The 45360-nt window shown below is 48.1% G+C and carries 42 protein-coding genes and 1 tRNA gene (1 of these 43 only partly in view); 18 read left to right on the top strand and 25 right to left on the bottom strand.

Annotated features, from left to right (window positions below; all coding sequences use genetic code 11):
* A partial coding sequence (locus tag B153_RS34915; RefSeq protein WP_020596448.1) for a transposase occupies window positions 1-291 on the top strand: 291 nt, incomplete at its 5' end.
* A 278-nt stretch (window positions 292-569) separates the two neighbouring features.
* Here the strand turns inward: B153_RS34915 and B153_RS0109405 are convergent.
* Window positions 570-642 (bottom strand) — tRNA-Phe (locus B153_RS0109405).
* A gap of 126 nt (window positions 643-768) precedes the next feature.
* Here B153_RS0109405 and B153_RS0109400 point away from each other — a divergent pair.
* The 7 genes from B153_RS0109400 (at window position 769) to nadD (ending at window position 6312) form a co-directional block, all read left to right on the top strand.
* A complete protein-coding gene (locus tag B153_RS0109400; protein WP_020596447.1) occupies window positions 769-2145 on the top strand; it encodes a 4Fe-4S dicluster domain-containing protein in 1377 nt (458 codons plus the stop codon).
* Between the two features lie 94 nt (window positions 2146-2239).
* Window positions 2240-3040 (top strand): (Fe-S)-binding protein, encoded by an 801-nt coding sequence (locus B153_RS0109395; protein ID WP_020596446.1) that lies wholly within the window; start codon window positions 2240-2242, stop codon window positions 3038-3040.
* A gap of 73 nt (window positions 3041-3113) precedes the next feature.
* Entirely contained in the window at window positions 3114-3611 is a 498-nt protein-coding gene (locus tag B153_RS0109390) for a hypothetical protein (protein ID WP_020596445.1), read from the top strand.
* Window positions 3612-3857: 246 nt separating this feature from the next.
* Complete coding sequence (locus B153_RS0109385) at window positions 3858-4565, top strand: sigma-70 family RNA polymerase sigma factor (RefSeq protein ID WP_020596444.1); 708 nt, start codon at window positions 3858-3860, stop codon at window positions 4563-4565.
* Window positions 4566-4688: 123 nt separating this feature from the next.
* Window positions 4689-4931 (top strand): hypothetical protein, encoded by a 243-nt coding sequence (locus B153_RS0109380; protein ID WP_020596443.1) that lies wholly within the window; start codon window positions 4689-4691, stop codon window positions 4929-4931.
* Between the two features lie 92 nt (window positions 4932-5023).
* On the top strand, window positions 5024-5623 hold the full coding sequence (gmk, locus tag B153_RS0109375; RefSeq protein WP_020596442.1) for a guanylate kinase: 600 nt from the start codon (window positions 5024-5026) through the stop codon (window positions 5621-5623).
* A 116-nt stretch (window positions 5624-5739) separates the two neighbouring features.
* Window positions 5740-6312, top strand: coding sequence for a nicotinate (nicotinamide) nucleotide adenylyltransferase (gene nadD, locus B153_RS0109370; RefSeq protein WP_020596441.1), 573 nt, complete (start codon window positions 5740-5742; stop codon window positions 6310-6312).
* 35 nt (window positions 6313-6347) lie between these two features.
* Here nadD and B153_RS0109365 read toward each other — a convergent pair whose 3' ends face one another.
* From B153_RS0109365 to cysS, 3 genes are all read right to left on the bottom strand, one after another.
* On the bottom strand, window positions 6348-6788 hold the full coding sequence (locus B153_RS0109365; RefSeq protein ID WP_020596440.1) for a hypothetical protein: 441 nt from the start codon (window positions 6786-6788) through the stop codon (window positions 6348-6350).
* 3 nt (window positions 6789-6791) lie between these two features.
* On the bottom strand, window positions 6792-7817 hold the full coding sequence (locus B153_RS0109360; protein WP_026262021.1) for a M28 family peptidase: 1026 nt from the start codon (window positions 7815-7817) through the stop codon (window positions 6792-6794).
* 105 nt (window positions 7818-7922) lie between these two features.
* On the bottom strand, window positions 7923-9416 hold the full coding sequence (cysS, locus tag B153_RS0109355) for a cysteine--tRNA ligase (RefSeq protein WP_020596438.1): 1494 nt from the start codon (window positions 9414-9416) through the stop codon (window positions 7923-7925).
* Between the two features lie 257 nt (window positions 9417-9673).
* Between cysS and B153_RS0109345 the strand changes: the two genes are divergently transcribed.
* Window positions 9674-10870, top strand: coding sequence for a hypothetical protein (locus B153_RS0109345; protein ID WP_026262020.1), 1197 nt, complete (start codon window positions 9674-9676; stop codon window positions 10868-10870).
* Between the two features lie 39 nt (window positions 10871-10909).
* Window positions 10910-11827: a PfkB family carbohydrate kinase gene (locus B153_RS0109340; protein WP_020596435.1), complete on the top strand. Its 918-nt coding sequence runs from the start codon at window positions 10910-10912 to the stop codon at window positions 11825-11827.
* Window positions 11828-11905: 78 nt separating this feature from the next.
* Here the strand turns inward: B153_RS0109340 and B153_RS0109335 are convergent, their stop codons facing one another.
* The 3 genes from B153_RS0109335 to B153_RS0109325 form a co-directional block, all read right to left on the bottom strand.
* A complete protein-coding gene (locus tag B153_RS0109335; RefSeq protein WP_020596434.1) occupies window positions 11906-12715 on the bottom strand; it encodes a ferritin-like domain-containing protein in 810 nt (269 codons plus the stop codon).
* 13 nt (window positions 12716-12728) lie between these two features.
* Window positions 12729-13457, bottom strand: coding sequence for a ferritin-like domain-containing protein (locus B153_RS0109330; RefSeq protein ID WP_020596433.1), 729 nt, complete (start codon window positions 13455-13457; stop codon window positions 12729-12731).
* Window positions 13458-13654: 197 nt separating this feature from the next.
* Window positions 13655-14827 (bottom strand): nitrilase-related carbon-nitrogen hydrolase, encoded by a 1173-nt coding sequence (locus tag B153_RS0109325; RefSeq protein WP_020596432.1) that lies wholly within the window; start codon window positions 14825-14827, stop codon window positions 13655-13657.
* 66 nt (window positions 14828-14893) lie between these two features.
* On the opposite strand from B153_RS0109325, the gene B153_RS0109320 reads away from it, so the two are divergent.
* Window positions 14894-15670, top strand: a complete 777-nt coding sequence (locus tag B153_RS0109320) for an SDR family NAD(P)-dependent oxidoreductase (RefSeq protein ID WP_020596431.1) — start codon at window positions 14894-14896, stop codon at window positions 15668-15670.
* Window positions 15671-15674: 4 nt separating this feature from the next.
* Here B153_RS0109320 and B153_RS0109315 read toward each other — a convergent pair whose 3' ends face one another.
* From B153_RS0109315 to B153_RS0109305, 3 genes are read right to left on the bottom strand one after another with little or no spacing between them, the layout of a single operon-like run.
* A complete protein-coding gene (locus B153_RS0109315; protein ID WP_020596430.1) occupies window positions 15675-16604 on the bottom strand; it encodes a polysaccharide deacetylase family protein in 930 nt (309 codons plus the stop codon).
* Window positions 16605-16608: 4 nt separating this feature from the next.
* A complete protein-coding gene (gene ybeY, locus B153_RS0109310; protein ID WP_020596429.1) occupies window positions 16609-17028 on the bottom strand; it encodes an rRNA maturation RNase YbeY in 420 nt (139 codons plus the stop codon).
* Window positions 17025-17546: a GNAT family N-acetyltransferase gene (locus tag B153_RS0109305; RefSeq protein ID WP_020596428.1), complete on the bottom strand. Its 522-nt coding sequence runs from the start codon at window positions 17544-17546 to the stop codon at window positions 17025-17027. The genes ybeY and B153_RS0109305 overlap by 4 nt, the downstream gene beginning before the upstream one ends.
* 155 nt (window positions 17547-17701) lie before the next feature.
* On the opposite strand from B153_RS0109305, the gene B153_RS0109300 reads away from it, so the two are divergent.
* The 3 genes from B153_RS0109300 (at window position 17702) to bioD (ending at window position 20739) form a co-directional block, all read left to right on the top strand.
* Window positions 17702-18733, top strand: coding sequence for a quinone oxidoreductase family protein (locus B153_RS0109300; RefSeq protein WP_020596427.1), 1032 nt, complete (start codon window positions 17702-17704; stop codon window positions 18731-18733).
* A gap of 185 nt (window positions 18734-18918) precedes the next feature.
* A complete protein-coding gene (locus B153_RS0109295; protein WP_040761138.1) occupies window positions 18919-20097 on the top strand; it encodes an aminotransferase class I/II-fold pyridoxal phosphate-dependent enzyme in 1179 nt (392 codons plus the stop codon).
* Between the two features lie 3 nt (window positions 20098-20100).
* The gene (gene bioD, locus B153_RS0109290) at window positions 20101-20739 is read left to right on the top strand and encodes a dethiobiotin synthase (RefSeq protein ID WP_020596425.1); all 639 of its coding nucleotides are present in this window, start codon (window positions 20101-20103) and stop codon (window positions 20737-20739) included.
* Here bioD and B153_RS0109285 read toward each other — a convergent pair.
* The 10 genes from B153_RS0109285 to B153_RS0109240 all read right to left on the bottom strand — a co-directional run bounded on the left by B153_RS0109285 (window position 20704) and on the right by B153_RS0109240 (window position 33197).
* Window positions 20704-21525 (bottom strand): aminotransferase class IV, encoded by an 822-nt coding sequence (locus tag B153_RS0109285; protein ID WP_020596424.1) that lies wholly within the window; start codon window positions 21523-21525, stop codon window positions 20704-20706. The genes bioD and B153_RS0109285 overlap by 36 nt on opposite strands.
* An 80-nt stretch (window positions 21526-21605) precedes the next feature.
* Window positions 21606-21908 (bottom strand): Dabb family protein, encoded by a 303-nt coding sequence (locus tag B153_RS0109280; RefSeq protein ID WP_020596423.1) that lies wholly within the window; start codon window positions 21906-21908, stop codon window positions 21606-21608.
* A gap of 101 nt (window positions 21909-22009) precedes the next feature.
* Complete coding sequence (locus tag B153_RS0109275) at window positions 22010-23251, bottom strand: aspartate kinase (protein WP_020596422.1); 1242 nt, start codon at window positions 23249-23251, stop codon at window positions 22010-22012.
* Between the two features lie 119 nt (window positions 23252-23370).
* Window positions 23371-25305 carry a 1-deoxy-D-xylulose-5-phosphate synthase gene (gene dxs, locus B153_RS0109270; RefSeq protein ID WP_020596421.1) on the bottom strand — a complete coding sequence of 645 codons (1935 nt, stop codon included), beginning with the start codon at window positions 25303-25305 and terminating at the stop codon, window positions 23371-23373.
* A gap of 225 nt (window positions 25306-25530) precedes the next feature.
* Window positions 25531-26451, bottom strand: coding sequence for a rhomboid family intramembrane serine protease (locus B153_RS0109265; protein WP_020596420.1), 921 nt, complete (start codon window positions 26449-26451; stop codon window positions 25531-25533).
* A gap of 2 nt (window positions 26452-26453) precedes the next feature.
* Complete coding sequence (locus B153_RS0109260; RefSeq protein ID WP_020596419.1) at window positions 26454-27233, bottom strand: rhomboid family intramembrane serine protease; 780 nt, start codon at window positions 27231-27233, stop codon at window positions 26454-26456.
* Between the two features lie 36 nt (window positions 27234-27269).
* Window positions 27270-29315: a DNA mismatch repair endonuclease MutL gene (gene mutL, locus B153_RS0109255; RefSeq protein WP_020596418.1), complete on the bottom strand. Its 2046-nt coding sequence runs from the start codon at window positions 29313-29315 to the stop codon at window positions 27270-27272.
* Window positions 29316-29558: 243 nt separating this feature from the next.
* Window positions 29559-29864, bottom strand: a complete 306-nt coding sequence (gene rpsJ / locus B153_RS0109250; RefSeq protein WP_020596417.1) for a 30S ribosomal protein S10 — start codon at window positions 29862-29864, stop codon at window positions 29559-29561.
* A 110-nt stretch (window positions 29865-29974) separates the two neighbouring features.
* Window positions 29975-32092: an elongation factor G gene (gene fusA, locus B153_RS0109245; protein WP_020596416.1), complete on the bottom strand. Its 2118-nt coding sequence runs from the start codon at window positions 32090-32092 to the stop codon at window positions 29975-29977.
* Between the two features lie 241 nt (window positions 32093-32333).
* The gene (locus B153_RS0109240) at window positions 32334-33197 is read right to left on the bottom strand and encodes a glycosyltransferase family 2 protein (RefSeq protein ID WP_020596415.1); all 864 of its coding nucleotides are present in this window, start codon (window positions 33195-33197) and stop codon (window positions 32334-32336) included.
* A gap of 198 nt (window positions 33198-33395) precedes the next feature.
* On the opposite strand from B153_RS0109240, the gene B153_RS0109235 reads away from it, so the two are divergent.
* Entirely contained in the window at window positions 33396-35171 is a 1776-nt protein-coding gene (locus B153_RS0109235) for an ABC transporter ATP-binding protein (protein ID WP_020596414.1), read from the top strand.
* A 102-nt stretch (window positions 35172-35273) separates the two neighbouring features.
* Here B153_RS0109235 and B153_RS0109230 read toward each other — a convergent pair whose 3' ends face one another.
* The gene (locus tag B153_RS0109230; RefSeq protein WP_245564856.1) at window positions 35274-35810 is read right to left on the bottom strand and encodes a S24 family peptidase; all 537 of its coding nucleotides are present in this window, start codon (window positions 35808-35810) and stop codon (window positions 35274-35276) included.
* A 298-nt stretch (window positions 35811-36108) separates the two neighbouring features.
* Here B153_RS0109230 and B153_RS0109225 point away from each other — a divergent pair, with 298 nt between their 5' ends.
* Window positions 36109-37374: a DNA polymerase Y family protein gene (locus B153_RS0109225; RefSeq protein ID WP_020596412.1), complete on the top strand. Its 1266-nt coding sequence runs from the start codon at window positions 36109-36111 to the stop codon at window positions 37372-37374.
* A 120-nt stretch (window positions 37375-37494) separates the two neighbouring features.
* Here the strand turns inward: B153_RS0109225 and B153_RS0109220 are convergent, their stop codons facing one another.
* Together B153_RS0109220 and B153_RS0109215 are read right to left on the bottom strand one after the other, a co-directional pair.
* Window positions 37495-38355: a pirin family protein gene (locus B153_RS0109220; RefSeq protein ID WP_020596411.1), complete on the bottom strand. Its 861-nt coding sequence runs from the start codon at window positions 38353-38355 to the stop codon at window positions 37495-37497.
* Between the two features lie 50 nt (window positions 38356-38405).
* Window positions 38406-39224: an Fpg/Nei family DNA glycosylase gene (locus B153_RS0109215; protein WP_020596410.1), complete on the bottom strand. Its 819-nt coding sequence runs from the start codon at window positions 39222-39224 to the stop codon at window positions 38406-38408.
* A gap of 361 nt (window positions 39225-39585) precedes the next feature.
* On the opposite strand from B153_RS0109215, the gene B153_RS0109210 reads away from it, so the two are divergent.
* Window positions 39586-40521, top strand: a complete 936-nt coding sequence (locus B153_RS0109210) for a hypothetical protein (protein ID WP_020596409.1) — start codon at window positions 39586-39588, stop codon at window positions 40519-40521.
* 74 nt (window positions 40522-40595) lie between these two features.
* On the opposite strand, the gene B153_RS0109205 is transcribed toward B153_RS0109210, so the two are convergent.
* Complete coding sequence (locus B153_RS0109205) at window positions 40596-43148, bottom strand: TonB-dependent receptor plug domain-containing protein (RefSeq protein ID WP_020596408.1); 2553 nt, start codon at window positions 43146-43148, stop codon at window positions 40596-40598.
* Window positions 43149-43612: 464 nt separating this feature from the next.
* On the opposite strand from B153_RS0109205, the gene B153_RS0109195 reads away from it, so the two are divergent.
* Complete coding sequence (locus B153_RS0109195; RefSeq protein WP_211221665.1) at window positions 43613-44839, top strand: PQQ-dependent sugar dehydrogenase; 1227 nt, start codon at window positions 43613-43615, stop codon at window positions 44837-44839.
* 102 nt (window positions 44840-44941) lie between these two features.
* Here B153_RS0109195 and B153_RS0109190 read toward each other — a convergent pair whose 3' ends face one another.
* Window positions 44942-45360, bottom strand: the 3' portion of a protein-coding gene (locus tag B153_RS0109190) for a hypothetical protein (RefSeq protein WP_020596405.1). It continues 16 nt past the right edge of the window; only the last 419 of its 435 coding nucleotides appear in the window; its start codon lies off the right edge, out of view; the stop codon is at window positions 44942-44944.

Raw genomic sequence — 45360 nt, 5'->3', positions numbered from 1 at the left:
CTGTTAGTGATTTGGGATGGCGCAGCTATCCACCGCAGCGAAGCTGTTAAGAATCTGTTAACTGATAAAGCGGGTCGAGTTCATCTGGAGCGGTTACCAGCTTATAGTCCAGAACTCAACCCAGTTGAGTTGGTATGGAGTCACCTAAAGCGAAGCTTAAAAAATCAGGTATTTACCAACTTAGACGAACTGACCATAGCGGTTCTGGAACAAATCAAACGCTTGGAAGAAAATCCAAAGCTGGTGCAGGCCTTCTTCCAAAAAAAGGAAATAGGCTTCATTACAAGTTAATTCACAGGTCTATAAGTAGGGTAAAAAATTAGTATGCATGCATACTAATAAGGGCAAAAGCATTATATTCGCAGCTGACACCAGAGAAGGGGATAAGAAAATTCTTTATTGACCAATAGTTGTGTATTTATGCTATTGGATGAAGCAGGGAAGAATGGCCGTCACGATAGTTATTATGGGGTACTAATCAGTCAATTATGAAGACTTTGCAAAACCGTATTATTGTACCAAATAAAAAGGCAGTTACAACTTTTGGTCGTAACTGCCTCAGGTTCAGGTGGTGATGGACGGAATCGAACCGCCGACACAAGGATTTTCAGTCCTTTGCTCTACCAACTGAGCTACATCACCTAAACGTGGGTGCAAAAGTACGTTTTGATATTTGTTTTACAATACATTGCCTGTATTTTTTTTAATTAACGAAGTGGCGTAAGCAGTATCCTTCTGATAATCAGCGTAAAAAAGCTGCCTAACTATATGGAAATTATTCAGCAAATTTTGTTTGTAGGGGCGTTAATAGCCACTGCCTGGTATATAACCAAACGAATTCAGCATATCAGCCGTGCCATCCGGTTAGGACGCCCTGAAAACCGAACCGACCACGCAGATGAGCGGTTGAAGACGATGTTGCTGGTAGCTTTTGGGCAAAAAAAGATGTTTACCAACCCATTGGTGGGCCTAATGCACTTCGTAATCTATGCCGGATTTTTGATCGTAAATATCGAAGTACTGGAAATTGTGCTCGATGGTGTACTAGGCACACACCGTCTGTTTGCTCCGTTTATTGCACCCGTTTATCCTTTTTTAATTGGTGTTTTCGAAATCTTGGCGGTTGGGGTGCTGACTGTTTGCGTTGTCTTTTTATGCCGTCGGTTTGTTGCGAAAGTAAGCCGCTTTCAACCAGAACGGCACCGCGAAATGACCCGTTGGCCACGTACCGACGCAGCTATTATCCTGATAGCCGAAATTCTGCTCATGATTGCGTTTTTGACCTGGAATGCCTCTGATAGTGTATTACGGGATAGGGGAGTTGGGCATTATGCTGCCTTGCAGGGTATTGTTCCTGATTTTCTGATTAGCCAGTACCTGAAGCCACTTTTTAGCAATTTTAGCGATACGGCCTTAGTTGGTTATGAGCGTGTAGCCTGGTGGTTCCATATTTTAGGGATTATGGCTTTTGCGGTTTATGTTACCTATTCAAAGCACCTGCACATTGCGCTCGGCTTTCCGAACGTCTACTTCTCGGACTTGAAACCCAAAGGCGAGATACAGAACATGCCCGAAATAACGAAAGAAGTGCAACTGTCGCTGGGTTTGCCAGTTACCACCGGAACCGATGGCGCACAAACCGACGATAATGGTCAACAGCCTGCCGAAGTAGGCCGATTCGGAGCCAAAGACGTGCAGGATCTGAAATGGATCAACCTTATGAATGCCTATAGTTGTACAGAATGTGGGCGTTGTACGGCCGCGTGTCCGGCCAATATTACAGGCAAAAAACTATCGCCACGTAAGATCATGATGGATACCCGCGACCGACTCGAAGAAATTCAGCAGGGTTGGAAAGCAAACGGGTATAATTATAAAGATGATAAGTCGCTGCTGAACGATTATATAACCGCCGAAGAACTGAATGCCTGTACAACCTGCCAGGCTTGTGTAAATGCCTGCCCAATAAATATCAACCCACTGGATATCATTCTTCAGTTGCGTCGGTATCGGGTTATGGAAGAATCGCAGGCACCCGCGTCCTGGAATGCCATGTTCAGTAATATCGAAAATAATATGGCCCCCTGGAAGTTTTCACCCAGCGATCGCTTCAACTGGGCCGATCAAGTAAATGAAGTTAAATAGGGTTTGAGACATCGGTTTACATTGGCCTATGTTTGAATAGTCTTTTGCATCAGCCTTTTGTAAACCGGAGACCGTAGCCAATTATCACAGAATTATGTCAACCGAAACAAACTATAAAGTACCTACCATGGCCGATATGGCTGCAGCTGGTGAAGAGCCGGAGATTTTATTCTGGGTAGGTTGTGCGGGTTCATTTGATGACCGATACAAGCGGGTCACCATCGCGTTTGTTCGTATTCTGAATCATGTAGGCATCAAGTTCGCTGTACTGGGCACCGAAGAATCCTGTACAGGTGACCCTGCGCGCCGGGCCGGGAATGAGTTTTTATTTCAGATGCAGGCCGTATCCAACATTCAGGTACTAAATGGCTATAACGTTAAGAAAATCGTAACAGCCTGCCCCCATTGCTTTAATACGCTCAAAAACGAATATCCTGATTTAGGTGGTACGTACGAAGTCGTTCATCATTCGCAGTTTCTTCAAGGGCTTATTAATGAAGGTCGGATTACGGTTAAAGACGGGCAGTCATTTAAGGGGCGTAAAATCACATTTCATGACTCCTGTTATCTAGGTCGGGCCAATAAGGTTTATGAAGCACCCCGTGACGTTTTGGCGGCTCTGGATGCTGATCTGGTAGAGATGAAGCGCGTGAAAGCCAATGGGCTATGCTGTGGAGCTGGCGGGGGCCAATACTTCAAGGAGCCTGAACCCGGAAAAAAAGATGTGAACGTGGAGCGGACAGAAGAAGCCCTGGCCACAGGAGCCGATACCATTGCTGTGGCTTGCCCATTTTGTATGACAATGATGTCGGATGGAGTCAAGAATAAGAATCGTGAAGATTCGGTTCGTGTTTATGACGTTGCGGAACTGATCGCTCAGAAACAGGGTCTTTGATCGCTTGAGCCTGATAAAGGATGAATTATTTTTGACAATTCATCCTTTATCAGGCATACTACATTGATTTATTATGTACATCGATTTCGACAAACTGCCCGACCATGCCCGTGTATGGATATACCAGGCAAATCGTCCCCTGACGGATGAAGAAGTGAAAACGATTGAGGTCTCTTTGCAAACCGCCTTAAACCAATGGGCGGCCCATGGTGAACCGCTGCTGTCTTCCGCGAAAGTGATCGAGAATCGGTTCATTGTGGTAGGGGTTGATGAAGGGGTTACTTTACCTAGTGGCTGCTCAATCGACTCGTCTGTTCGCACATTGCAGGAAATTGGGCAGCAGGTTGGCGTTGATTGGTTTGATCGTTCGGCCGCTATTCTGTCGGCTGAAGGGGCTCTACAGACGATTGCTTTGCCAGCTATCAAACGAGCGGTGGCTGATGGCTTACTGACACCTGACACGACCGTTATCAATACATTAGTAAAAACAAAAGCAGAGTTTTTGGCAGATTGGCAGATACCAGCCGCCAACTCCTGGCTCAAGCGCTATTTTAAACCCGCTACTGCTTAATTGGTAAAGAAAACAACGTTAAAGCCGACCGATCAAAACGTGTATATGCATTGATCGGTCGGCTTTAACGTTGTCAGGTTCTGAATCGTTCCTGCCAAATCGTCATAAATAGTCATTTTTATCCGCTGTTTTTGAACAAAGGATTAATTTTTGCAGTCATTTTTAAAAAACTCAGCGATTTGGATCGGGTAATTATCGAATTCGTTGAGTGTTGCCGATTGGAAACGGCAATTAACTCTTACTTTTATGGCGACTATTCCCGAAGTTATGTCAGATACGCCAACCAGCGACCGGAACCGCATCGGCGGACCGACCGAACCGGATCAATTTTTACCCGACAGCGATTCTGCCGAACAGCCAGAGGCTAATGCGCCTGCTCGTGGCTATTCTGAAGAGCAGAAGTACCAGATCTTTAATAAGGAGTTTATGCCACACATTGACTCCATGTACAACTTCGCGTTTCGTCTGACAATGGATGAGGACGATGCGAACGATCTGGTGCAGGACACTTATCTGAAGGCGTTTCGGTTCATTTCCTCGTTTGAGCAAGGAACTAACGCTAAAGCATGGCTGTTTCGGATTTTGAAGAACAGTTTCATCAACGATTATCGGAAGAAAAGTAAGGAACCGGCTAAAGTAGATTATCAGGACGTTGAAACGACTTATAACTCTGAAGATGCCGAATCTGAACATACGGTCGACCTGCGGGCTGAGTCCGTTTCTGATTTAATTGGCGATGAAGTAGCAACGGCTCTGAACTCGCTGCCTGTTGATTTCCGTACGGTCATTATTCTTTGTGATATTGAAGGATTCACATATGAGGAAATGGCCAAGATTCTGGATATTCCAATTGGCACTGTTCGTTCCCGCTTGCACCGCGCTCGTAACCTGCTGAAAGAGAAATTGCGTGATTACGCTTCTTCAATGGGGTACAAGGAAGAAAATGACGAATAAACCGAACTTTTTATAAGTCAATTTTGGTTCTGCTGATAACTCTTAGTTATTATTATTCTTGGAATTAATAAAATTTTTCCAATGCAAACGCCGTTACCATCCTCGTCAGGCACTAAGCCAGAGATGAAAGAACATTGCAGTCACCGGGCTGACTGCCTGAAGCTAATTCAGTTGATTTTGGATGGAGAAGCCACCGAACAACAGCTTGCCAGAGCAAAAGCGAATCTCGAGTCGTGCAAGCCCTGTATTCAGATGTATCAACTCGAAAAGGAAGTGAAAGAGCTGTTGACTAAGCGCATAGAAAAAAGATGTTGCCCTGAGCAATTGGTGGCAACCATTAAGACCCGGATTCTAAGTTTTAGTTAGTAGTGACCGTAGCAATTAGGGTAATTAAGGCGAAGCTTAGTAAAGCAGTCTTAATTACCCTAATTAATTTTATACCGTAAACCAGTCATCACTTGGAAGGTAAATTGATTATTTTTTCGGCTCCATCAGGTTCCGGAAAAACGACCATCGTTAAGCACTTGCTGGCCGAGAACAACAATCTCGGCTTTTCCATTTCGGCATGCACGCGCGACCGTCGGGGCCGTAGTGAAGAAAACGGAAAAGACTACTATTTTCTGACACCGGAAGATTTTAAACAGCGAATCGATAACGATGAATTCGTGGAATGGGAAGAAGTGTATACCGGGGCATTTTACGGCACACTTAAGTCAGAAATTGAACGTGTCTGGGCTAGTGGCAAGCATGTCCTATTCGATGTGGACGTTCAGGGGGGATTAAAACTGAAAAACTATTACGGCGATAAGGCGTTGGCTGTATTTGTCAAGGTGCCGGATGAGGCAACCCTGCGCCAGCGGCTGATTGGTCGTGGTTCTGAAACGGAAGAAAGCTTGTCTCGAAGACTGTTTAAAGTGCATTTTGAAATGAGCTTCCAGGATCGGTTCGATGTAGTTCTCATGAATGATGAGCTTGAAACCTCCCTACAGAAAGCCCAGAAACTCGTCGATGATTTTGTTCAGAAGAACCAGGTTCCCCCAAAGGGGACAATGATTTAATTAGTAATAGGAGCGAGGAGTGAGTAATAGGAGTGGCTGACGCACGCAACTTACTGATGCGTCAGCCACTCCTGTTACTCACTCCTCGCTCCTATTACTACAACACTACAAATACAATGAAAATTGGCTTATTCTTTGGCTCGTTCAACCCAATTCATGTTGGGCACCTGATTATTGCCAATACAATGGCAACGACCACTGACCTGGACCAGGTCTGGTTTGTGGTGTCGCCCCAGAACCCGTTTAAAAAGACAAAAAGCTTATTGCATGAATTCGATCGGCTTGATATGGTGGAGCGGGCCATTGCTGACAATAGTCGTCTGAAAGCTACCGATATTGAATTCTCTATGGCTCGGCCCAGCTATACTATCGACACGCTCGTTCGGCTTAGTGAAAAGTATCCGCAACATACCTTCCGGCTGATTATGGGTGAGGATAATCTGGAGCAATTCGCCAACTGGAAAAACTACGACAAGATTCTGGAGTATTATGGCCTATACGTGTACCAACGACCACGCGCGATAGAAAGCCCTTTCAAAACCCATGCGAATGTGCGGGTAATAAACGCGCCACTGCTGGATATATCAGCTACGTTTATCCGGGATTGCGTCCGGGCCAACCGGTCTATCCGCTACATGGTGCCGGACGTGGTAGAAGAGATGATCGAACGAAAAAAGTTTTATTTGTAACGTGCCTGGGCTGGCGTACCAGCATCTTGTCCACGTTATGGTATCCCATTCTGGAACGTAACTTCTGTTGCCAGCCCAATCGCACTCATACGAATCGCTACAGACCGGCTGTTCGATTTGGCTCCAGCCTGATCGCACTGAGGGCCTTTCTCCAGAAAGTAGATGTAAAACTTCTGGTTGCGGTCGGCAATCTGGTTTATGTCCGGCCGACCGAGTAATTCACCGATTTCGTTGGCCGATTTGCCTTTCAGGTGTTGAATTTCGGCTTTGAAATCGGGAAGGATTCTATCCCGAACGCCATTACAACCGCCCCGGTCGCCCCGCCATTTTTTTATATCCAGCTTGCCAAATTGATCCGGTGCTGAACTACATCCAGTAATTCCTGCCAAGAGTATACTGAACAACCAGAATAGGCTTTGACGCCAATAGTCGCTCTTTGGTTGGTTCGCCAGCCCGGTCTTCACGCGTTCGCTCATGGTTTATTCTTCGTTATAAAGCACTTGCAGAAGGGTTTGCCCAACAGCCTTCAGCGTGCCTTTATCAATACTACGCATATCATCTTCGGCCGTATGCCAGCCCGGAAAGAAACCACCTGTACCGATGTTGGTATGGATAATATCGATCATCGGAATCTTGGCGATTGTATTCGGCGCTACATGGTCGTCCGTAATTTGCCCACCGGGGGTATCAACGAAATACTGACTATACCCGGCGTTACTGGCTGTTTGCCACACATTGTTGACTACAGTTGGTGCAAATTGCATCGATAGGCCTTCTTTCGCAAACGTAGCCCCTTTGGCTCCGACCATATCCAGCAAAATGCCGTAGTATGCTGAATAACCCGGTTTATGAAGGTTTTTTGCCCAATAGCGTGAACCTAAACAGAAGCCTATATAGTCGAACTGATTGCCACTGGCCTGTTCAAAATCATTGCTGGCTTTTTCCCCATTTCCCCAGTCTTCAGCATCGAAGAATATAATGTCGATGCCCTCAGTTGGTTTCTGATTGCTTTGCTGAATGGTGCGAGCCAGTTCGAGCAATACCCCAACGCCACTAGCTCCGTCATTGGCGGCCGTAACGGGTTTATTTTGATCCGCTTTGTCGGGGTCATTATCGGCATGTGGGCGCGAATCCCAGTGCGAAGCAAGTACTATCCGTTTTGTGGCTTTGGGGTTAATACTACCGATGATATTGAGCGCATTCAGCTTTTTTCCATCCCAGGTAGTGGCTACAAACGATTGCTGGGTAACCTCACAGCCGAACTGCTTCAACTTTGTGACCAGATAATTGCCGGTCTGGGTGTGAGCGGGTGTGTTGGGTACGCGTGGACCAAAGGCCACCTGTTTTTCAATATAGGTGTAGGCCGAGTCGGCGTTGAAAGCAGGTGCTGATACGGTTTTTTGTTCGGTCGTCTGGGTTGTATCACTCTGCGACTGTTTTGTTTTGCAGGCGCTGGTAGTCAATAGCGTAAGGGCTATCGAATAAGCAAGGATGGATTTCGTCATTTTGTAGGCATTAATGGTCATTTTATGGTCATTTATAGTCATAAGCTAGTTGGTCGTTGATCGTAGTCAATGACACGATGACTATTGATGGCAAAAAATGACCTTTTACTCTTCATAGGCCCAGTCGATCTGGTGCTTCATGTCTTTGATGGCCAGGCCCTGGGCTTTAAAATAAGTGCGGATCTGATCGACCTTATCGTATTGACGCTGCTCTTTGTACTCGCGGTAGAGGGTTAATAATCCTTCCAGAATAGACTGGTTATAAGACCCTTCTTCGGTAAGTCCAAGAACATCCTGCATAAACGAGACAAACGAACTTTTCAGCAGGTTAAAAACCTCTTCACCCAATGTGGCTGACTGAAGCTGATTCAGATACAGCATATTGATGTATTTCAGCAACGTGAATAGTTGGGCAATCCCCACAGCCGTATTGAGATCATCATTTAGGGCATCGTAAAACTGCTGAACCGCCTGCCGAATATCCTGTTGTTTATCTTCACTGATCGGTCCCGATTCATCTGTAGCGGGTTGGTAGGTCAACGTTTTTGCAATTCGTAAGCCATTAGCCAGTCGACGATAGCCTTTCTGAGCCGCTTTGAGTGCATCGTTTGAAAAATCGAGCGTGCTGCGGTAATGCGATTGAAGCATAAAGAACCGGACTGTCATTGGGCTGTAGGGTTGATCGAGCAAGGGGTGATTCCCGGCAAACAGCTCGGCGGGAAGAAATGAGTTACCCAATGACTTGGACATTTTTTGTCCGTTTACCGTCAGCATGTTCGAATGCATCCAATAGCGAACCGGCTCAACACCCGTCAGGCCATCGCCCTGGGCGATTTCGCATTCGTGATGCGGGAATTTTAAATCCATACCCCCACCGTGAATATCGAATTGCTTACCCAGATATTTCATACTCATGCATGAGCATTCGAGGTGCCAGCCCGGGAAACCTTCTCCCCAGGGCGAGTTCCAGCGCATGATGTGTTCGGGAGAAGCATTTTTCCAGATGGCAAAATCCAACGGACTCCGTTTTTCTGATTGGCCATCTAGCTCGCGGGTTTCGTTGAGCAGATCGTCCAGAATGCGGCCCGAAAGCTTGCCGTAGTTACCGCCACGCTGGTTGTACGCATCGATATCGAAATATACCGACCCGTTCGATTCATAGGCCAGTCCCTTCGCAAGGAGCGTTTGAACAGCCTCAATCTGTTCGACCATATGGCCTGTTGCGGTAGGCTCGATGCTAGGCGAAATCGTGTTGAACTGCGCCATTACGTTATGGAAATCGTTCGTAAATCGCTGAACAATTTCCATCGGTTCTACCTTTTCGAGCTTTGCCATCCGGCCAATTTTGTCCTCGCCCTCATCGCCATCGCCAACCAGATGCCCAACATCGGTCAGGTTGCGGACATACCGAACTTTATAACCGATAAAGGTCAGGTAACGGTAGAGCGTATCGAAGGTCAGGAACGTGCGTACGTTGCCCAGGTGAACATAGTTGTAAACCGTTGGTCCGCAGACGTACATACCCACATAAGGTGGATTAAGCGGCTCAAATAATTCTTTTTTACGCGAAAGAGTATTGTACAGGTGAAGCGGTTGCATTGCTAGATCGACTGTTTCAGGAATACAGAATAAAGGAATTTGGGCCAAATGGCTCCATACGAGCGGCTGTTGGGTTCAACAACAACAGTGGGCCGATAAAAAGAAGTTTCCTTTAGGCTGCATGGCAGGAATGCATATGTTTTATGCTGGCGAAGTTACGGATTGTTCGGCGGAAAACGACAACCTACCACGGCTACCCAAAGCTTTTGGTTATATTCGCGTTTTTAATGGGTAATTCGACCCGCTTACAGTCAGGAATGCAGGTAGTTGAGGTGGGCTCCAATGCCCAATACCAGAAAGAATTTATTCAGTTTCCCGTACGGCTTTATCGGAATGAGCCTTGTTGGATTCGGCCGCTGGATGCCGATGTCGAAGAGGTATTCGACCCAGCTCGCAATAAGCGGTTTGAGCGGGGTGAGTGTATTCGGTACCTGCTCATCAACAATAAAGGTGAAACCATCGGGCGTATAGCTGCTTTCGTCGATTACGAACTGGCGAACCTGGATAATGAGCAACCTACTGGTGGAGTCGGCTTTTTTGAATGTATCGACGATCAGTCGGCTGCGTTTATGCTGTTTGATGCCGGTAAAGCGTGGTTGCAAAGCCGGGGGATGGAGGCAATGGATGGTCCGATCAACTTTGGTGACCGCGACCGTTGGTGGGGGTTACTGGTCGATGGGTTTGATCGGGAGCCCAACTATTGTATGCCGTATACAAAACCCTACTATATTCCATTCTTCGAAAAATACGGTTTTCAGGATTATTTCAAACAGTTTACATTCGGGATTCCAACCACCTGGTCGAAACTGGTCGACATGTCGCAGGCGGTAAAAGACCGGGCGCAACGGATCTACCAAAATCCAGACTATACGTTCCGAACGATTGACAAGAAAGACCTTCCGGCAGCGGCCGAGCAGTTTCGGCATATTTACAATGCAGCCTGGGGCGGACATAGTGGCGTGAAAGAAATGTCGGCAGAGCAGGCTCAGTTACTGATGAAGAAGCTGAAGCCGGTTATCGATGAAAAGATCATCTACTTTGCCTACTATCTGGGTGAGCCAGTAGCTTTTTTTGTTTGCCTACCCGAACTCAACCAGGTCTTCAAACACGTAAACGGAAAACTTGATCTGATCGGGAAACTGAAGTTTTTATGGCATATGCTCATGAAAACGAACCACAAAGCGTTTGGTGTGGTGTTTGGCGTAGCGCCCGAGCATCAGGGAAAAGGTGTTGAAGCGGCTATTGCTTTGCGGATGCCACACGAAGCCGATCACAATCCGAACTTTCAGTATACCGAGCTGGAAATGAACTGGGTAGGTGACTTCAACCCGATTATGGTGCGTTTTGTGAGCCAACTCGGTTCGAAAATCGTCAAAACCCACATTACCTACCGGAAATTATTCGACGACACCAAACCATTTAAACGTTGCCCGGTAATTGGGCGGAAAAAATAGTTTAGAGTGAAAACCCTAAACGAAAAAACTAGACAAAATATGAGCTTACTGACCGTTGGTTCCGTAGCATTCGATGCGCTGGAAACCCCCTTTGGCAAAACCGATAAGATTATTGGCGGTGCTGCTACGTATATCACTCTTTCGGCTTCTTACTTCGTGAACGCCAATAATCTGGTGGCCGTTGTCGGTGACGATTTTCCGCAAGCCATGATTGACGATCTGCATCAGCATGGTATAAACACTGAAGGGCTTGAAATTCGAAAAGGGGAGAAGACATTCTTCTGGTCGGGTAAGTATCACAACGACATGAACTCCCGCGATACGGTGGAAGTGCAGTTGAACGTAATGGGCGATTTTAACCCCATCATTCCCGATTCGTATCAGGATTGCGACTATCTGATGCTGGGGAATACCTCACCTGCTGTTCAGGGACTGGTGATAGATCGGCTGCACAACCGCCCGAAGCTGATTGTGCTGGATACCATGAACCTGTGGATCGAGATTGCCAATGCCGATCTGCTGAATCTGCTCAAACGGGTCGATGTGCTAGTATTGAACGACGAAGAAGCCCGTATGCTGACGCATGAGTATTCGCTGGTAAAAGCGGCTGCTAAAATTCAGAGAATGGGCCCTAAAACGGTCATTATCAAGAAAGGTGAGCACGGAGCCCTGCTCTTTGGTGAGGGTAAAATTTTCTTTGCCCCTGCCTTGCCGCTTGAAGAAGTATTCGATCCGACGGGAGCAGGTGATACGTTTGCCGGTGGGTTTATCGGATACATTGCCAAAACAGATGATGCCTCGTTCGATAACATGAAACGGGCTATCATTTACGGGTCGGCTATGGCCTCGTTCTGCGTAGAGAAGTTTGGTACCGAACGTGTTATGAATCTGACTCAGGAAGAAATTCAGGCGCGGGTAAGTCAGTTTGTGGCGCTGTCGGCGTTTGGTTTAGAATAAAGTAAACGTGAAGCCATGAAAATCAGAAAGACCCACCTGGCTAGGGCGGGTCTTTCTGATTTTAGTAGGTTGTAAGCCTTACGCGAAGAAAGGCGTTACAATACCAACCACCGTATTCTTATCCAGAGGCTCGTCGAAAGCCTGGGTGATCATATCGGCTGTGATACGGTTATCACCAGCCAGAGCTGACACCAGATTAACCCCTCCCTGGGTAACATTATCTTCGCCTGCATAGCTGCCATTGACTACCGAAGGTAAGCCTTGCATAGCAGCCGTTCCGCCGGTGATCCAGCCTTTCTGGTTCCGAATGTAACGAACATTGGCAGCGTGAGCGGCTTCAGTAGCGTGGATTTGCAACGCTACCTGAAGGATGGCGGGGGCATTCATCAGGTTAGCGGCCTGGCCTTTGTAAGCCCGAACACCCGTATCTTCAAACGTTTGGGCAATAGCTGCGAAGGTCTGGAAATTGCTGAAGGTATCCGTGAAGGTTCCTTTGGCCGAAAAGTCGAACTTAGGCTCAGGAATCGCATCGGCTCCCAGAACGTTTTTCAGCAGACGCACGTGTACCTGCTCATGGCGACGGATGACTTCGAAAGCCATTTTATAGTCGTTCGGAATCATCGACAGGTTATTGGCCGTGTCGTAAAAACGATATTCCAGATATTCTAAGGTCAGCGCATAGTTCAGAACATCTTTTACATTCTGTGGCAAACTGCTCGACTGGCCATACGCTTTGGTTAAAGCCGAAGCCATAATGGCTGGTGCAGCGGCTGCAATCGTTTTTTTGGTCAGCGAACTAAAAAGTCCCCGACGCGAGACGTGGGCAAGGCGGTCAAAAATTTCGCCATCCACTTTCTCAATATCACTGAGTAAGTTCTGTAAGTTCATGGAGTAAAGTGGTTTATGCGAGGCTGCTTACTAATGCGCTTGCGTCGATGGTTTCAAGAATATATTTCTGAGCAATAGGTAACACATAGGTTGGCTCGTAGGCCAGGTGTAAACCTGTATCGCTGGTAACGATCGTTGGCCCAGCAAACGCATCCGATTTAGGATATTGTAGTTCGCGAAGAATGGAATGGTGACGGGTTTCGACCGAAACAATTTTACCTGCCAATGTCAGATAGCCAGCATCCTTAATGTATTTGCCTGCTCCATTATAGGCGCCTACTCCGGTTTTTTCGAAGGCTTCGGCAGCAATCAGTACGGCAGCGCGATCATTAAAGTCGATACTGCTGAAGTTGAACGTTAGCGTTGGCACGGCTCCACCCAAAGCGGCTTTGAAAAATTCGCGGTGGATAATCTCGTGGCCGCGAATGTCGGTCCAGAGCTGCCGGTCAGACGACGACATATTGGGGTAGGGCTTGGCCAGCAACATTTCATAGAAAGCAGCTTCCAATTGTTCAAGCACATAAGCAAAGGCAAGAATACCAACATCCCCAGTGGGTAATTTGACGGTATCGCCAGCAGCACGGGCGCTACCAGAAGGAATTAGATAGTTGTCATCTGCATGGGAGCAGGCTGTAAGTAGACCGCCTGTTACAGCCGCTGCCCCCGCTACTCGCAGAAACGACCGACGGCTGGACGCCATCTCCGAAGTTGTCGTTTCGGGCCGATTCGTAATGTTTTCCATTGAGTAAATAATGTTAGGTGATAGAATCCGGTCATGTATCAACCAGGACGCCAATACCTACGGAGGTCTGTTGAGGAAAGATTTGTAAATTTTTAAGAAAAACTATAAGTCCTAAACCGTCTGACGAGCAATTGCTTAATAATGAGTTATATGGTTATAGATCATATGGAAAACTTGTTAGAAAAGTGCAAAATGATTTAGAGCCATAAACACGTTAAAGTAGCACCATTGGCTGCAGGGGTTAGTTTTGTCGTAGTGCTGTCCTGCACAACAATTGTAGTACCGTCGGTCCCTAAATCCCAGAGTTTACCGCGTAAAAAAACGTTCATTCCTTTTGTAATCCCTGCTTCTGGCGTAGCCCTACCGGCCATGGCATACGTCAGCCAGGCTTGCCCTTCGGTCAGTTTGCCGACTGAGGCCTGGGCATCGGCGGGGGTTGGTGTGCCACTATAGCCATGCCAGGTTGTTTTCCAGATGGTATCGCCTGCTGAATACGAAGGAACGGCCAATATGGTAGCGCCTTTTTGTTTCAGCGTTTTGTACGCTGCCGAATGCCACGAATCGGCGCAAACCAATACGCCCAGGCGACCAATGGGAACATCAAAAACGGCTATATCGGCAGCCTTGGCGGGACAGACGAAAGGCAGCTCGTCGGCAATAGGAAATACTTTTCGGATAAGCTGTGGGTCGAGCCTGCCATCGGAGTGAAATACAGCCGATACATTGTAGAGTGGCCCATTGCCAACCCGTAGTTTTCCATGCTCAGCAGTAGGTTCAGGCAGCAGAATAGAACCGGCTACAATCGTTATGTTGAACTGAGCCGCCAGCATATCGAACGTAAGCTGGTAGTCTTGAGCCATTTGCTGAGCTTTCATGGCAAAAATGGCGTAATTGGTTTTGTTACCAACCGTATCAGGAATCGTTCGGTATACTTGCCAGAAGGGAAGCAGGTGCGTCAGGGTCATGGCCGTTAACCCTTCCTGAATGGTTTTCGCCTTATATACACGATCCGCTTCATTGGCAGCCACCAGCCATGTGCCTATATATTCGGGGAAAATAGCAACGGTTTTGCCGGGAACCAGAAGGCCACTATCCTGAGCCGTCTTTAGATACCCCTCCAGTTTTTGCCGAAAGGTTAGTCCGTTCTGATAATCGGTAGGTTCCATCCAGGGTTGAATACCCAGCAGATTCCCACGTTCAGATCGATTACCAATCCGTTCGATGTGGGCAATATGCTGTGCGGCTGTCGATGGTTTTAGGATAATGGCAGGATCGCCCATAAGCCACCTATGCCAGCTTAAAATAGCTAGCCATCCAATGGATAAAACCACGAGTAAGGCGATACTGATTTTTTTAACGGCAGATGGCATAGAGTAGAAAAATAAAGCACAAAATAGCACTATTTTGCTAGTCCGATACGAAAGACATCAGCAAGTATGGCATCATTTACCGATCAGATCGCATTCATCACCGGAGCCGGTTCGGGCATAGGCCGGGCCACAGCCTTAGCCTTTGCGAAAGCCGGAGCACAGGTAGTTGTAGCCGAAATAAATCCGGTCAATGGTCAGAAAACGGTTGATCAAATCCAAGGACTTGGTGGCGGTGCCCTGTTTGTAGCCTGCAATGTGGCCAATCCGGAACAACTGGAAGCGGCTGTACAAAAAACGGTAGACCACTACGGTCGACTGGACATCGGGATAAACAACGCGGGGATCGGCGGAAAATATGGCCGATTGCTGGAGCATACGCAGGAAGATTTCGACCAGATAATGGCTGTTAATGTCGGCGGGGTGTTTTATGGTATGCAGGCACAGATTCGGCAGATGCTAAAACAACGGGAAGTTGGTCGACCAGCCGGAGGTAAAATCGTGAACGTATCGAGTATTGCTGGGGTGCGTGGTATGCCAATGGGGGCCCCTTATAGTGCTTCCAAACATGCCGTGATTGGCCTGACCAAAACGGCTGCGCTGGAATATGCCCGGCAACACATCCGCATCAATGCGGTTTGTCCGGTTTACACGCATTCTGCCATGGTCGATGACCTTTTCCGGGCGGCTCCCGACATGGAACAGAAAATGCGTCGGCGCATTCCGATTGGTCGGCTTGGTGAGCCTGAAGAGATTGCACAGGCTATTCTCTGGCTCTGCTCAGATGAAAACGAATTCGTCACTGGTCAGGCCATTCAGTTGGATGGTGGCCTGACGGCCGGATAACTTGTCATTGCCGATTGGCCAGTTCATCGATAGTAGCCGGAACTTCCGGCTCGCCTTTGAAAAATTCTCCTTTTTTGCCCTTGGTAAGTGCCCAGCGATGCAGCCAGGAGATTCCACCTTTGCCCGTATAGGTATCTGCAGACTGATAGGCTTCATCCTTTAGGGCTTCATCGAGCGTGATAAAAGAATACCCTCGGTTTTTTAGCTCACCAAGCAGTTTACCCAGAAAATCGGCATTGATGGAATTGGCATGAATGAGTAAGACTTGAGCCATCGGCCGATTAAATAAGGCCATACTTTGCGCTTCATAATACGCCACACAATTGAGCATATAAGAAACGTAGCTTTGGCCTACCTGAGCCAGCAGGGTTGCATCGTGTACCTTTAGAGCATTGTCGTAAGCGCGGGCATATACCCAGTCAGAATTGTCAATTGTAACGGGCGCTTCACGGTATCCCCATTGGCGAAGAAAATGCTCCAGTGAATCTTTTTTGGCCATTGTATCGCCTTTGCGTAGGTAAGGATGGCGGAAATAGTGAAAGGGCTTTCCCTGTTTCTTAACAAAGTTTTTTACAATCGACTCGCCCTGTATCACATCCGCCTTTGACTCGCTGAACGGAATCAGGTTGTAATCCTTATGCGCAAAGGTATGATTGCCTAGCTCCAGACCGGCATCCAGCCACTGTTGAAGAAGCGCAAGCTGGGCCGTATCGGGTCGGTTGGCCGATTGTAGTAAACCGCTAATGACAAACCCAATAGCCGGTGCGTGGGCGTATGTAACGTGAGCGAGCAGTTTTTGCGTCAGTTGCTGTTTCTCCAGTGGGGTCTTATAGAAGGTCGATACCGTTGGCAGATCATCGATGGTGATAACCATACGCTTCTGAGCCTTCACCGTTAGGGTCAGTAATAGCAGGGAGCCGATAAGCAGTCGCATGGAATCAGGCGGTATAGTGATGGAGCCATTCGTCCTCTTTCTTCCGCATCTGAATCTCTTCTTCAGCGCCTTTGTCAGCATAACCACAGAGGTGTAGTAACCCATGCGCCAATACACGGAGCATTTCCTGCTCGGCCGGAATGCCCAACTGTGCCGCATTATCAGCCACCCGATCGACGCTAATGTAAATGTCCCCCTCTAGTTTCTCTTCTTCTTCACTCTGATCGAAGGTGATAATGTCGGTATAGTAGTCGTGCTGGAGGTAATCCCGATTGACTTGGAGTACGTACTCATCCGAGCAGAATATGTAGTTCAGATCGCCAATAGTATAGCCTTCCTGTTGGGCCTGTTGTTTCAGCCATTGGCGAATTCCTTGTTTGTGAGGAAGTTTATAAGGAACATCCTCATTGAAAAATCGAATCATAGTAAATTGGTTAGATCGGCCCACACATACCGAAAGCAATCGGAATAATTTCCGTCCGGATTAGGCAGAGAAGCCTGTTCGGCGTTGACTCCACCCATACGGTTGTAAAATTTTTGCGCATTGATGTTACCGGCCAGCACCCATAAATACAGCCCCGATTCGGGGGCATACTGTTGCACCCAGTGAGCCGTAGTTTTCATAAGGGCAGCGCCTATGCCTTTACCCTGCCAGTCGGGATGAACATGCAGGTTATCCAGCAACGTTCCCCAAACAGGGTCGTTATTGGCATACGCACAGGCGAGGCCGCAAATTTTTGCCTTATCTTCGGCAACGATAACGTATTGATCGGGTGATGTCTGCCTTAAGCGGCTTTGCCAAACAGACCGACGATTATCCAGAACGGGACCGTTCAGGTAACTATCTGTAAAAATACCTCTGTAGTTTTGCTGCCAACTGAGGCTATGTAATTGTGCAATGGACTCGGCATCGTCAGCAGTCGCCACTCGATAGGTTAGCATACACGGTTGTCATAGATAGTCATTGGTCGTTCGCTGTTATCAGGTCTAGGCAATGAACGACTGCTAATGGCAACGAATGACCCCTCAATGACTAGTTCTGTCAGGCAAAAGTAAACGGTCAATTATTGTATCACAACTTCATGTCAAATAAGCCAATGAAAGCCATTCTTCTTGCCGAAACGCATCAGCCCGTTCAGTTAATAGATGTTCCGGTTCCGGTTGCAGGGCCAGGACAGGTTCTGATAAAGCTCAAAGCAGCTGCCTTAAACCATCGCGATGTATTTATTCAGCAAGCTTTGTATCCGGGTATAAAATTGCCCGTAATTCTGGGATCTGATGGTGCCGGTGTGGTGGAAGAAGTGGGTGAAGGTGTCGACCGGGTTTGGCGAGGCCAGTCGGTTGTTATCAATCCTGCTATGCATTGGGGCGACAACCCCCGATTTTATGGGGATGACTTTCGGATACTGGGTATGCCGGAAAATGGAACCTTTGCTGAATACATTACTGTCGATATCCGATACATCCACCATAAGCCCGACCATCTTTCGTTTGAGCAAGCGGCTGCACTGCCACTGACTGGCCTGACCGCCTGGCGGGCACTTATGACCCGCGCAGGTTTGCATACGAACACGGCCAGTATTCCCGAAAAAGTTCTGGTAACGGGCATTGGGGGAGGGGCTGCGTTGATGGCCATGCAGTTTGCTGTGGCGGCTGGTGCTGAAGTGTGGGTAACCTCAGGTTCCGACGAAAAACTGGCCAGGGTACAAAATTCAGGTATCGCTGGTGGCATAAACTACCGACAACCTGATTGGCATAAAACGCTTATGGCCCAAACGGGTGGTGGCCGACGCGGTTACTTCGACGTTATTATCGACAGTGCTGGTGGCCCCAGCTTTGCCAAACTGATCGATATAGCCGCTCCGGGTGGACGGATTGCCTTTTTTGGCGGAACTACAGGTAACATTACCGATATAGTACCGCCAAAAGTATTCTTTAAACAATTGTCGATTTTCGGGACAACGATGGGTACAGAACCCGAATTCGCCCATATGATCGCTCTGGTCAATGATAAACAGATTGTACCTTTTATTGACCAGATCGTGCCCTTGGCTGAGGCTCAGCTGGCTATGAATAAGATGGATAGCGGGAAGCAGTTTGGTAAACTGGTCTTATCGATTGCGCATTGAGGACGTTAGGTCATGGACCTTTGTGGATAAGTTTTGCCGCCAGTTTGCTCAAATCATCATTTTTTCAATTTATTGATATAGTTATCCACATAGTAGTTGTGGATAACTATTGTGTTACTCACATTTTTAGCGGGAAAGAATAGATCGTGACGATCCTTTCCGAAGGTCGTTTTACCTTTGCGGCTATGCTCACGTTGACCCACTCAATTGCCCAGACATTAGCCGATCGACTCGCGACGTATCAGCAAAGTGGTTTACTGCGCCAGCTCAAAACGGCGGATGGACTTGTTGACTTTTGCTCGAACGATTACTTGGGATTCGCCCGTTCTTCCGAACTTAAAAAGGCCATTCAACAAGCGGATTTGACCCATACCGAGGCCATGACTGGGGCTACGGGCTCCCGGCTGCTGGCTGGACAAACGGTTTTGGCCGATCAATTAGAGCATAACCTGGCTACATTTTATCGAACAGAAGCCGCGCTGATTTTTAACTCGGGCTACGATGCGAACCTGGGTTTGCTGGCCTGTCTGCCTAAAGCAGGTGATACGCTGCTGACCGACGAGTTAATCCATGCCAGTATGATCGATGGCGCACGGCTTAGTTACGCTACCCGCCATCGATTCCGCCATAATGATCTGGCCGATCTGGAAGAAAAGCTAAAACAGGCTAGCCTGAACAGACAAGCCGGACAAAGTTTCGTTGCTGTCGAGTCGATTTATTCGATGGATGGTGATGCTGCGCCGTTGGAGAAACTAGCTGACCTATGTGCTGCCTACGGTGCTGCGTTATTGGTTGACGAAGCGCATGCTACGGGTGTATACGGCCCGAATGGGGAAGGGCTGGTGGTGGCCCTGGGCTTACAGGATCGGGTTCTGGCTCGTGTGCATACCTTCGGGAAGGCCCTGGGTGTGCATGGGGCTGCTATTGTTGGTCCGACCATTCTGCGTGACTATCTGATCAACTTTGCCCGTTCCTTTGTCTATACAACGGCTCTACCTCCCCATAGCCTGCTGGCTATTCAATGTGCCCATGAGCAACTACAAACGGATACTCAGGCACAGGATCAACTCTATGCACGGCTTGATTATTTTCGTCAGCAATTTAGTGAACGCTTGCCAGGCAGTAATTGGACAGAAAGCCAGTCACCCATTCAGTGTCTGTTGGTTCCAGGTAACGATCAGGCCCGGAAGGTAGCTAGCGACGCACAGCAGGCGGGGTTGGATGTGCGGGCCATACTTAGTCCGACGGTTCCGGTGGGGCAGGAGCGGTTGCGTTTATGCCTGCATGCGTTCAACACAACGGACGAAATAGACCTACTTATTACCAGTTTACAGCGCGCGTTAGCGCTTACAAATTCAAATTAGTCTATGCCTTTTCAATGCATTGTGGCCGGTATTGGCACCGAAATTGGTAAGACGGTCGCTTCGGCCGTACTGGTCGAAGCTTTACAGGCTGATTATTGGAAACCTATACAATCAGGTGCTTTGGAGGATTCGGATACAAATACGGTCCGTCGATTGATTTCGAATCCCCAATCCGTTTTTCATCCAGAAGCCTATCGACTTACGCAGCCGTTATCTCCGCACGCAGCCGCCGAACTGGATGGCGTAACCATTGACCTGGAGCACATCCAGTTACCTCAAACTGCCAACAATCTGATTGTGGAACTGGCGGGTGGTCTGATGGTTCCGCTGAATGACCGGGTGCTGAATATCAATCTGATTGAAGAATTGGGTCTGCCAGTGTTACTCGTGTCCCGGAATTACCTGGGTAGTATCAATCATACACTTCTATCGGTCGAAGCCTGCCAGCGCCGAGGTATCCACCTGTTGGGTATTCTGTTCAATGGTCCTACGGTTCTGGCTACGGAAACGTTTATTTTAAATTACACAGGTTTAGCGTGCCTGGGTCGGATTGGCGAAGAGCCAGCGATGACTAAGGCCCTTATCAGCCAATACGCAAACTCACTGTTACCAACTCTTAATCAGATCGTTGAATCGCTCTAGCAGGAATTTGGATTTGGGGCCAACGTAGCCATCGCCAATGGTTAACTCACCGATTTGTACAATGGGCAGCACCTTTTTGGTCGAACTGGTGGTAAAAGCTTCGTCGGCATCGTAGAGTTCAGAAAGGAGTAGTGCCCGCTCTTCAACCCGAAAATCGGTCTGGGCGAGTTGGATAATGGTTCGGCGGGTAATGCCGTGTAGAATATGCTGGTTGGGTGTGATGAGCCGGTCGCCTTTGACCAGAAAGAAATTGCTCCGGCTGAGTTCGCTAATCTGGCCGCCTTTCTGATAGAGCAAATCCGACGCACCCGCCGATTTTATGGCTTGTGCCATCAGGATCACCCGTTTGTAATCAGTGCTTTTTACTTCGGCCATTTCCCGGACATACTCATCCAGAATCACTTTGATGCCCTGCTCGTACTGGATAGGCGGCACAGGATGAATGGGCTCGGTCAGAATTAGCAGGTTAGGTTTATCGATGGTGATGCTATCGGGCGAATAGCCCCCGGTCATCACAAAGCGAAACGCGACATCCTGTCCGCCAGCTCGCTCGATCAGCTTCATCAGAATGCTGTAGGTTTCTTCTTTACCCAACGGCAACGGCAGATGCATCCGGGAGGCTGAGTTCTGAAAGCGCTCCCAGTACCAATCCCATTGAAACGGACGGCCGTTATACGTCAGGAAATAATCGAACAGGCCATAGCCACGTAACAAACTCAGATCAGTAACGCCGACGGCAAGCTGGTCGGTTGGTGCAATAGTGCCGTTGAAATAGCCGAAATACATAAGCAGACGATGTTTCCCTGATGTCAAAGATAACAACCACAAGGATTATATAGGTTGTTTAAGCCTGAAAGCTGCCAATATCAAAGCTGATAATCAATCTCCAGAAAGTTATCAACCTCTTTGAGCCAACGATTCCCGACAAAAGCTACATGGTCGGGATGGTTGTTATAGTGGTCGTATACCGCCTGCGAAGCAAACTCCATCGATATGCCCCAATCATACGGATTCTTAGGGCTGATCTGTTTCAGTAGCTCAAAGTTTTCCACACCCGATATGGATGCGAGCGACTGGGCGCTGGTTAAGAAATCATGTTCTTCCGAAGAACCGCCGGGGTGTTTTAGTTTGAACACAACCGTATGGCGGATTCGCTTTGATTTGACCATAGAAAAGAAAGATGTTTTTTCCCGGAAAGATATACGTATGCTACTAGCCCCGCTGTAAGCTACTCAATAGTTCATCACTTGCATTAGGCTGAACGTTGCCCTTATCCCAAATCTCGAACCACCAATTGCGCTGTATAACGGCTTTTCTGCTCCAGAAGCAATTTTTTATTGAGCAAGACCCGGTCTATTGTGCGCTGGTCGTAATACCGGATGGTGATCAACTCAAGGCCATCGTTGTAATTAACCCGAAAATCCTGTTTTAACTGGTCTAGCAGAGCTGGTACCCGATCTGGGTTGTTGTCGACAACAACCGAAAAACTAATGGCTGTATTCTGCATCAGATTGATCTTAACCCCGGCCAGCGCAAATCGGCCAAAGATCCGGCTCAGATTATCCTCAGCAATGAATGAGAAGTCGTTCGGGTGCAACGAAATCAGAACCTGATTTACTTTAAAGATGAACGAAGGGGTAGAGAGTGATTGTTTGAAGTTGCCAATCACCGTACCGGCTGCTGATGGGTCCAGAAACGAGCGTACATACAAGGGAATCCCCTTGTTTTGCAGGGGCTTGATCGTTTTCGGATGAATGACCGTGGCACCATAATAGGCCAGCTCGATAGCATCCTGGTAGGTTAATTTTTCCAGCAGGATTGTTTCGTCGAACCAGCGCGGGTCGGCATTCAATACCCCCGGTACATCTTTCCAGATGGTTACACTTTCGGCATTCAGGCAATAGGCAAAAATGGCAGCTGAGTAGTCAGAACCATCGCGGCCGAGCGTTGTGGTATGCCCATCGGCCGATTGGCCAACAAACCCCTGCGTTATGTTGATGCCTTTATGACCAATAGCCTGTTCGATCAACTGTCCGGTTTTCGCCCAGTCGACCCGGCCTTCTCTGTAGGTATTATCGGTTCGTACAAGCTGGCGGGCGTCGAACCAGCGGGCCGTATGAATACGCTGCTGTACATACGCAGCTACGATTTGGGTCGATATGATTTCACCAAGCGAAACGATCTGGTCATAAACTTCGTCGTACGAGCCTGTTGCCGGCTGGGTGACCATCGCTTTCAAACCGTTCAGAGTTTGATTGGCTGCCGGAAAGTCGCCCCCAAGTTCATCCATGATGTGTTGATGGTACTCGGAAACCGTTTTAAGAGTCGCTTGCAGGGTTTGCGTATCGTGTCGAACATACGCCTGGACAATCGTTTCAAGGGCATTGGTGGTTTTGCCCATCGCCGATACCACAACGAGTGCGTCTTCTGCCTGTGCTTTAACGATGTCAGCCAGGTTTCGAACGCCGGCAGCATCTTTAACCGACGCTCCTCCGAATTTGAAAATTCTCATATTGGATACATAGAAAGAGCGAAAGAGTGAATGCGTGAAAGAATGACTTGCCTTCCGGTCGATTATTCCTGCCGGACAGGTTCGCTCTTTCACGCATTCACTCTTTCGCTCTTTTAAAACTAGACCGCTATGGTACGGCCGGTAAAGAGTAATTCGCGAACAGCATTGGCAATACCTTGTGGGTCAAAGCCGCACTCTCGGTGAAGTTCAATTTGTTCGCCGTGTTCGATCACCTCATCCGGAATACCCAACCGTTTTACACGAGCCGAATAATCATTGTTGGCCATAAATTCGAGCACTGCGCTTCCAAAACCACCCATCAGGCATCCATCCTCTACCGTCAGTACCCGGTCGAAACGGCTAAAAATCTGATGGAGCAAGGCTTCGTCAAGTGGTTTGACGTAGCGCATATCGAAGAGGGCAGGTCGAATACCCTCTTTGGCCAATAGCTCGGATGCCTGTACGGCGTAGTTGCCAATGTGACCGATGGTCAGAATAGCTACCTCTTCGCCATCGGCAATCAGGCGACCTTTTCCGATCTCTTGTTTTTCGAGCGGGGTTCGCCAGTTGGGCATAACCCCTTCGCCCCGAGGGTAACGAATGGTAAAAGCACGTTTGCCTTGCTGGACTTCATCCGATTGGGCCGTAAACATCATATTCCGCAACTCCTGTTCATTCATCGGAGCCGCTACAATCATGTTTGGTACGCAACGCATATAGGCCAGATCGTAGGCGCCATGATGCGTAGGACCATCGGCCCCGGCAAAACCAGCCCGGTCCAGACAGAAAACAACGGGTAGCTCCTGAATACAGACGTCGTGAATGACCTGATCGTAGGCCCGTTGCATGAAGGTTGAGTAAATGTTGCAGAACACAACTTCACCCTGCGTAGCCATCCCGGCTGAGAAGGTCACGGCATGCTGTTCGGCAATCCCCACATCAAAGGCACGCTTGGGCATTGCCTTCATCATGATGTTCATGGAGGAGCCTGATGGCATGGCCGGGGTAACCCCTACAATACGCGGGTTTTGCTCGGCCAGTTCAACCAGTGTGTGGCCGAAAACATCCTGATATTTTGGAGGCTGTGGTGTATCGTAAACTTTCTTCTGAATAACTCCCGTTACTTTATCGAACAGGCCGGGGGCATGCCATTTTGTCTGATCTTTTTCGGCTGGTCCGTAGCCTTTGCCTTTTACCGTCAGGATGTGCAGCAACTTAGGCCCTGGAATTTGTTTTAAATCGCTTAAAACGCTAACCAGATGATCAATGTCGTGGCCATCTATAGGCCCAAAATAGCGCAGGTGTAACGACTCGAAAAGGTTGCTCTGCTCCAACAGTGAACTTTTAATTCCCGACTGGACCTGCGAAACCAGTTCCTGTGCCGTTTTGCCAAGCTTGTCCATTTTGCCCAACAAATTCCAGATCTCATCTTTTACCTTGTTGTAGGTTTGTGAGGTGGTAATGTCGGTCAGGTATTCGCGCAGAGCGCCCACGTTGGGGTCTATACTCATGCAATTGTCGTTCAGCACGATCAGCAGATTACTGTCGGTTGCCCCGGCATGGTTCATACCTTCAAAGGCTTCACCGGCGGTCATGGCCCCATCACCAATTACCGCAATATGGTTTCGTTGTGTATAGCCCTGAAGCTGTGAAGCCACGGCCATGCCCAAAGCTGCCGAGATCGATGTTGAGGAATGGCCTACACCAAATGAGTCGTAAGGGCTTTCTTTCCGTTTAGGGAACCCGGAAATGCCTTTGTAGAACCGATTGGTATGAAATACATCCCGCCGACCAGTCAGAATTTTGTGTCCATATGCCTGGTGGCCCACATCCCACACCAGTTGATCGTCGGGCGTATTGAACACATAGTGGAGCGCTACGGTCAGTTCCACTACGCCGAGGCTGGCTCCAAAATGGCCGCCGTATACGGAAACATCATCAATTATAAACTGGCGGAGTTCGTCGGCAACCTGAGGTAAGCGAGATTTATCGAGTTTACGAAGATCGTCGGGAGTATTGATAGTGGCCAGAAGACTGCCAGGGGTAATCAACATGATAATAGCAGATAAACGTCTGTCTTACACAACACTTATACAGAAAAGAATGTTCTGTGGGTGGATTGCTAACTGTATTCTGCAACGAAGCTAATACATTTTTTAACAACTATAAAAAATCTAAGCCTCTGTATCTCTGTGGATGTATACGGAGAAAGCAGGCGCTTAGATTTTAGAAAGAAAGGATAGGAAGTAAATGAGCTGGCAAAATAAGGTGGATAAAAACTAGTTCCGCTGACTGGCCCGGAAGAGTTTTTGCTTCTCTTCGCGCGTTAAACTTTCATAACCTGACCGTGAAATTTTATCCAGAATCATATCGACTTCATCCTGATCGGGAACCGACATCGTGGAGGAAGTACTCCCCGACGACATGTATGAACTCGTTTGAGCGCTGGCGCTGCTACGTTGCCGATACGATACTTTTACGGCTGGTTTAGGTTTAAACAGATTGCTCCAGCCATCGGCAACCCAATAGATAGGGCGGCCTAAATCCGTGCCATTCTGTAACAGTTTAACGTATGCGAAACCCATTAAGGCACCGCCCAAATGGGCCAGGTTGCCACCCGCATTATCACCGGCCGACTGGGCTATGGATAGTACAATGAAGAAGAAAACGATGTATTTGATACGAACAGGTCCAAAAAACAGCAGGTGAAAGGTGTAGTTCGGTAGCAACGTAGCCGCGCCAACTGCCACTGAAAAAGCAGCCGCTGATGCCCCCAGCAGTGGTAAGCCCGCCCTGGCCTGAAAATAAGGAACCAGGTTGAACATCGCCAGAAAGAGTAACCCACCGGCCAGACCACCCATAATGTATAAACCGATCAACCGTCGATTGCCCAGATACTCATCAATCAACCGGCCAAACCAGTATAAAAAGAGCATGTTGTACAGAACATGGAAAATATCCTCATGCGTAAAAAAGTAGGTGAAAAGTGTCCAGGGCTTATGCAGAAACGCGTTGACCTGGCCCGGCATTGTGAGTTGATCACGAATGAGATCATAGACATCGCCATGTTCGGCCACCTGTAAACCTACTCTGGCCAACAGGAGTACCAGAAACACTACCGTGTTAATTAAGATCAATTGCACCAACGTATTGTTGGGCTTATTGAATTCGCTTCGAAAGTCGTCGAATAACCCGCTCATCACTAATAAAACGTTTTGCGCTGGGAGCCCCAGTATTTTACCAGAATAAATGCAAACAGCATACCGCCAATGTGAGCGAAGTGAGCAACGTTGTCGGCCTGCGCCCGATAAATACCCGAGTAAAGTTCAAAGGCTCCGTAAAAGATAACGAGATACTTTGCTTTAATCGGTATAGGTGGAAACAATAAAAAAAGCTGAGTGTTCGGAAACAATAGTCCAAAACCCATTATTACTCCAAAAATTGCACCTGACGCCCCAACCATTGGCTCGTCGACCTGACGTGTAAAGATCTGATTGACGTAAGAAACGCTCATCTGAAGCAGTTTACTATCGTTAGGAAAGCTTTTAAATTTATCAATAAATGGCTCTAGCTGATCGTAGTATGACATGGCGTGCTGATCAACAAAAGCCGAAAAATTATCAAAACCAGGAGCTGCCCGATATGCCTCAACCGACATATATACGTCGTGCATCTCAAAATAGTTTACTCCAGAAAATAGCAACGCCGAACCCAGCCCGCAAAAAAAGTAAAAGAACGTAAACCGGCGTGGGCCCCAAAAATTTTCCAGCATCGGCCCGAAAACAATTAATCCGATCATATTGCTGAAAATATGATTAAAGCCCCCATGCAAAAACATATGGGTCAGTAACTGAATCGGATTGAATCGGTCCGACAGAAACGAATGAAGACCAAACTGCTCAATAATAGCATCATTCGTCACCAGAAAGACCAATACGTTTAGTATTAACAGCGTACGAACTACTGGAGTAAGATTAAACATTTTATATCAACTAATTTATACTGATTAACTTAATAATCAGCGCAAGAGGCCAGCAATTTTATCCAACGTAAGCACAACCGTAATCGGTTCGCCCGTGGGGGTATAACTTGGGTTTGTTGATGCGAATAATTGGTTTACTAAAGCACGGCATTCGGTTGCACTTAGGCGCGTGGCGCGGTGCATCGCTGACCGTCGGGCCAATGATCGTGCCATAGATTCTATTTTATCTAATTTCAACCGGCCCGTATCGGCCCGAAGTTGCGCTAGTAAATTAGCAAACAATTCTTCTTCGTTCTCGCCCATGGTCAGGGCTGGTATTCCCCGAATGACAAACGTATTGGCACCTAATTCGTCAAATTCGAAACCAAGGTTTGTCAGGTCCTGCTTCAGATCGAGAGCCAGTTGAAAATCAACGGGGGTCAGCGTAATGGTCTTTGGAAATAATAACTGCTGAGAGGACCCATTTTGTTTGGTCAGTGCCGTGTGAAATTGGTCGTACAGAATTCGTTCATAGGCTCTACGTTGGTCAATGAGCATTACTCCTGACTTGATAGGTGCTAAAAGGTAACGATTCTGGAGTTGAACAATGCTCTCATCTTCAACCAGTACCGGGCTGTCTTTTTCCGATGCGGATAAACCTACCTGTAATTGGTTGGCCCGGCTGCCAAGGGTTATGGGTTCATTTTCAGGAATGGATTGGCCTATTGGCGGATTCGTAGAACGTACTGGGCCTAACCAGTCTCCAGGTGTGGTTGAAGGACTCTCCGTTTTTTCCGGGTCGGCTACCCCGTCGTACAGGGTTTGCCAGTTGTTGACCGATGGACGGGCTATAGGCTTTGAGGGCAGATTAAAACTACTACCGGCGGCTGAGTCCAGCGAGTCATCTCGTCGTGAGCTTCGCTCTTTAACGGGCTGGCTCGTTCCCGTTGCCCAGGAAGGGCTAATGGGACGGGGCGCTATTGACTCGGATGTAGAGGCTTTCGAAACGGGGACAGACGTTTCCAGGTCACCTTTAGCAGACGGTTTCGATTGATTGGCGGAAACGCCAGTCAGAAAGTTGACATCGGAATCAAAGTCGAGAGAAGGGGCCAGATTATATAAGCCCACCGCTTTTCGAACCGCAGCCATCATAATGGCATATACCGATCGCTCGTCATCGAATTTAATCTCTGTTTTGGTTGGGTGGATATTGATGTCGATATGGGATGGATCAATCTCGATAAACAACACGTAGAACGGATGGCTGCCTTCAGGCAGTGTACCTTCGTAAGCACCTATAACCGCATGATGTAAATAGTTGTGCTTGATGTATCGATTATTGACAAAGAAGAACTGCTCATTCCGCGCCTTTTTAGCCGATTCTGGCTTGCCAATGTAGCCGTGGACGGTTACGTAAGGGGTTTTTTCCTCGCAGGAGTTCAACTGTTCGCGGTAGCTCTTGCCAAACATATCCACAATTCGGCGGCTTAGTTTCCCGGCAGGCAAGTTGTAAATCTCCTGATCGTTATGAAACAGGGAAAAGGCTACTTCGGGGTTGGCCAGCGCCACATGCTGAAACTCGTCGATAATATGACGCATTTCCACTGAATTCGACTTCAGGAAATTACGCCGGGCGGGTACGTTAAAAAATAAATTTTTAATAAGGAGGTTGGTTCCTGGCAGGCAGGTGATCGGCTCCTGGGCTTTTATATCCGAGCCTTCAATCCGAATGAGAGTGCCTAATTCGTCCTCTGCCCGGCGGGTCCGCATTTCGACCTGAGCAACCGCAGCAATCGAAGCAAGAGCTTCACCCCGAAAGCCCATGGTCCGAATACGGAACAGATCGTCGGATGAACGAATTTTAGACGTAGCATGCCGTTCGAAACTCATTCGGGCATCGGTTTCGGTCATGCCTACACCATCATCTACAATCTGGATCAGATTACGGCCTGCTTCACGGATAATCACTTGTACTGATTTCGCTTTGGCATCGACCGAGTTTTCAAGCAACTCTTTTACCACCGAAGCGGGCCGCTGCACAACTTCGCCAGCCGCAATTTGGTTGGCAATCGAGTCGGGCAGTAGCTGTATCACGTTTACCATAACGAATGGAATATTCCTGTTCTGTTGTTCACTGTATTCCTACAAGATACAAAAATAACAGGCAGATGAGTCTTATAATTCGGATAAAGGGTAGATCGTGGTGAAGTTTCTTGCGTATGGTTTTCTGTCGGCAACACTAGTCACTAGTCGGCTGGTAGTGGATGCGTTAACGAATAAAAAATGCCGCTCCTTCTGAACAAAATTCGTTCGAAGAAGCGGCACAAAGCCTTTTACTGAAATTCGTTAGACTTTGATTTCTACGTCAACACCACTAGGAAGTTCAAGCTTCATCAGCGCGTCAACCGTTTTAGCACTGCTGCTATAGATATCAACTAACCGCTTATAGGTGCAAAGCTGGAATTGCTCACGCGCCTTTTTGTTCACGTGGGGCGACCGAAGCACCGTATAGATTTCTTTGTTGGTTGGCAGGGGGATGGGACCGCTGACAACAGCGCCCGTCGATTTAACCGCTTTCACGATTTTTTCTGCCGACTTGTCAACCAGCATGTGGTCGAACGACTTCAGCTTAATGCGAATTTTTTGGCTCATTGTGTTGTGGTTCATTAAGTGAAACGTGTACGCCGAAAGAACCATTTACTCCGACGACACAAAAAATGGGCAACAAGCCAGGTGGCTCATTGCCCAATATCTAGTAAGGCTTACGCCTTCACGGTACCTTTTTCTTTAGCTACTACAGCATCCGAAATGTTCTGTGGAACGACTTCGTAGTGCGAGAAGGTCAGGTTAGCCGTAGCACGACCTGACGACATCGTACGCAAATCGGTTACATAACCGAACAATTCCGACAGAGGAACATCGGCTTTGATCACCTGCGATCCGGCTTTCGTATCCATACCTTTCATCACACCCCGACGACGGTTGAGGTCACCTGTGATTGGTCCCGTATATTCTTCGGGAGTCAGTACTTCAACGGCCATGATGGGCTCAAGCAGTTTCGGACCTGCCTGACGAGCTGCTTCACGGAAACCTAAACGAGCCGCCATTTCGAACGACAGCGAATCGGAGTCAACGTCGTGGTACGAACCATGGAACAACCGGACTTTCATGCTTTCGAGCGGGAAGCCAGCCAGCGGGCCATTCTTCAGTGATTCTTCGAAACCTTTGGCAACTGGCTGAATGAATTCGCGAGGAATTACACCACCAACGATACCATTCTCGAATTGCAAACCTGGCTTAACCGAACCATCTTCTTCTGGATCGCGAGGCCCTAGTTCGAACACGATGTCGGCAAACTTACCACGACCACCCGTCTGCTTCTTATACACTTCACGGTGCTCAACGTTTTTGGTCAGCTTCTCTTTGTAAGCCACCTGAGGAGCACCCTGGTTTACTTCTACCTTGAACTCACGACGCATCCGGTCGATGATGATTTCGAGGTGAAGTTCACCCATACCCCGGATAATGGTCTGGCCGGTTTCTTCGTTCGACTCCACTTTCAGGGTTGGGTCTTCTTCGATCAACTTGCCAATTGCTTTCGAGAAGTTGTCCTGATCGGCCGTTTTCTTCGGCTCGATAGCGTAACCAATAACTGGATCGGGGAACACCATCGATTCCAGAACGATTGGGTTCTTCTCATCCGACAGGGTATCGCCTGTTTTGATGTCTTTAAATCCAACGACAGCACCGATGTCGCCTGCTTCCAGACGTTCGATCTGGTTCTGCTTGTTGGCGTGCATCTGGAAAATCCGCGAGATCCGCTCTTTGCTGCCCGAACGGTTGTTCAGGACATAAGAACCAGATTCCAGTATACCCGAATAGGAACGTACGAAACACAGACGGCCTACATACGGGTCGGTTGCAATCTTGAACGCCAGTGCAGAGAAAGGCTCCGAGGTTGAAGGCTTCCGCGAAATCTCTTCGCCTGTGTTCGGATTGGTACCTTTAATGCTCTCCTTGTCCAACGGCGAAGGCAGCAAAGCCATCACGTAGTCGAGCATGGTTTGTACCCCTTTATTTTTGAAAGACGAGCCACAAAGCATCGGAACGATCTTCATAGCGATGGTTGCCTTCCGAAGAGCAGCCAGCATCTCCGCTTCGGTGATCGAATCGGGATCCTCAAAGTATTTCTCCATGAGGTGATCGTCGAATTCGGCTACGGCTTCGAGCAGTTTTTCACGCCATTCGGTTGCCTCCTCGAGCATATCATCCGGGATGGGAACAACCTGGAAGGTCATGCCTTTATCCGCTTCATTCCAGACGATACCCCGGAAGTTAACCAGGTCAACTACGCCTTTGAAGTTGTCTTCTTCTCCGATTGGTAATTGAAGAGGAACAGCATAGCTGCCCAGCATTTCTTTCACCTGCTTGCAGACATTCAGGAAGTCAGCTCCCGAACGGTCCATTTTGTTCACGAAGCCCAGACGAGCTACATGATAATTGTTAGCCAGACGCCAGTTGGTTTCTGACTGTGGTTCTACGCCATCAACGGCGCTGAAGAGGAACACCAGCCCATCGAGTACACGCAACGATCGGTTTACTTCAACCGTGAAGTCAACGTGACCTGGCGTATCGATGATGTTGATATGGTACTTCTGGTCGCGGTAGGTCCAATCGACAGTGGTAGCAGCCGACGTGATGGTGATACCCCGCTCCTGTTCCTGCTCCATCCAGTCCATGGTAGCAGCACCATCGTGTACCTCACCAATTTTGTGGCTTACCCCGGCGTAATACAGAATCCGCTCGGTGGTGGTTGTCTTACCCGCATCGATGTGGGCAGCGATACCGATGTTTCTCGTGAAATTTAAATCGCGAGCCATTAGCTTGTTATACTGAAAGTTATGTTTTTCTAAACTCGAAGGAAGAGCTTTCACTGACTAACGCAGGTAGCCCTTTTACAAATCAGGACGCAAAATTACTGAATTTCAATTAGAAATCAAAGTGTAAGCCTCGTCTTATAGCTTATATTTAGAGAAAACAGCCTCCTGAGATGAAGAGGCCAAAAAATGATCGTAATTTAATGAACAGCGTGTGTCGTAAACGGATGTGCGGCTGACCAGACTAGTGGTCGTTTGTTGAAGTCTTGGTGTCGTGAGGAGCCTGCTTTACAAACAGAATGTTCAATCGGCGAAGCTCATTCCTGACGCGCTGCCACAGCACATTACCAAAACCGCCATCTTTAGTCAGGCTCCGTGTCTTTGTCCATACACGAGCTTTAGCCGATCTGACCTGCTTCACCTGGCCATACTGCATTAGGTCGAAACACATACGCCCATCTTCGCCCCGAATTTTGTGCATGACATACCCGACCGATAACGCCTGTTCACGCAAATAGCCGGTACTAATCCCATAGGCATTCAGATGAGGGCGTTTGATGTGCCGCACTTCGGCAAGAATGTCTTTCATGGTTTCCAGCAGCGAAAGTTTTAACCGCGAAAAGCCTGGAGATGGAAGGTAGGCGTATCGGCCATAAATACAGGCAATTCCTGGTTGTTGCAGAACGGCCATCATTTCATCTACCCAGCTGGGTGGGTAGAGCCCGTCGGAGTCGGCTGTGAGTATGTATTTGCCACGGGCCTGCTCAAGGCCTGCCTGTCGGGCCGGACCCCAACCTGGAATGGGTTGAAAGACTTTTCTTACCTGGAGTTTGTCCAGTGTTTTTTGCGTTTGATCGGTCGAGTTGTTGTTCACGACCAGAATCTCAAGCGGATGGCTGGTTTTTTGTTTAGCCAGCGATGCTATGCAACTCAAAATGGTTACCTCCTCGTTCCAGGCTGGAACAACAATGCTGACAAGTGGATTGGGCGACAGAAGCTTGGTTAGGTCCTTGTTGATACGGTCAAAAACAGAATCTGGAATACGATCAAACGAGCCATACGAAAATAGAAATTCGTTGGTCCAGGCAGGAGCTTTGCGTAAATTCACCGATGTTGGAGTACATTAAAAGTTACCGGAATGATAAATAATTTATTTTTCAGGTAATGGATACAAACAAGTAGACGGATACGATGTACTTAGGTCAGATGTTGGCTGACCAAGGCGGCATATATCTATTAATCGGTAGGTGATGTGACTAAAAGGTTGCTGTAAATAAATTTGCGTTGGTCCGTCATAAATCAGTGTATGCAAAATCCCTATATCGCCTTACTACGCACCGCCTGGACGTATGCCCGGCACGAAAAGCGGCAGTATGTGCTGGTGTATTGTCTGTTCATACTGGCCAATGCCGTAGCGGCTCTGCGGCCTTTGTTATTTGGTTGGTTTATCGGTGAGCTTCAGCAGCAAGGCACATCTATTCTTAGACTGGGCTGGTTGTATGCGGGAGGGTATATAGGCCTGGAGGTGCTGGAATGGGTTTTTCATGGCCCCGCACGCGTTATGGAGCGACGGCTGGCGTTTAACCTGAGTCGAAATTTTCTGGATGAGTTGTTCCACAAAACCCTGCATTTACCTGTTGGATGGCATAAGGATCACCACAGCGGAGCAACCATCAATCGAATCCGTAAGGCTTATGATGCGCTGAAGACGTTTTTTCAGGATGGGTTTATGTATTTGCAGGCTCTGGCCAAATTTGTCTTTTCGTTTGGGGCTATGCTCTATTTTTCGCCCGCCTTTGGCCTGATTGGTGTAGGTCTGGGCGTATTGACAATTTGGGTTATTCTCCGTTTCGACCGACCCTTCATCATTGCCCTGGACGAGACCAATGAGCGGGAGCACGTTGTTTCATCGACGTTATTCGACAGTCTGTCCAACATTATTACGGTCATTACCCTTCGGCTGGAACAACGGATTCAGGATAGTTTACTGCATAAAATAGCGGCTGTTTTCCCCCCATTTATCCGGCAGGTGAAAATCAATGAGTGGAAATGGTTTGTGGCCTCGATGCTGGTTGGGCTTATCTATGTCGTATTGGCCACAGGTTATGTATATCAGCATTATGTACCGGGCAAGGTGTTTCTGGTAGGAGGATTGGTAACTCTGCTGGGTTATGTGAACCAATTTACCAGCGTGTTCAACGACATTGCCTGGCAGTATACGCAAATTGTCCAGTACAATACCGATGTGCAGACGGTACGGTCTATTACGGAAGCGTATACGCGTTACGAACGGCCTGAAAATGAAAACCTGCCCGAGGGCTGGAATAACATCGACATGGCTGGGCTCAGTTTCTCGCACAGCCGTCCGGCAGGAAGCACTCAAAAAATCGTTCATCTGAATGAACTGGCCATTCGTTTGGGGCGAGGTAGGCGGATTGCCTTCATTGGCGAAAGCGGCTCAGGCAAAAGCACCTTATTGACTCTATTACGTGGCTTATACCAACCCGAGCCGGGGGTGTCGGTTCGGGTTGATGGGGTAGTTTACGCTGATTTGAATGCCGTTGCGAATACGGTGACCCTCTTTCCGCAAGAACCCGAGATTTTTGAGAACACAATTGCCTATAACATTACTCTTGGTTTACCTTTTGAAGAGGAAGATATACGAGAGGTTTGCCGGGTGGCTCGTTTTGATGAAGTGATACGTCGGCTACCCAATGGACTGGAAACGAATATTCAGGAAAAAGGCGTGAACTTATCGGGTGGGCAACGGCAGCGACTGGCATTGGCACGTGGTGTATTAGCCGCCCGGACTAGTGGTATTGTATTGCTGGATGAACCGACGAGCAGCGTAGATCCCAAAACGGAACTCCAGATTTATCGGGAGCTTCTGCGGGTGTTTTCAGATAAGGCGGTCGTATCGACTCTGCATCGGCTTCATTTACTGCCCCTGTTCGATTATATCTACATCATGCAGGATGGCCGTATTGTGGGCGAAGGTACGTTCTCAGAACTTCAGCAGAACAGTATTATTTTCCAGGACATGTGGGCGCACCAGAAGGATGTTGATAAAGTGGTCAGGTAATGGTCAGGGTGGTCAGGTAATGGTCAGGGTGGTCAAGTAGGGTCAGACATCGAAAATCAATTGTCTGACCCTACTTGACCACCCTGACTTATTTCTGATTTTTTATTCAACAGGAGCTTCTACGATTGAGACGATTTTCCAGATGCCCCGAATATCCTGTAAGGGAACCGTCACGTTACCCCCGTTGGGGTTGTCGGAATGGAGCGTGAGGTATTTACGAGTCAGGAGTTCGTTGTCCCGAATGCGTTTAACGACGAAATAATCTCGGTACATCACTGCATAGACGCCCCCCGACTGGTACTCCCAGTTGCTGTCACTGACCGGAACGGCCAGAACTTTGGCTCCATGGATTAGTTGCGGGCTCATACTATTGCCCGAAATTTCGAGCACTACAGCCTGCTTCTGGTTTTTCATAACCGCTTTCCGAACCCGGAATGTTTCCATATCCGTCCCGTTGATTCCATCGGCATAGCTTTCTACAAAGCTGGCGTAAAACTTTACGGGAATGAAGGGTACTTCAAGGGTATCGTCGTCGGATGTAAATAACCGAACATTAGTTTCGGGAACATTCAATACCGGCAATTTTCCCCGAATCAGAAAGTCAGAGCTGATTTGCGGATAGCAGGTCAGCAAACTCATAATCGTATCGTACGACGGTTTTGCACGACCGTTCAGAATATTATAAAATTTAGAAGGGTTTTCACCTAACTCCTTAGAAATCTGATAGATTGTTATACCTAAGGCGTCGAAAACCTGTTTTAGTCTGTCCTGAATTGTCACGATACTGCTAATTTTTTTGAACAATTTTTTGGGTATAGTAGTCTGGATCGTTGATTTTTATAATATAACTAAAATATATTGCACTTGTATTATAAAAATCATACTACAAATATAGACGTATGCTATTACTAAAAGCCACTTTTCGACCCAAAAATTAATGAAACGGAACCGATTGGGCACACACACGCTGCCAACAGTGCTTTTTGTTGACATGAACAGCTTTTTTGCCTCCTGCGAGCAACAGGTAAATTACTGGTTGCGTGGTCGGCCGGTAGGTGTGTGCGTATACACAGGGCGGCATGGTTGTGTAATTGCTCCATCGATTGAGGCCAAATTACGTGGAGTGAAAACCGGAATGCGGCTGGACGAAGCCATCGTACTTTGCCCGGATTTAGTACCCATCGAAACGCATCCCAATCGATACCGTGAATTTCATGTCAAGATTATCGACGTGCTTCGGCAGTTTTCAGACGATGTGGTGCCCAAAAGTATCGACGAGGCCGTGGTGGATTTGACAAACTACCAACTGGTGTATAAAGATGTACGGCAAACGGCTTTAGCGATCAAGCAGGCCATACGCGAAAAAGTAGGGGATTGGCTTCGCTGCTCCATTGGTATCGCCCCCAATGTGTTTCTGGCAAAACTCGCTTCTGATATTCAAAAACCTGATGGTATGACCCTTATTACGCCCGAAACCATCGACGATGTACTGCGTTCGCTTACCTTAACCGACTTGCCGGGAATCGGACAACGGATGGCGGCTCGCTTGCAGGCAGGTGGTGTTCATACGCCAATCGATTTACGCTATGCCAAACCAGAACACCTGCGGGCTGTATGTCGGAGTATTGTGGGGTGGCACTGGCACTTACGGCTTAATTTTGGCGGAGAGGTTGATTTTGATACGGCCCAGGAAAATAAAAGTATGTCGGCCATGCGCACGATCTCGGCCGATCAACGATGCTCGCCCGAACGACTGGATGAACTTCTGCAATCGCTTTGCTTAACGCTCGAACGGCGGATGGTTCACAAAGAGTTATTCTGTCAGGATTTATCATTCTCCTGTCGGTATCATTCGGGCAAGACCTACAATTACGAAGTGCATTTTCCGGAACCCAAGCAGGATGGCCCCGAACTCTATCGGATTATACGCGAACGGTTGGATACATTTCAGGCTACCCATCGGTGCGAACCCGTTCTGAACGAACATTTGCGGAGTATGTGCGTGGCTGTTTTTCGGTTCATTCCCGCCGAAGTTGTACCGCTTAGCTTATTCGAGAACGATACGCGCAAAGCTACCCTGCGCAAAACACTGTATGAACTGAAAACAAAATTCGGTGCCGATAAACTAATGCGGGCTACAGAACTGCGCGACAATCCCGTATATCGGGATGTGATTGGTTTCGGGAATATTAAGGATTTATAGAATAGAAGTCGGAAATGGTCAGGGGGGCAAGTATAGTCAAGCGATTGTTCAATCCCTGCTAATCCTCGGCAACTCCTGACCATTTCTGATGACCCTTGCCTGTTTTTATCGATACCTGGCCTACTGCAACACACCCATGCGTCCGGCCTGAAAGTCTTCAAACGCTTCCAGAATTTCTTCACGCGTGTTCATCACAAAGGGTCCATATACGGCCAAGGGCTCCCGGATGGGCTCTCCGGCCAGGATCAGCAGTTTTGTGTCCTCTTCCGCCGAAAGAGAAATACGGTCGCCATCCTGATTTAGCAGGGCAATCTGCCCTCGCTCCATGGCCGTTGTATTGAGGGTAGCAGAACCACTCAATACGTACACCATCAAGGCATACGACTGTGGAATCGTTATTGTTTCGGTTTGGCCCTTATTCAGCCGCAGATCAGCTACAACGATAGGGCTAAATGTGCTGGCCGGGCCTTGTAAACCTGCTAGGTCGCCCGCAATCACTCGCAATTGACCTCCACCAGGCAATGTGACCACTGGAATTTTTGTGGCGGCAATATCCTGGTACCTGGGCGGATTCATTTTGTATTGCGCTGGTAAGTTGACCCATAACTGCACAAAATCCAGTTGGCCGCCTTGCCGGGAAAAGGCACGCTCGTGTTTTTCTTCGTGAATAATACCAGCGGCAGCCGTCATCCATTGGACATCACCCGCAAAAAGTTTTCCGTGGTTTCCGGCCGAGTCACGGTGTTCTAAAGCCCCTTCATAAACAATAGTGACGGTTTCAAAACCCCGATGCGGATGTTGATCGACTCCCTTTGGACGTTCGGAAGGCTTTACCTGCATAGGGCCATGATGATCCAGAAGCAGAAATGGACTGTAGGGCCGTGATCCTTGTGGGTGAAATGCATTCAACCCAATAAAGCCATCACCAACATTGTTGGGAGTAGCCGTGCGTATATCGGAAATTGATCGTTGTGTTGTCATTTTAAATGTATATACATTTAATACGATAACATGTTTCTGTTCCCGCTAGTTCACTGAATGAATTGCTCACGAGGGCAGAAGAAAGTGGTACGTCCGCCAACGACCGAGCGCTCAATTCGCGTATGACAGCGCGGGCAGAATTTATGGGCTTCCACATCATCGTAGGGCGAATTGTCCCACTCACGGACGTGAATCAGAAAGTCGATCGGAAAGTCCCGATAGGCGGCTTCGTAGCGAATGGCTGTTTCGAGAACAAGGCGGATGGCATCATGTAGCTGATGGATCTGGATTTCGCTGAGGGTATCGGCGCGTTGTTCGGGATGAATCCTTGCCTGAAACAATACTTCATCGACGATCCAGTTGCCTAGCCCAGCCACCACCTGTTGATCGAGCAAAACGGGTTTTATAAAGGCTTTTTTGCGCTGAACCTGACGGGCTAATGCCTCAACAGTAACGGCCGGGCCGTCTGGGCCAATTTTTTTCCGGAGCAGGAACTCGTCGATGCTATCAATCAAGCCCACTCGCTCAAATTTTCGGGGGCATAAGAACCCCAGGTTGAAGCCATTGGTAAATTCAAATACAATTCGGGCAAATCGCGGTCTATCGAGCGATGAATGATAGTATTCCAGATCGCCTGTCATACCAAAGTGCATATGCACGAAGATATTAGGCTGATCAGTACGTACGAAGAGGTTTTTTCCTACTCGCTCCGTGCCAACAAACTGGCGGCCAATCAGCCACTCCTGAAGCGTGTGATAGTCTGTAGTGAGCAATTTTTTATCTTCCACCTCAATGTGGCTGATAGGCTGGTAAAGCGATGATGTTTCGAGGTACTGGCGTCTGATCTCGACTTCTGGAAGTTCTGGCATTCGGATTCAATTTTGACCTTAAACCTACTGTACATCAGGGTTGTTTTATATCAGATGATTTAGCCTACTAAGAGCATATGCTTACTATAGAGAAAATTAATTATTTATCGAACGGTCTATCTATCTGATAATCATTATATAAATTTGCGGTGTTTTATGGGTACTATTTAAACCTTTTTTTAATTCTGTGAGTTGTTCACTACAATAGGTTGCCGTAAGCGGGCGTTCCGGTAGTGTCGCTCGTGAATCGACTTACTATTTTTCATTCAGACAAAAAGCTTGGATGTAACAACCTCTACACAACCGCGAAAGCGGCTTTTTTAAGTTTGTGCATGTTTAATCGTTAAACTGAAAATTTGCAATGGAAAATAATGCGCCCAAGTCAAAAACAAATGGTGCTCTTCTGGCTGCTCTGATCATTATGACGGGTTTGGCCGGAGTATCGAGTTATCTGTACTTTGATCAAAAGAAGGTTTCTGAAAACCAGGAAGTAACCATATCGGAACGCGTTGAAGAATTATCGACAACTCGCGTTAAGCTGGATTCGATCTCAACAGCGTTGGATGCTAAAATTGCTGAAGTACAGAAACTGGGTGGCGACGTTTCGGAACTCGAAAAGGTAAAAGCGCAACTGGAGCAGGATAAAGCTGCTTTGAAGCGTGGCAACCGGGTTTCGATTTCAAAATACGAAGCCAAAATCAAGCAGTATGAAGCCTTCCTGGCGGAAAAAGATACGCTCATTGCTGGTCTGCAACGTGAAAACGTTACGCTGGCTACGAACGTAAAAACGCTGGACGAAGAGAACACAGGGTTGAAAACGAACCGTCAACAGCTACGGGATTCAGTAAACACCTTCGTTGCACAGAACACGGAGTTGACCAGCAAAGTAACCCGGGCTGCTGCCCTGAAAGCGCAGAACGTAAAAGTATTTGCGGTTAACTCGAAAGGCAAAGTGAAAGAAGACGATGCCTACAAAGCGAAGAAGCTGGACAAGATCAAAGTCGTGTACACGCTGCTGGATAACCCGCTGACGAAAGAGGAAGCGAAGGATGTATATGTCCGGGTACTTGATCCCGATGGGGCTGTTGTATCGGACATGGCTAACGGTTCAGGTACCTTCAACGTTGATGGCAATGAAACCATCTATACTACGAAGCAAACGGTAAATTACACCAACAACAACCAGAATGTTGAGTTGCTGTACAGCCGTGGTATTCCTTACAAGCCTGGTAAATACACCGTAGAACTGTATTCGGAAGGTTTCCGCATCGGTTCGGGTGAGTTTGCTATTCGTTAATCCGTTAAGCTCACTTCATGAAAAAACGCGCTACCCAACGGTGGCGCGTTTTTTTTATGAAGTATTTCGAGGTTCTACTTGCCGGGCATTTCCCAAATCAGGTTTGTGTAATAAAATCCCCCAACGGCTGGGCCTCCAATAAAGGTATAGTAGGGTTGATTCAGTAAGTTGGTACCACCAAATTTGATCAGTAATCCTGGTTTGCGGAGTAAATAACTGAGTTGGGCATCGATCGTATTGATGGCAGGCACTGTGCCTGTAGCCAGTTCCGATTGCCATAGAAAGCTGCTCTGGTATTTATAATTGACCGAAATGCCCATACCATTCCAAAAGTTTCCATTCGTAACCGTCAGGTTGGTAATCCATTTTGGGGTATTAAAAGCACTTTCGAGCCCATCCCCGTTTTCGGCCCGGTCGAGCCTGGCAAATGACGCATTTCCTCCCAACGACCAGTTAGTAGTGAGGCTGTAGCGGAGTGCGGCACTCGCGCCATAGTTGTAAACGCGTGTCTGAGAATTTGTCCAGAGTCGATACCGATCCTGTGTGGTTGAACTCGAAAAATAATAAGCCAGCGAATCCGGATTTGCTCCTTTCGGCAGGTTGGCATTGACCTGAGCAATAAAATTCCGATACGAACTGTAATAAAAATCGACATCTACGTACAGGCGCTGGGCTAACCAAAGCCCTTTGTAGCCAATCTCTACACTGTTAACTTGTTCGGGTTTGATGTAGGTATAGGGGCTGGCTTTCAAAAGTCCTTTGTTTTTCTGGATAGCCTGACTGGTCGATAGACCGTTGGCATTCACATCGGCGGTAATAGCTGCCTGAAAAGCATTGATGGACGTGACCAGATAAGTATTTTCATAAATTCCTCTCGACATGATCGGAAGCCCACCTACTCGTTTGACACCGCCCGAATTGACATTCGAAAAAGCCTCGAAAAGAGACGGGAACCGATACCCATTCTGATAAGACAATCGAAGGGTATGGTATTCGGTAGGCGAGTAAACCAGCGCTAGTCTGGGGTTTAGCCGGGGATCAAAGTATGTGTTCTTGTCGAGCCGTATCGATGCCGTTGCTTTCAGTCGATCGTTCAGAAAGTTTCGACTGGCCTGCACAAAACCGCCTTCCTTCCCATATACTAAATTGTGCCCTGGGTTAGTCGAGTTAATGAAATAATTGCCATCAGGGAAAACCACATACCGTCGGAAATCAAAACCTACCAATAGATCGATGCCCGTTTGCTGCCGAAAATTCTTCCACAGCACTTTGGTCGGTTCCCACTGTCCTTCGGCATGATACAGCCAGGATTTGACTTGTAAAGCGGCTCCAACATCCCAGTTGTTAATTGAGCGGAGACGGCTAATCAGCGTATTGAACGCCCCGGAACCCGGTGCTGGACGATCGCGGTCGGCAACTGATCGGGCATCCCGGAGGGCATCGGGCACGGGCATATCGGCTTTGGTATCAGCATTAAACTGACTGGTAAAGTCGGCAAACCATTGGTTATCCGATTTAAACGATTTGTCGATGTTCTCAGCCATTGACCGGATGTTATAGGAGTCGCCTGTATTTTCCCGCGATCGATAGGCCCGGATTTGTACAGATGGCGACGTAAACGTCAGGCTGTGTTGATCCAGCACATAGTTTTCGAGCCGAAAGCGATTGGTACGTTGATACACATTGTTGAGGGTGGCACCCTGATACGTGTATATCAGTTCGGTGGTGGGGGTAAAGCGATAATGTACCGAGAGGTCGCCCCGCAGATTTAGCAGCCGGTAATCGGTAACCTCCGATTCATAATAACCCGTACGGGCGATGCTATAGCGTTTGCCACCCAGGGTCAAGGTTCGCCGGTTTGCCGATTCGTTGCCGTAACTATTGACGGGGTCATATGCCGGATTATCGGCTCCCAATAGGCCTAAAGAGCTATTTCCTGTTGGGTTCAGATCCATCGAATTGGCGGCAATCCAGTCGTACCCCCGCTGATAGACCAGATTGACTTTAAAGGCAAAGCGGTTGCCGATCCGCTGAGCGTAGCGCAGGCTGGTTTCGGAATACAACTGAGCCGAAACAGCCGCATCCGCTACATGGTTGACCCCTGTTTTCTGCCCAATGCTCAGGCCGGGCGAATCGAAGGGATTTCGGGTGATCATGTTGACCAGACCATTCAGCGCATTCATCCCGTATAAAGCTGACGCAACCCCCGGTACCACTTCTACCCGCTGAATATCTAAATCGGAAGGGGCCAGGGCGCTGGCAATGGGAGCGCCAATATGGGGAGCCTGATTGTCGCGTCCGTCGACAAGCTGCACAAACCGGACATTGGTAGTATTGGCAAAGCCACGTGTGTTATACACCTTAAAGCCCAGGCTGGAGGTAAGCACCTGAACCCCCTTTAGGTTCTCAATCGCATCGAAATAAGAGGGTTGGGCCGATAGACGAATCCGCCGGGCATCCAGCACTTCGATGCTTACCGGAGACCGTAGAATCGATTCGGGTACTCGCGAAGCCGAAACAACCACTTCGGCCAATTCTCGTGAACGTACTGTGTCTGGCTGCGGTATCGTATCGCCTGTAAAATGCGTAGAAACAAAACCTAACCAGAAAATAGTAGAGTTGAGCATACGGTTGATCGAAAGGCTGGCAAATCAATCGTTATATTTTTGCGAATATAACGATTACCCCAATAGGTTGACTGGTCAATCAGGTTCGTTTAGTATAAAAACAGACAAAGTCGACAAAACTTCGTCTGGGTGGGTACTGGGTTACCTGGCCGTTCTGGCTTTTCGATTCGGAAGGCAGTTCGTTGACATTTAGGTATGCCGAATGCATCTGACGCTTTTAAACAAACTGTAATGACCCGTAAAGCATCGACTGCCTGAGTTTGTTTGTACCTTGACTTTGTTCGTAACTTAATCAAATAGGGTTTTGTACGAAAAATGCATTCAGAAATGAAGCCATCTCAAACGGATTACTGAATTCAATTACATTTGTCGGGCTGCGGCAAACAGTTGGTCGTTCGGCCAGGAATCTCAGTGTTTCTAAAGAAATAGTATCGATAACCAGAAGAAATTAACGTTAATTAATCATGATAAAACGAATGATTGTCCCCATCAGTAGCCTAGGTTTAGTACTGATGGGTCTTACTCTGGACGCCTGTGGTCAGCAATCGGCTGGAAGTGGTCTTGCCTCTGTTGAAACCAAAGAGCCTAACTCTCCGAACTATAAACCTGCTTTTGCGGGTCAAACGCGGATCGCTGGTACCAAAACCACTACACCCTATGAGGGTAAAGTGCTGACCGAAGCCCTCACCAGCCCGTGGGGAATAACCAGCTTACCGGATGGTCGATTGCTGGTCACACAACGGGAAGGTTCCATGCGGATTGTGACAACGGCCGGCAAAGTGAGCGAACCGATTACGGGTTTACCCGCCGTAAACTCGTCGGGGCAGGGCGGGCTTCTGGGCGTTCGCGTCGATCCTGACTTCGCTACTAACCGAATGGTTTACTGGGTATTTTCTGAACCCCGGCCCGACGGTAATCTGACGGCGGTTGGTAAAGGGAAATTATCGGCCGATGAGAAGAAAATAGAGAATGCAAAGGTTATTTATGAGGCTACGCCAGCCTATAAAGGCAACCTGCATTATGGGGGTCGAATTCTGATCGATAAGCAGGGAAATCTGGTGATCAGTACTGGCGAACGGTCGGACCTGGTGACCCGCCCACAGGCTCAATCGCTCAATTCTGGCTTAGGCAAAGTGATTCGAATCACGAAAGAGGGTAAACCTGCTTCCGGTAACCCATTTGTAGGCCAGGCCGATGCCCGACCTGAATTATACTCTTATGGCCACCGAAACGTCCAGAGCCTGGCTTTTCATCCGGTTACGGGCGATCTGTGGGAAGGCGAATTTGGACCACGGGGTGGGGATGAAATCAACCGGATTCAGCCGGGTAAAAACTACGGTTGGCCCACCATTACCTACGGTATCGAATACAGTGGCCAGAAAGTAGGAGAGGGTATTCAGCAAAAAGAAGGGCTTGAACAACCCGTTTACTACTGGGACCCCAGCGTTTCGCCTAGTGGCATGACGTTCTATAGTGCTAACAACGTACCTGAATGGAAAAACAATCTGTTCATCGGCACACTGAGTGGAATGCACGTTCTGCGGCTGGTTATCGAAAACAATAAGGTCGTTGGTGAAGAGCGGTTATTATCCGACCAACTTCAGCGTTTCCGGGACATTACCCAGGGTAAAGATGGCGCCCTATATGCCATTACCGATCAGGGTAGATTATACCGCATCGATAAAAAATAGACCAGGATAATTGGCCAGTTGTTTTTCACTGGCCCCAAAAAAACGAACAACCGACGCTGCATTAGCAGGTCGGTTGTTCGTTTTTTAAGTATAGGCCGTTCTCTATTGTTTGACGCCAATAAATTCGCTGACCGAACTATCCTGAGCCGTTAACCGTAACAGTTGCCCCTGCTTTTCCATACCGTTGCTCGTAAACACGCGGTCGGTTTGCAGCGTGCCTACACGGGTGTTGGCAATCCGAAGCTCAACTCCATTGGCTTTACGTTGCAGAAGCACATGAGGAATAACCTGCGTTTCGGAAGCAGGGTACTGTCTGGTCAGCAATAAGGTTACATTACTGTCCGACTCCTGTTTTAGCTCAACGTACGGCATCTGGCTCTGTGAAAGGGTAGCGTAGGATGGGTCGAGGTAAAAATTAGTGCGGTAGGTTCCAACTGCTTCACCTGCCAGAGAGCTAGTATTCGGCTGAATATCAGACTCATGCTGACAAGCCGTAAGGGCACCGATCAGAGAGCAGAAAA

It is taken from the genome of Spirosoma panaciterrae DSM 21099, from assembly GCF_000374025.1.
Taxonomy (GTDB): Bacteria; Bacteroidota; Bacteroidia; order Cytophagales; family Spirosomataceae; genus Spirosoma; species Spirosoma panaciterrae.
The sequence above is the reverse complement of the archived record's forward strand: the minus strand, read 5'-3'. Positions and strand labels throughout refer to the sequence as shown.

Excerpts from the sequence above, each read along its gene's own strand:
- B153_RS0109400 (WP_020596447.1), top strand. The coding sequence starts at position 769 with ATGGAAATTATTCAGCAAATTTTGTTTGTAGGGGCGTTAATAGCCACT.
- B153_RS0109395 (WP_020596446.1), top strand. The coding sequence starts at position 2,240 with ATGTCAACCGAAACAAACTATAAAGTACCTACCATGGCCGATATGGCT.
- B153_RS0109390 (WP_020596445.1), top strand. The coding sequence starts at position 3,114 with ATGTACATCGATTTCGACAAACTGCCCGACCATGCCCGTGTATGGATA.
- B153_RS0109385 (WP_020596444.1), top strand. The coding sequence starts at position 3,858 with ATGGCGACTATTCCCGAAGTTATGTCAGATACGCCAACCAGCGACCGG.
- B153_RS0109380 (WP_020596443.1), top strand. The coding sequence starts at position 4,689 with ATGAAAGAACATTGCAGTCACCGGGCTGACTGCCTGAAGCTAATTCAG.
- nadD (WP_020596441.1), top strand. The coding sequence starts at position 5,740 with ATGAAAATTGGCTTATTCTTTGGCTCGTTCAACCCAATTCATGTTGGG.
- B153_RS0109365 (WP_020596440.1), bottom strand. The coding sequence starts at position 6,788 with ATGAGCGAACGCGTGAAGACCGGGCTGGCGAACCAACCAAAGAGCGAC.
- B153_RS0109360 (WP_026262021.1), bottom strand. The coding sequence starts at position 7,817 with ATGACGAAATCCATCCTTGCTTATTCGATAGCCCTTACGCTATTGACT.
- cysS (WP_020596438.1), bottom strand. The coding sequence starts at position 9,416 with ATGCAACCGCTTCACCTGTACAATACTCTTTCGCGTAAAAAAGAATTA.
- B153_RS0109345 (WP_026262020.1), top strand. The coding sequence starts at position 9,674 with ATGCAGGTAGTTGAGGTGGGCTCCAATGCCCAATACCAGAAAGAATTT.
- B153_RS0109340 (WP_020596435.1), top strand. The coding sequence starts at position 10,910 with ATGAGCTTACTGACCGTTGGTTCCGTAGCATTCGATGCGCTGGAAACC.
- B153_RS0109335 (WP_020596434.1), bottom strand. The coding sequence starts at position 12,715 with ATGAACTTACAGAACTTACTCAGTGATATTGAGAAAGTGGATGGCGAA.
- B153_RS0109330 (WP_020596433.1), bottom strand. The coding sequence starts at position 13,457 with ATGGAAAACATTACGAATCGGCCCGAAACGACAACTTCGGAGATGGCG.
- B153_RS0109325 (WP_020596432.1), bottom strand. The coding sequence starts at position 14,827 with ATGCCATCTGCCGTTAAAAAAATCAGTATCGCCTTACTCGTGGTTTTA.
- B153_RS0109320 (WP_020596431.1), top strand. The coding sequence starts at position 14,894 with ATGGCATCATTTACCGATCAGATCGCATTCATCACCGGAGCCGGTTCG.
- B153_RS0109315 (WP_020596430.1), bottom strand. The coding sequence starts at position 16,604 with ATGCGACTGCTTATCGGCTCCCTGCTATTACTGACCCTAACGGTGAAG.
- ybeY (WP_020596429.1), bottom strand. The coding sequence starts at position 17,028 with ATGATTCGATTTTTCAATGAGGATGTTCCTTATAAACTTCCTCACAAA.
- B153_RS0109305 (WP_020596428.1), bottom strand. The coding sequence starts at position 17,546 with ATGCTAACCTATCGAGTGGCGACTGCTGACGATGCCGAGTCCATTGCA.
- B153_RS0109300 (WP_020596427.1), top strand. The coding sequence starts at position 17,702 with ATGAAAGCCATTCTTCTTGCCGAAACGCATCAGCCCGTTCAGTTAATA.
- B153_RS0109295 (WP_040761138.1), top strand. The coding sequence starts at position 18,919 with ATGCTCACGTTGACCCACTCAATTGCCCAGACATTAGCCGATCGACTC.
- bioD (WP_020596425.1), top strand. The coding sequence starts at position 20,101 with ATGCCTTTTCAATGCATTGTGGCCGGTATTGGCACCGAAATTGGTAAG.
- B153_RS0109285 (WP_020596424.1), bottom strand. The coding sequence starts at position 21,525 with ATGTATTTCGGCTATTTCAACGGCACTATTGCACCAACCGACCAGCTT.
- B153_RS0109280 (WP_020596423.1), bottom strand. The coding sequence starts at position 21,908 with ATGGTCAAATCAAAGCGAATCCGCCATACGGTTGTGTTCAAACTAAAA.
- B153_RS0109275 (WP_020596422.1), bottom strand. The coding sequence starts at position 23,251 with ATGAGAATTTTCAAATTCGGAGGAGCGTCGGTTAAAGATGCTGCCGGC.
- dxs (WP_020596421.1), bottom strand. The coding sequence starts at position 25,305 with ATGTTGATTACCCCTGGCAGTCTTCTGGCCACTATCAATACTCCCGAC.
- B153_RS0109265 (WP_020596420.1), bottom strand. The coding sequence starts at position 26,451 with ATGAGCGGGTTATTCGACGACTTTCGAAGCGAATTCAATAAGCCCAAC.
- B153_RS0109260 (WP_020596419.1), bottom strand. The coding sequence starts at position 27,233 with ATGTTTAATCTTACTCCAGTAGTTCGTACGCTGTTAATACTAAACGTA.
- mutL (WP_020596418.1), bottom strand. The coding sequence starts at position 29,315 with ATGGTAAACGTGATACAGCTACTGCCCGACTCGATTGCCAACCAAATT.
- rpsJ (WP_020596417.1), bottom strand. The coding sequence starts at position 29,864 with ATGAGCCAAAAAATTCGCATTAAGCTGAAGTCGTTCGACCACATGCTG.
- fusA (WP_020596416.1), bottom strand. The coding sequence starts at position 32,092 with ATGGCTCGCGATTTAAATTTCACGAGAAACATCGGTATCGCTGCCCAC.
- B153_RS0109235 (WP_020596414.1), top strand. The coding sequence starts at position 33,396 with ATGCAAAATCCCTATATCGCCTTACTACGCACCGCCTGGACGTATGCC.
- B153_RS0109230 (WP_245564856.1), bottom strand. The coding sequence starts at position 35,810 with ATGAGTTTGCTGACCTGCTATCCGCAAATCAGCTCTGACTTTCTGATT.
- B153_RS0109225 (WP_020596412.1), top strand. The coding sequence starts at position 36,109 with ATGAAACGGAACCGATTGGGCACACACACGCTGCCAACAGTGCTTTTT.
- B153_RS0109220 (WP_020596411.1), bottom strand. The coding sequence starts at position 38,355 with ATGACAACACAACGATCAATTTCCGATATACGCACGGCTACTCCCAAC.
- B153_RS0109215 (WP_020596410.1), bottom strand. The coding sequence starts at position 39,224 with ATGCCAGAACTTCCAGAAGTCGAGATCAGACGCCAGTACCTCGAAACA.
- B153_RS0109210 (WP_020596409.1), top strand. The coding sequence starts at position 39,586 with ATGGAAAATAATGCGCCCAAGTCAAAAACAAATGGTGCTCTTCTGGCT.
- B153_RS0109205 (WP_020596408.1), bottom strand. The coding sequence starts at position 43,148 with ATGCTCAACTCTACTATTTTCTGGTTAGGTTTTGTTTCTACGCATTTT.
- B153_RS0109195 (WP_211221665.1), top strand. The coding sequence starts at position 43,613 with ATGATAAAACGAATGATTGTCCCCATCAGTAGCCTAGGTTTAGTACTG.